At 68.7% G+C, this 50136-nt stretch carries 36 protein-coding genes and 2 pseudogenes; 12 read left to right on the top strand and 26 right to left on the bottom strand.

Annotated elements, in window-relative coordinates:
- The 3 genes and pseudogenes from C9E82_RS19660 to C9E82_RS19645 form a co-directional block, all read left to right on the top strand.
- Positions 1 to 115 (top strand): annotated as a pseudogene (locus tag C9E82_RS19660) (IS5/IS1182 family transposase); the annotation flags it as partial.
- A 44-nt stretch (positions 116 to 159) separates the two neighbouring features.
- Entirely contained in the window at positions 160 to 1146 is a 987-nt protein-coding gene (locus C9E82_RS19655; RefSeq protein ID WP_240643577.1) for an ABC transporter substrate-binding protein, read from the top strand.
- Positions 1136 to 2890 (top strand): ABC transporter permease, encoded by a 1755-nt coding sequence (locus C9E82_RS19645; protein ID WP_119898665.1) that lies wholly within the window; start codon positions 1136 to 1138, stop codon positions 2888 to 2890. Before C9E82_RS19655 ends, C9E82_RS19645 begins: the two co-directional genes overlap by 11 nt.
- A 6-nt stretch (positions 2891 to 2896) precedes the next feature.
- Here C9E82_RS19645 and C9E82_RS19640 read toward each other — a convergent pair whose 3' ends face one another.
- Positions 2897 to 4069, bottom strand: coding sequence for an RNA polymerase factor sigma-54 (locus C9E82_RS19640; protein WP_119898666.1), 1173 nt, complete (start codon positions 4067 to 4069; stop codon positions 2897 to 2899).
- Positions 4070 to 4173: 104 nt separating this feature from the next.
- On the opposite strand from C9E82_RS19640, the gene C9E82_RS19635 reads away from it, so the two are divergent.
- The 3 genes from C9E82_RS19635 to C9E82_RS19625 all read left to right on the top strand — a co-directional run bounded on the left by C9E82_RS19635 (position 4174) and on the right by C9E82_RS19625 (position 9387).
- Positions 4174 to 5547: a sigma-54-dependent transcriptional regulator gene (locus tag C9E82_RS19635; protein WP_119898667.1), complete on the top strand. Its 1374-nt coding sequence runs from the start codon at positions 4174 to 4176 to the stop codon at positions 5545 to 5547.
- Positions 5540 to 7498 carry a sensor histidine kinase gene (locus C9E82_RS19630; protein ID WP_119898668.1) on the top strand — a complete coding sequence of 653 codons (1959 nt, stop codon included), beginning with the start codon at positions 5540 to 5542 and terminating at the stop codon, positions 7496 to 7498. The genes C9E82_RS19635 and C9E82_RS19630 overlap by 8 nt, the downstream gene beginning before the upstream one ends.
- Before the next feature lie 236 nt (positions 7499 to 7734).
- A complete protein-coding gene (locus C9E82_RS19625) occupies positions 7735 to 9387 on the top strand; it encodes an OFA family MFS transporter (protein WP_119898669.1) in 1653 nt (550 codons plus the stop codon).
- A 44-nt stretch (positions 9388 to 9431) separates the two neighbouring features.
- Here C9E82_RS19625 and C9E82_RS19620 read toward each other — a convergent pair whose 3' ends face one another.
- The 8 genes from C9E82_RS19620 to trpA form a co-directional block, all read right to left on the bottom strand.
- On the bottom strand, positions 9432 to 10982 hold the full coding sequence (locus tag C9E82_RS19620) for a copper resistance CopC/CopD family protein (protein ID WP_119898670.1): 1551 nt from the start codon (positions 10980 to 10982) through the stop codon (positions 9432 to 9434).
- Positions 10983 to 11050: 68 nt separating this feature from the next.
- The gene (locus C9E82_RS19615; protein ID WP_205962182.1) at positions 11051 to 11569 is read right to left on the bottom strand and encodes a YcnI family copper-binding membrane protein; all 519 of its coding nucleotides are present in this window, start codon (positions 11567 to 11569) and stop codon (positions 11051 to 11053) included.
- A gap of 130 nt (positions 11570 to 11699) precedes the next feature.
- Complete coding sequence (locus tag C9E82_RS19610) at positions 11700 to 12089, bottom strand: hypothetical protein (protein WP_147482377.1); 390 nt, start codon at positions 12087 to 12089, stop codon at positions 11700 to 11702.
- A 291-nt stretch (positions 12090 to 12380) separates the two neighbouring features.
- A complete protein-coding gene (locus C9E82_RS19605) occupies positions 12381 to 12836 on the bottom strand; it encodes a hypothetical protein (RefSeq protein WP_122449369.1) in 456 nt (151 codons plus the stop codon).
- Between the two features lie 46 nt (positions 12837 to 12882).
- Positions 12883 to 13608 (bottom strand): molecular chaperone DjiA, encoded by a 726-nt coding sequence (locus tag C9E82_RS19600; protein ID WP_119898683.1) that lies wholly within the window; start codon positions 13606 to 13608, stop codon positions 12883 to 12885.
- Between the two features lie 152 nt (positions 13609 to 13760).
- Positions 13761 to 14261, bottom strand: a complete 501-nt coding sequence (locus tag C9E82_RS19595) for a GNAT family N-acetyltransferase (protein WP_240643579.1) — start codon at positions 14259 to 14261, stop codon at positions 13761 to 13763.
- Positions 14258 to 14821, bottom strand: coding sequence for a VOC family protein (locus C9E82_RS19590; RefSeq protein ID WP_119898674.1), 564 nt, complete (start codon positions 14819 to 14821; stop codon positions 14258 to 14260). Before C9E82_RS19590 ends, C9E82_RS19595 begins: the two co-directional genes overlap by 4 nt.
- 5 nt (positions 14822 to 14826) lie before the next feature.
- Entirely contained in the window at positions 14827 to 15624 is a 798-nt protein-coding gene (gene trpA, locus C9E82_RS19585) for a tryptophan synthase subunit alpha (RefSeq protein WP_119898675.1), read from the bottom strand.
- A gap of 124 nt (positions 15625 to 15748) precedes the next feature.
- Between trpA and ychF the strand changes: the two genes are divergently transcribed.
- Positions 15749 to 16846: a redox-regulated ATPase YchF gene (gene ychF / locus C9E82_RS19580; RefSeq protein ID WP_119898676.1), complete on the top strand. Its 1098-nt coding sequence runs from the start codon at positions 15749 to 15751 to the stop codon at positions 16844 to 16846.
- A gap of 6 nt (positions 16847 to 16852) precedes the next feature.
- Here the strand turns inward: ychF and C9E82_RS19575 are convergent, their stop codons facing one another.
- Positions 16853 to 18007 (bottom strand): iron-containing alcohol dehydrogenase, encoded by a 1155-nt coding sequence (locus C9E82_RS19575; protein WP_119898677.1) that lies wholly within the window; start codon positions 18005 to 18007, stop codon positions 16853 to 16855.
- Between the two features lie 646 nt (positions 18008 to 18653).
- Between C9E82_RS19575 and C9E82_RS19570 the strand changes: the two genes are divergently transcribed.
- On the top strand, positions 18654 to 23021 hold the full coding sequence (locus C9E82_RS19570; RefSeq protein ID WP_170162098.1) for an Ig-like domain-containing protein: 4368 nt from the start codon (positions 18654 to 18656) through the stop codon (positions 23019 to 23021).
- A gap of 232 nt (positions 23022 to 23253) precedes the next feature.
- Here C9E82_RS19570 and C9E82_RS24640 read toward each other — a convergent pair whose 3' ends face one another.
- Positions 23254 to 23505, bottom strand: coding sequence for a hypothetical protein (locus C9E82_RS24640; protein WP_183154120.1), 252 nt, complete (start codon positions 23503 to 23505; stop codon positions 23254 to 23256).
- Entirely contained in the window at positions 23496 to 23960 is a 465-nt protein-coding gene (locus C9E82_RS19565; RefSeq protein ID WP_119898679.1) for a MerR family transcriptional regulator, read from the bottom strand. Before C9E82_RS19565 ends, C9E82_RS24640 begins: the two co-directional genes overlap by 10 nt.
- A gap of 70 nt (positions 23961 to 24030) precedes the next feature.
- On the opposite strand from C9E82_RS19565, the gene C9E82_RS19560 reads away from it, so the two are divergent.
- Positions 24031 to 24621, top strand: coding sequence for a hypothetical protein (locus C9E82_RS19560; protein WP_119898680.1), 591 nt, complete (start codon positions 24031 to 24033; stop codon positions 24619 to 24621).
- 88 nt (positions 24622 to 24709) lie between these two features.
- Here the strand turns inward: C9E82_RS19560 and C9E82_RS19555 are convergent, their stop codons facing one another.
- The 4 genes from C9E82_RS19555 to C9E82_RS19540 all read right to left on the bottom strand — a co-directional run bounded on the left by C9E82_RS19555 (position 24710) and on the right by C9E82_RS19540 (position 36578).
- On the bottom strand, positions 24710 to 26029 hold the full coding sequence (locus C9E82_RS19555; protein ID WP_119898681.1) for an HlyD family type I secretion periplasmic adaptor subunit: 1320 nt from the start codon (positions 26027 to 26029) through the stop codon (positions 24710 to 24712).
- An 18-nt stretch (positions 26030 to 26047) separates the two neighbouring features.
- On the bottom strand, positions 26048 to 28360 hold the full coding sequence (locus tag C9E82_RS19550) for a calcium-binding protein (protein WP_122449368.1): 2313 nt from the start codon (positions 28358 to 28360) through the stop codon (positions 26048 to 26050).
- Positions 28357 to 30120: a type I secretion system permease/ATPase gene (locus C9E82_RS19545; protein WP_119898502.1), complete on the bottom strand. Its 1764-nt coding sequence runs from the start codon at positions 30118 to 30120 to the stop codon at positions 28357 to 28359. The genes C9E82_RS19550 and C9E82_RS19545 overlap by 4 nt, the downstream gene beginning before the upstream one ends.
- Before the next feature lie 71 nt (positions 30121 to 30191).
- Positions 30192 to 36578, bottom strand: a complete 6387-nt coding sequence (locus tag C9E82_RS19540; RefSeq protein ID WP_119898517.1) for a peroxidase family protein — start codon at positions 36576 to 36578, stop codon at positions 30192 to 30194.
- Between the two features lie 449 nt (positions 36579 to 37027).
- Here C9E82_RS19540 and C9E82_RS19535 point away from each other — a divergent pair, with 449 nt between their 5' ends.
- Positions 37028 to 37684: a response regulator gene (locus tag C9E82_RS19535; RefSeq protein ID WP_205962178.1), complete on the top strand. Its 657-nt coding sequence runs from the start codon at positions 37028 to 37030 to the stop codon at positions 37682 to 37684.
- Positions 37685 to 37688: 4 nt separating this feature from the next.
- Here C9E82_RS19535 and C9E82_RS19530 read toward each other — a convergent pair whose 3' ends face one another.
- From C9E82_RS19530 to C9E82_RS19495, 9 genes and pseudogenes are all read right to left on the bottom strand, one after another.
- Positions 37689 to 39110 carry a sensor histidine kinase gene (locus tag C9E82_RS19530; protein WP_240643562.1) on the bottom strand — a complete coding sequence of 474 codons (1422 nt, stop codon included), beginning with the start codon at positions 39108 to 39110 and terminating at the stop codon, positions 37689 to 37691.
- Between the two features lie 72 nt (positions 39111 to 39182).
- Positions 39183 to 39424: pseudogene (locus tag C9E82_RS19525) on the bottom strand (aldehyde dehydrogenase family protein); the annotation flags it as partial.
- Complete coding sequence (locus C9E82_RS24635; protein WP_170162089.1) at positions 39403 to 39573, bottom strand: hypothetical protein; 171 nt, start codon at positions 39571 to 39573, stop codon at positions 39403 to 39405. The pseudogene C9E82_RS19525 and the gene C9E82_RS24635, both read right to left, overlap by 22 nt.
- Positions 39574 to 39594: 21 nt before the next feature.
- Positions 39595 to 41103, bottom strand: coding sequence for a PucR family transcriptional regulator (locus C9E82_RS19520; RefSeq protein WP_119898504.1), 1509 nt, complete (start codon positions 41101 to 41103; stop codon positions 39595 to 39597).
- 81 nt (positions 41104 to 41184) lie between these two features.
- Positions 41185 to 41526 carry a cupin domain-containing protein gene (locus C9E82_RS19515; protein WP_119898505.1) on the bottom strand — a complete coding sequence of 114 codons (342 nt, stop codon included), beginning with the start codon at positions 41524 to 41526 and terminating at the stop codon, positions 41185 to 41187.
- Positions 41527 to 41538: 12 nt separating this feature from the next.
- A complete protein-coding gene (locus C9E82_RS19510; RefSeq protein ID WP_119898506.1) occupies positions 41539 to 42942 on the bottom strand; it encodes an NAD(P)/FAD-dependent oxidoreductase in 1404 nt (467 codons plus the stop codon).
- Positions 42943 to 43053: 111 nt separating this feature from the next.
- Entirely contained in the window at positions 43054 to 44814 is a 1761-nt protein-coding gene (locus C9E82_RS19505; RefSeq protein ID WP_119898507.1) for a hydantoinase B/oxoprolinase family protein, read from the bottom strand.
- A gap of 14 nt (positions 44815 to 44828) precedes the next feature.
- Positions 44829 to 46859: a hydantoinase/oxoprolinase family protein gene (locus C9E82_RS19500; protein WP_119898508.1), complete on the bottom strand. Its 2031-nt coding sequence runs from the start codon at positions 46857 to 46859 to the stop codon at positions 44829 to 44831.
- Positions 46860 to 46989: 130 nt separating this feature from the next.
- Positions 46990 to 47670 (bottom strand): GntR family transcriptional regulator, encoded by a 681-nt coding sequence (locus C9E82_RS19495; RefSeq protein WP_119898509.1) that lies wholly within the window; start codon positions 47668 to 47670, stop codon positions 46990 to 46992.
- A 202-nt stretch (positions 47671 to 47872) separates the two neighbouring features.
- Here C9E82_RS19495 and C9E82_RS19490 point away from each other — a divergent pair, with 202 nt between their 5' ends.
- Both C9E82_RS19490 and C9E82_RS19485 read left to right on the top strand, forming a co-directional pair.
- Positions 47873 to 48901 (top strand): trans-3-hydroxy-L-proline dehydratase, encoded by a 1029-nt coding sequence (locus tag C9E82_RS19490; protein WP_119898510.1) that lies wholly within the window; start codon positions 47873 to 47875, stop codon positions 48899 to 48901.
- A 16-nt stretch (positions 48902 to 48917) separates the two neighbouring features.
- A complete protein-coding gene (locus C9E82_RS19485; RefSeq protein ID WP_119898511.1) occupies positions 48918 to 49868 on the top strand; it encodes an ornithine cyclodeaminase family protein in 951 nt (316 codons plus the stop codon).
- 2 nt (positions 49869 to 49870) lie between these two features.
- Here C9E82_RS19485 and C9E82_RS19480 read toward each other — a convergent pair.
- Positions 49871 to 50136, bottom strand: a 266-nt coding sequence (locus tag C9E82_RS19480) for an Lrp/AsnC ligand binding domain-containing protein (protein WP_147482376.1), incomplete at its 5' end; no start/stop codon positions are given.

Below are 50136 nucleotides of genomic sequence, written 5' to 3'. Positions count from 1 at the left end.
GATCATGTTCGGCAGGCTCAAGGACTGGAGGCGCGTCGCGACCCGCTATGACCGATGCCCCAAGGTGTTCTTCTCAGCCATCGCCCTCGCGGCTCTCGTCATCTATTGGTTATGAATCCTGACCCTAGGCAGCGGGCAAGCACAGTCCGAGAGGTTCGCATGACCATGTTCCGCATCCTGTCCCTGCCCCTGGCCGCGCTGCTGGCCGCAGGCGCCGCCGGCGCGCAAGAGGCCCGGACCATCACCGTCTATACCTCGCAGCCGCAGGACCAGATGGCCGCCGTGGTCGAGGCCTTCAACAGGGACCATCCCGACATCACGGTCGAGATCTTCCGTTCCGGCACGACCGAGCTGATGGCGAAGCTCTCTGCCGAATTCGCGGCCGGCGCGACCCCGGCCGACGTGATGCTGATCGCCGATGCGGTGGCGATGACGCAGCTGAAGGACGAGGGCCGGCTTCTGGCCTATCAGGACGCCCCGGTCGAGGGCATCCCCGAGGCGCTGATCGATCCCGACATGACCTTTTTCGGCACCAAGCTGATCACCACCGGCATCGTCTACAATACCGGGCTGGTCGAGACCGCCCCCCGCTCCTGGGCGGAACTGACCGCGCCGGAACTGGCCTCCAGCCTGATCATGCCCAGCCCGCTCTATTCCGGGGCGGCGGTGATCCATGTCGGCACGATGGTCCAGCAGCCGGAATTCGGCTGGGACTGGTACGAGGCGCTGGCGGAAAATGGCGCGGTCGCGGGACAGGGCAACGGCACCGTGATCGAGGCGGTGGCGCGCGGCGAGAAGGCTTACGGCATCATCATCGAATACATGGCGCTGAACGCGAAGGCCAAGGGCTCGCCCGTGGATTTCGTGTTCCCCGACGAGGGCGTCTCGGTCATCACCCAGCCGGTGGCGATCCTGAAGGACAGCGACGCCGTCGAGGCGGCGAAGGTCTTCGTGGACTGGCAATTGTCGCGCGCGGCGCAGGACCAGTCGGTCGAGCAGGGCTATTTCCCGGTGCTGGAAGGCGTGGCCGCGCCCGAGGGCTATCCCGACCCCGCCACGCTGACGCTGCTGCCGGCCGATGCGGCGCGGATGCTGGCCGAGGATATCCGCAACAAGGAGGTCTTCGCCGATCTCTATGGCGGGTGATCGGGGGGCGGTCCGCCGGGCACGGGACTGGACGCGGGACTGGGGCCGGATCTGGGGCGGGGCCTGGCACCGGGGCGACGGGACGATCCTTGCCGCCCTGCTTGCGGCCTGGGTGCTGGGGGTCTCGGTCTGGCCCCTGGCGCGGCTGTTTCTCGAGGCGCTGGCGCCCGGCGCCGATGGCGTGCCGCTTGGCCTGATGGCCGAGGTGCTGGAGGCGCGCTCGACCGGGCGGGCCTTTCGCAACACGCTGGCGGCATCCGCCGGATCGGTGGTGATCGCCACGGTGCTGGGCACGGTCCTGGCCTTCGCGACCGGGCTCTTGCGCCTGCGCGGGCGGGTGGCGATGACCTTCCTGATCCTGTCGCCGCTGCTGATCCCCTCGCAGACCATGGCGCTGGCCTGGATCGAGCTGTCGGGCAGCAACTCGCCCGTCCTGCGGCCGCTGGGGCTGGCGCCGCCGCCCGGTACCACCAACCCGATCTATTCCGGCGGGGGCATCGCGCTGCTGATGGGGATCGAGCATATGCCGCTGGTCTTCATCGCCCTGCGCGCGGCGCTGGCGACGCTGCCCGCCGATCTGGTCGAGGCCGCCCGCATCGCCGGGGCCGGGCGCCTGCGCATCCTGACGCGGATCATCCTGCCGCTGGCGCTGCCCTCGGCGCTGGCGGGGGCGATCCTTGCCTTCGCGGCGGCGGTGGGCAATTTCGGCGTTCCCGCGCTGCTGGGCATTCCGGGCCGCTTTCCGATGCTGACCACGCTGATCTACCAGCGCCTGAACGGCTTCGGCCCCTCGGTCGCGGGGCAGGTGGCGGTGCTGGCGCTGATCCTGGTCGCGCTGGCGCTGGGGGCGCTGGGGCTGCGCGCGCTGGTCCTGTCGCGGCTGTCGGTGCCGCTGGGGCGCGGCGCGGCCCTGCGCCCGCTGGATCCGGGCCGCGCCCGCCTGCCGCTGGAGGCCGCGATCTGGGCGGTGCTGGCGGTGATCGCGATCCTGCCGATGCTGGCGCTGGTGGCGACGGCGCTGTCGCCGGCGCTTGGCGTGGCGCTGTCGGCCTCGACCGCAACCACGGCGAACTTCCACGAGGTCCTGGCCAATCCGACGATCCGCCGCGCCTTCGCGAATTCGCTGCTGCTGTCGGCACTTGCGGCGCTGGTCTGCACGCTGGTCGCGCTGCCGTTCGCCTGGCTGAAGGTCAGCGCCCGCGCGCCGCTGATCAGGCTGCTGGACTGGCTGGTCGATGGCCCCTGGGTGGTGCCCGGCACGGTGGTGGCGCTGGCGATGATCCTGGCCTTCCTGCCGCCCCTGCCGCTGGTCGGCTCGCTTTACGGCACGTTCGCGATCCTGCTGCTGGCCTATCTGGCGCGCTTCCTGCCGCTGGTGCTGCGCCCGGTCGTCGCCGGGGCCGAGGCGCTGGAGCCCGCGCAGGACGAGGCCGCGCGCATCGTCGGCGCCGGTCCCCTGCGGCGGATCCTGTTCGTGCTTGCCCCGGCGCTGCTGCCCGCCGCCATGGCCGGGGCGCTGATCCTGATGATGACCGCGGTGAACGAGCTGACGCTGTCCGCGCTGCTGTGGTCCAGCGGCAACGAGACCCTGGGCGTCATGGTCTTCGCCCTGCAATACGAAGGGAATTCCACCGCCGCCGCCGCGACCTCGGTGCTGTCGCTGCTGATGGTGCTGGCGCTCGCGCTGGCGCTGGACGCGATGCGGCGCTGGTTGCCGCCTGGCACGCTGCCCTGGCGCGACTGACCGCGCTCAGTCCCGGCCGGCCAGTTCGTGGCGATACTTGGCCACCGTCCGGCGCGAGATCGCCAGCCCCTCGCGTTCCAGCCGCGCCGCCAGCGCGGCATCGCTGGGGCGCCTGGCCCCGGCCTCGGCCAGCATCTGCGCAAGCCGGGCCTTGATGCGCTGGACCGGCGCGGCGTCCCGGCCGGCCCGCGCACTGGTCAGGGCCCGCAGCGGCAGGGTGCCGCGCGGCGTTTCCGCGGTGATCGCGCGCAGGATGCGGTTGACGGTGGCGACATGCGCCCCGGCCAGCCCGGCCAGTTCCTGCGTCGTCACCGCAGCCAGATAGGGACCGCCCGCCAGGTAATCCGCCTGCCTGTCGGCCAGCACGGCGCCGATGCGCAGCGCCAGGTCGCGGCGGTGGCGCAGCGCCTCGACCAGCATCCGCGCGGCACGGGGATCGCCGGGCCGCTCGGTCAGTTCTGCCCGCGGCGCGGCGGGATGCGGCTGCGCCTGCCATGCCGCGCCCTGCCGGGTGATCCGCAGGTCGGGCGGGACCGGCGGCAGGACCGGGCCGTCGAAAGCCAGCCCCGGCTTGGGGTCGAGGCCGCGGATGATCCGCGCGGCCCGCGCGATCCGGTCCCCGGGCAGCCCGGTCGCCCGCGACAGTGCCGCCAGATCGCCGGTCCCCAGCAGCGGCAGATGGTTCAGCACCCCGGCCACCGCCTCGTCCAGCTGGTCGCGCGCCGCCGCCTGGAGGCGCAGGCATTCGGCCAGCGAGCGCGCGAAGATCCCCGACGGCTCGCATCGCTGCAGCTGCACCAGAACCGCCTCGACCTCGGCTTCCGGCACGCCGCAGGCCCGCGCCACCTCGGCGGTGGATGCGCCCAGCCAGCCGGTCGGCTCCAGCCGCTCGGCCAGGGCAAGCGCGAGGGCGCCCCCGCGCGCATCCAGCCGCAAGAGCCCGATCTGCCCCAGGACATGGCCGATCAGGCTGCCCTGGGGCGCGCTGATGCCGTCTGGATCGGCCAGCGGGCGGCGCCAGCCCGGCAACTCGGGGGGCAGAAGCCGCAGGGCGGGGTTGCCGGCCGCCTCCAGCGCCAGCCGCGCCGCCAGATCGGCGCCCGGCAGCGCCAGGATCCCGATCGCCTGGCGCAAGCCCTGGGTCATGCGCGGTCCCGGTCTTGGCGTCAGCTGCAGCATGGCCCCTTCTCGCGATCAGAGGCCAAGCCTTGCCGAATGCCGCGCGGGATGCAAGTTTATGCGCGGGGAGTGCGGCGCAAGGCCCCGCATCGCGAGGGAACAGGATGACCACCGCTGCCAAGGCTCTGGAACAGGCTCCGGCCGGCGATTTCGGCCCCGCGCTGGCGCAGGCGTCGGTGCTGATCGTCGATGACGAGCCGGGGATGCGCCATTTCCTGCAGCGCACCCTGGGCAGCCGCTGCAGGTCCGTCACCGCCGCCGCCAATATCGACGAGGCCCAGGCCGCGCTGGGGGCGGGGCATTTCGACGTGGTGATCCTCGACAATGTCATGGAGGGGCGGCGCGGCGTCGAATGGCTGGCGGCCGAGCGCGCCTCGGGCTTCTTTCCGGCGACGATCCTGATGACCGCCTATGCCGACCTGGAAACCGCCATCCAGGCGTTGCAGGCGGGGGCGTCGGATTTCGTGCTGAAGCCGTTCCGTTCGAACCAGATCCTGAACGCGCTGGCGCGCTGCCTGGAGCGGTTGCGGCTGGAACGCGAGAACCACGTGCTGCGCCACGAGCTGTCGGCCAGTTCCGAGCATATCCTGCTGCGCGACCGGCTGATCGGGGAATCGCCCGCCATCCGCCAGATCCGCGACACGCTGGCGCGGGTGGCGCCGCTGCCATCCTCGGTGCTGCTGACCGGCCAGTCCGGCACCGGCAAGGAGGTCGCCGCGCGCTCGATCCATGCGCTGTCGCCGCGGGCGGAAAAGCCCTTCGTGCCGGTCAATTGCGCCGCCATCCCCGCCGACATGGTCGAGACCGAGCTGTTCGGCCACCTGAAGGGCGCCTTCACCGGCGCCCAGCAAAGCCGCGAGGGGCTGTTCCAGCACGCCCGCGGCGGCACGCTGTTTCTGGACGAGATCGGCGAGCTGCCCCCGGCCGTGCAGGCCAAGCTGCTGCGGGTGATCGAGGACCGCCGCGTCCGGCCCCTGGGATCGGAACGCGAGGTGCCGGTCGACGTGCGGCTGATCTTCGCCACCAATGCCGACCTGGACCGCGCCGTGGCCGAGGGGCGTTTCCGCGCGGACCTGCTCTATCGCATCAACGTGCTGGCGATCCATATGCCGCCCCTGGCCGAACGCGGCGGCGACATCCACGAGCTGGCGGACCTGTTCATGGCCAAGCTGGCGCAGCAGCTGGGGATGCCGCCAGTGCCGATCACGCCCGAGATCAGGGCCGGTTTCGCTGCCTATCACTGGCCCGGCAACGTGCGCGAGTTGCGCAACAGCATCGAGCGGGCGCTGATCCTCGGCCGTTTCCCGCCCGAGATCTCGGCCACGCCCGCCGCCGCCCCCGAGACCCTGGCCGAGATGGAGCGGCGCGCGATCATGGCGGCGCTGGAAGCTTGCGGCGGCGACCGCGAGGCGGCGGCGGCGCGGCTGGCGATCTCGCGCAAGACCATCGACCGGCGGCTTGCGGACTGGAATGCCTGAGCCCGCCGCCGGCAGCCCCGTCCGCTCGGTCCGCCACCGGCTGCTGGCGATCGCGCTGCTGCCGATGCTGGTGATCCTGCCCCTGCTTCTGGGCGTGACCATGCTGCGCTGGACGGCGAAGTTCGACGATCTGCTGAACACCAAGGTCAACAGCGACCTGACCGTCGCCCGCCAGTATCTGGCCCGGATCCTGGAGACCACGGGCGAACGCGTCGAGGCGCTTGGCCAGTCCACGGCGCTGGCCGAGCTGGCCGAACTGCCCGACCGGCTGCCCGCGCTTCTGGAGGAAAGCCGGGCCGAGATGGGGCTGGATTTCCTCTATCTCGCCACGCCCGACCAGCTGCTTGCGACCAGCCCGCCCGGCGCCCGCCCACCTGCCGCCGGCCATGTCCTGGATGCCGCCTGGCAGGGGCATTCGACGACCGGGATCGACATCGTTTCCGCCGCCGATCTGGCCGCGATCCTGCCCGATCTGGCGGCGCAGGCGCGGGTGCCGCTGGTGCCGACGCCCAATGCCGTGCCGACCGCCCGCGCCGAGGAAGACCGCGGCATGATCGTCCATACCGCCAGCCCGGTGGTCCTGCCCGACGGCAGCCGGGCGATCCTTGCCGGCGGGCTGCTGTTGAACCGCAACCTGGATTTCATCGACCGGATCAACGACCTGGTCTATCGCGAGGGCAGCCTGCCCGATGGCAGCCAGGGCACCGCGACTCTGTTTCTGGACGATGTGCGGATCTCGACCAATGTGCGCCTGTTCGAGGGCAGCCGCGCGCTTGGCACCCGCGTCTCGGCCGAGGTGCGCGAGGCGGTGCTGGGCCAGGGCCGCACATGGCTGGACAGCGCCTTCGTGGTCAATGACTGGTACATCTCGGCCTATGAGCCGATCACCGACAGCAGTGGCGCGCGGGTGGGCATGCTCTATGTCGGCTTCCTGGAGGCGCCCTTCGCCGAAGCCCGCCGCAGCACCCTATGGCTGGTGGTGCTGGGCTTTCTGGCGGTGACGGCGATCTCGGTGCCGATCTTCTTGCGTTGGGCGCGCGGCGTCTTCCGCCCGGTCGAGCGGATGACCGCCACCATCGCCGCCGTCGAGGGCGGCGACCTGGACGCGCGGACCGGGCTGGACTGCCGGGGCGACGAGCTGTCGCGCGTGGCCCATCACTTCGACCAGCTTCTGGACCGGCTGCAGGAACGCGAGCGCGAATTGCGCGACTGGAACGACGAGCTGAACGCGCGGGTCGAGGAAACCACCCGCCGCCTGATCCTGTCCGAGAAGCTGGCCACGATCGGCGAGATCACCGCCTCGGTCGCGCATGAGATCAACAACCCGGTCGCCGTGATCCAGGGCAATCTGGACCTCTTGCGCGAGATGCTGGGCGAGGACGCGCGCAAGGCCGAGACCGAGTTCCGCCTGCTGGACGAACAGGTCCACCGCATCGGCCAGATCGTCGGCCGCCTGCTGCAATTCGCCCGCCCCGAGGAATATGCCGGCTGGGCCGAGCGCAGCGACCCGCGCGGCGTCATCGCCGACTGCCTGCCGCTGGTCCGCCACCTTCTGGGCCGGGGCGGCGTCAGCCTGCGGCAGGACACGCGGTCGGGCCGGATGGTGCTGATGAACCGGACTGAATTGCAGCAGGTGCTGATCAACCTGATCGTGAACGCAATCAACGCCATGCCCGAGGGCGGAGAGATCGTGATCTCGACCGAGGATGCCGAGCAGGGCGGCGTGCCTGGCGTGCGGCTGCGCGTCACCGATACCGGCATGGGCATGCAGGACGCGGTGCTGGCCCGCATCTTCGAGCCCTTCTTCACCACCCGCGCCGCCGGGGACGGCACCGGCCTGGGCCTGTCCATCTGCCGGACCCTGATCGAGCGCAGCGGCGGCGCGATTTCCGCCGAGAGCCGCCCCGGCCAGGGCACCACGTTCACGCTGTGGCTGCCCGAGGCGGTCTGAGCCGCCTTTCCCGCGCGCCTTGCGGTCACTCTGTCCGCCCGTCCCGGACAATCTGTCCCGTCCTTTCGACGGATCGGCGCCCAACCCCTTGAAAAGACGCGCTCCGGAATCTGGCACGATCTGCGCCTGCATATGGGGGCAAGGGAGCTTCTCCGGCCCGCGCGGCGAGGGTGCGGGCCATTCAGCCACCGGAAGACTCCCTGTCAACGCGCCCCCAAGGGGCAAGGGAGGAAGACATGACTGCAATCACCGAGGGCTTTCCCGGCCGCGGCGCCGGGATCCTGGACCGCGAAAGGATCATCGCGAAGCCGGGCTTCAACCGCTGGCTGGTGCCGCCCGCCGCGCTGGCGATCCATCTGTGCATCGGCATGGCCTACGGGTTTTCGGTCTTCTGGCTGCCCCTGACCAACATGCTGCCGGGCGAGACCACCGCCGCCTGCCGCGACATGAGCCTGCTGACCGCGCTATTCACCACCGAATGCAACTGGCGCATGGCCGATCTGGGCTGGATCTATACGCTGTTCTTCGTGCTGCTGGGCTGTTCGGCGGCGATCTGGGGCGGCTGGCTGGAGCGCGTGGGCCCGCGCAAGGCGGGGTTCGTCTCGGCCTGCTGCTGGTGCGGCGGCATCGCCATCGCCTCGGTCGGCGTGATGACCCATCAGCTGTGGCTGATGTGGCTGGGCGCGGGGGTGATCGGCGGCATCGGCCTGGGGCTGGGCTACATCTCGCCGGTCTCGACGCTGATCAAGTGGTTTCCCGACCGGCGCGGCATGGCGACCGGCATGGCGATCATGGGCTTCGGCGGCGGGGCGATGGTCGGCTCGCCGCTGGCGCAGAAGCTGATGGAGTTCTATCGCAGCGATGTCTCGGTCGGCGTGTGGCAGACCTTCCTGACCATGGCCGCGATCTATCTGGTCTTCATGATGGCCGGCGCCTTCGGCTATCGCATCCCGCCTGCCGGCTGGCGCCCCGAGGGCTGGACCCCGCCCGCCGCCGGCAAGAGCGCGATGATCACCCAACACCACGTCCATCTGCGCGACGCCCACAAGACGCCGCAATTCTGGCTGATCTGGATCGTGCTGTGCATGAACGTCTCGGCCGGGATCGGCATCATCGGCGCGGCATCGCCGCTGCTGCAAGAGATCTTTGCAGGCCACCTGATCGGCCTGCCGGAACTGAGCTTTGCCCAGCTGAGCGCCCAGCAGAAGCTGCAGATCGCCGGGATCGCGGCGGGCTTCACCAGCCTGCTGTCGCTGTTCAACATCGCCGGGCGGTTCTTCTGGGCCTCGATGTCGGACCGGATCGGCCGCAAGACGACCTATTACGTCTTCTTCGTCCTGGGCATCGTCCTCTATGCCTCGGCGCCCAGCTTCGCGAACATGGGCAACCAGCTTTTGTTCGTGGCCGCCTTCTGCGTGATCCTGTCGATGTATGGCGGCGGTTTCTCGACCGTTCCGGCCTATCTGGCGGATATCTTCGGCACGCAATTCGTGGGCGCGATCCATGGCCGGCTGCTGACGGCATGGGCGACGGCGGGGATCCTGGGCCCGGTGGTGGTCAACTATATCCGCCAGTACCGGATCGACCAGGGCTATCAGGGCGCCGAGGCCTACAGCTTCACCATCTATGTCCTCTGCGGGCTGCTGGTGGTCGGGCTGATCGCCAATGCGCTGGTCCGGCCGCTGGACCCCAAATGGTTCATGAAGCCCGAGGAACTGGCCGCCATCCAGGCCCGGTCCGAGAATGCCGAGGCGCAGGTGAGGCACGGTTCCTTCGGCATCGACCGGGGGCGGCTGGACCTGCCGGCGCTGCTGGCCTGGATCGCGGTCGGCATCCCGGCGCTTTGGGGCGTGTGGTTCACGCTGGTCAAGACCGCCGCGCTGTTTTGACCAGGGCGGCCCCGCCTGCTTTCGGCGGGGCCTTGACGGGGCGGTCAGTGACCGTGGCCGCCCAGCAGCCCGCTGGCCTTCAGCTGCGTGAAGTCGTCGACCAGGATCAGCGCCTCGACGGCCCAGGGACCGGCCGTGGGCAGGGTCACGGCGGCGATGTGCCAGTGGCCGTCATCGGCCGGGTGGGCCGTCGCAGCGATGGGGCCGATCCCGGCGGCGGGGTCGGTGAAGTCCAGCCGCAATTCCTGCGCCGCCAGCGCCGCGCCCTGCGCATCGCTCAGGTGCAGATGTGCCGCGACCTGCCCCGGCAGCGCGCCGTCGATGCGCAGCTCCGCCACCGCGCCTGCGCCCTCCAGCCGCGCCTGCAGGGAATGCGAGGCCTCGGGCGCCATGCCCGGCGGCGGGGTCAGCCGGAAGCACATGGCCAGCAGCAGCACGCCCGCGCCAAGCGCGATCTCGGCACTGACGCTGCGGCGCAGGCGCCGGTCGGCGCGGATGTCGCCCCGTGCCAGCGCCGGGGTCAGCACATGGCGGTTCAGCAGCGCCAGTCCCAGCATCGCGGCCACCAGCGCCAGCTTCGCCGCCAGCAGCCGCCCCCAGCCCGAGGCGACCAGCGCCTGCCAGTCGGCCCCGCGCAGCAGCACCAGCGAAAGGCCGGTCGCGACCAGCAGGACGACGGCGGGCAGGGCCAGCGCCGAAAACCGGCGCAGCGCCTGAAGCCTGTCCCGGCCCTGCGCCAGCAGCGCCACCAACCCGCCCAACCAGAAGACCAGCGCCGCCGCGTGGATCGCCATGATCGCCTGTCCCAGCAGCGGCTGGCCCCCCGTGGCGGCATGGCCCGACACCGCCATGCTGGCGGCCCCCAGCGCCATCGCCGCCAGCATCGCCGCGACCTGGCCCCGCAGCGCGACCAGCGCGGCCGCGGCGGCGAGCAGCAGGCTCCATCCGCGCGGGGCGCCAAGCGCGGCCTGCCAGGTCTGGGCCTGGGCCAGCGCGGCGGGGCGCGCCGCCAGCAGGTCCAGGCCGTAAGCCCCCAGCGCCAGCAGCGACAGCGGCACCGCCGCCAGCGCCGCGATCCGCGCCGCGCGCCGGGCAAGCGGGGACGGCGGCGCGACCAGCACCGCATAGGCCGCCCCGCCCACCGCCACGATCATCGCCGCCATGGCCAGGGTCCGGGTCAGGATCGACAGGACCGCGCCGGCCGGATCGTCCGCCCCCGGCAGCCCGGCCGGGGTCGAGGGATGGCCGACCGAGAAGACCAGCGCGCCCGAGATCGGATGCCCGTCCGTCGAACTGACGCGCCAGGCCAGCGCATAGCTGCCCCGGCCGCCATCCGGGGGCGGGCTGACCGCCAGCCCCTGCGGGATGCTCCGGGCCTCGGCCTGGTGCCGCTGGCCATCGGGCAGCAGCCAGGTCATCGACAGCGCGCCGACCGGCTCGCTGAAATCCAGGCTGACGGTTTCGGGCAGGTCCTCCAGCAGCACCTCGGAGGCCGGGTCGCTGCCGCGGAAATCGGCATGGGCATGGGCGCCCTGGAAAAGGGCCAGCCAGATCAGCAGGCTGGCAAGGCAGACATGCAACGACACAAGGCGCATCGGATCCCCCGATCTTATGTTCCGGGCCGGTGGAAGGGGGCGGCGTGCCGCCCCCCCCCCCCGCCGTCTCAGTCGCCTTTCGGCGCGGTGATCCGCAGGCCCGCGGCGGGTTTTTGCAGGTCGTCCGCGCTTTGCCCCTCGGCGGGGATCTCGATCCAGCGCTCGGCGGCGGTGGCGCATTCCTGCACGACCGGGAACCACAGCATCTGGCCCTCGGCAAATGCGTCGGTCAGCCGGGCGCGGAAGGTGAATTCGTCGTAATGGGCGTCGGGCAGCTCGCCGGTCCAGACGATCTCCTGCACGCCCTCCGAGACCGGCGTGCCGTAATGGTCATAGCTTTGCGCGTAGGCGCCGGTGACCAGCTCCAGCTCCCAGCCCGCCTTGGGCATGGGCCGCACGGCGATCACGCCCTCGGGGATGCGGACGCGCAACTTCTGCGTCGCCTCGCCCCCGCAGCCGTGACCGACCCGCAGCACCGCCTTGTAGGTGCTGTTCGGGGCGGCCTCCTGCTGCTCCAGCGTGACATGGGCCAGCGCGGCGGGGGCGCCAAGCGAGAGGATGGTCAAGGCGGCAATGGTCTGTTTCATCATGATCTGTCTTTCGATTGTCGGAATGGTCCCGGCCGGCATCCTGGCCGGCGGGAACGGCGACACGCCAGGGGCGGCCGGTGTGGAAGTCTTGCGGAAAAAGCGGCGGGCGAGGCCCTGCCGCGCGGGGTCAGGCCAGGGCCGGGGGCGCGCGCGGCCGATGGGCCGGCGGGGGCGCGAGCGGCGTCGCGCGCGGCTGGGTGATCTCGGGCCGGAAGGCGGCGAATTCGGCCGGGCGGCTCAGCGCCTCCTGCCAGGACTGGACCGCGGCGAAGGACAGCGTGACGGGAAGGCAGGGGGCGGGCTTGTGATCGGCCTCGGGCAGGTGCCCGGCGGGGGTCTGGCCGGGTGATTCGGCAAACGATTCGGCAAACAATTCGGCGGCGGCGACCTGGATTTCCTGCGGGCCGTGGGCGGTGCAGAGAACGAAGCCGGTCGCCTCGGGGTCGGGGCTGCGCATCATGCCCTGCGGCACCGTTCCCGACAGGACCAGCGCCAGCACCAGCAATGCGTGCAGCATCATGCGCCGCAGGGCGCCCCAAGGCGCTGCGGCGCATCGCATCGGCTGGCTGACGGATCCGCGCAGAGGCCCCTCCTTCGTGACCGGCGCAGGATAGTGGCAGAGCCGCCCGCCCGCCAGTGATGTTTCACGCCGTCTTGTCGCATCGGCGCAAAGGGGCCGGCATGTCCCAGCTGACGCCATGCCGGCGCGGAGGGCGCCGGAAGACTGCCGCGATATGGAAACGGCCCCTTGCCGATGGCGATCGACATTCCCTGGCGGCATTAGCCCTGTCGGGTCGCGTGAACGGGCCTAGAGCGAGATTTCCGGCTGCGAGGGGTCCAGGGGCGAAAGCTCCAGCGGCGGGGGCGGCACGGCGCCGTCATCCTCCGGATGCGGCCGGGCCAGGTCGCGCAGGTTGTCGCCGATGGGCGGCGGGGGTGGGGCGCCCGCCTTGCGGCGGATGATGATGTCGCCGCTTTCCAGCCGCTCGGGCGTCTGATAGTTGCCGATGTCGTCGACCAGCACCGACAGATCGTCCAGCGCCGGGCCAAGGCGCGACAGCACGCCGGACATGTCCTCGCCGATCCGGCCCAGCTCCGGGCCGATCTCGCGCAGGACATTTTCCATCAGCAGGCCGATGCCGCGCTCGATCAGCGACAGCCCGTCCTCGTCCTCGGAGGGCAGGTCCTGTGCGGTGCCCGGCAGCGGCGTCAGCGCCAGAAGCGCGGCGACGGCCAGGGCGGGAAGGGGCGCGCGCGATGTCATCCCCGCAAGATGGGCGCTGGAGAGCGGGCGCGCAAGTCCCGCGGGATCAGGCGTTCTGCGCGGCGCCGGCATGGAGGGCGCGGAACTTCTCCCATGCCTCGTTCAGGCGGCGGGTGCGGGCCTCGGCCAGCCGGACGGCCTCGGGCGGCAGGCCGCGGGCGATGGCGCGGTCGGGATGGGCCTCGCGGATCAGCTCGCGCCAGCGGCGGCGGGCCTCGGGCAGGGGCGTGTTGAGCGAGACGCCCAGCACGTCGCAGGGCGGGCAGCCCGCCTTCGGATCGTGGCGCGCGCGGATCGCGGCGATGCGGGCGGGCGGGATGCCGAAGATCCGCCCGACCTCGTCGATGAAGGCGATCTCGGCCTCGTGCATGTCGCCATCGGCGACGGCGATGATGCACAGCCCCTCCAGCACGTCGGTCAGGACCGGGTCGCCCGCCGGGAACATGGCGGCGATGCGCCGCGCCCAGGCGTCGAAGCCCGCCACGTCCTGCCGCGCCAGGTCGAAGACGCGGGCGGCGTTCTTTTCCTCGGCGCGCGGGATGATGAAGACGCGGCGGAAGGCGGCGACCTCGGAGCGGGCGACGGCGCCGTCGGCCTTGGCCAGCTTCGCCCCCAGCGCGATCACCGCGATGGTGAAGGCGACCGAGCGTTCCGGCGGGGTGACGGCGCGCGCGCTGCCCAGGAAGGCGGCCAGCCGGTCGGCGATCCGCTGCCAGAAGCTGCGGGGCTTCGGCAGTTCGGGGCAGCAGGGGCGGGTCACTTTCTGGTCCATGCCCCCCAGACTATCCGGCTTCGCGGCGGGGCGATAGGGGTGGGGCCTTGCGCCAAGCGCCCCCGCCGCCACCAGTGCCGCCGTGCTGGCCGCGCCCCAGAAGATTGCCGAATGGCCAAGCAGCCGCATCATCGACAGGACCGCCGCCGGCGTCATGGCGCCAGGTCCTTGCCCATCAGCACCAGGTCGTGAAACTGCCCGAACTTCCAGCCGGCCGCCGGGATCCGCCCCCATTCGGCGTAACCCATCCGCGCGTGGAAGGCGATCGAACCCTCGTTCGAGGCGGTGATGGCCCCGATCATCAGCCGGTGGCCGGCGGCGCGGGCGTGATCCTCGACCGCCTGCAGCAGCATCCGCCCCAACCCGCTGCCGCGCAGGCCGGGGGCGACATGGATCGTGTGTTCCATGCTGCGGGCATAGCCGGCGCCGCCGCGGAACTGGCCATAGGTCGCGAAACCGGCAAGCCCGCCGTCCTCGGCCTCGGCCACCAGGAAGGCGTGGCCCTGCGCCTGGCGCTCGGCGATCTGGGCGGCGATCTCGGCATCGCTGCGCTCGGTCGGCCAGAAGGTGATGGCGGTGTCGCGCACGATCGGGTTCCAGATCGCCCCGATGCCGGGTGCGTCCTGGGGCCGGGCGTCGCGCAGGCGGATCACAGCGCCACCTCGCCCGAGGGGGTGGAGAGCGTGACGCCGAAACGGTCGCCATGGCGCAGCCGGGGATCGGCCAGCGGCAGCGGGTCCAGCGGCAGGGTCAGGCGCGCCAGCCGCAGCCCGTGATCGGGCAGGCTGTCCGAGGGATGCGCCCCCGTGCCCCAGTCGATCAGCATCGGCCGGGCGTCGTCCTGCGGCATCTGGCCGCCGTCGGGCAGGGTGATGCGCCAGCGCAGGGCGCCGCGGCTAGCCTCGGCCAGGGTCGTGCCGGGGGGCGGCACCAGCGGATCGGCCCGCGCCACCCAGCCCGCCAGGCGGGGCGGGCCGTCGAATCTGTCCAGCCCGAACCAGCGGGGACGGGCAGGGGCCGGAGCTTCGGGGTCGATGGCGATCAGCTCCAGATATTCGCCCGGCCCCAGCGACAGCAGCATGTTATGCGTGCCCATCAGCGGGTGGCTGCCGCCCGGTTCGGGCGCGACGCCCAGCCGGTCGCGCAGCCAGCGCGCGCCTTCCGCAAGGCTGCGGGCGGCGATCGCGACGTGATCGAAACCCGGCACCTGCATCAGCTTCAGCCGCGATGCGCGCCGGCTGCCAGGTCGCGCACGAAATCCAGGATCTCGGGCACCGGGCGGCCTTCGCCGATCAGCTTGACGATGGCCGAGCCGACGACGCAGCCATCCGCCACCCCCGCCACCGCCTCGGCCGCCTCGGCCGAGGAGATGCCGAAGCCCACCACCACCGGCAGCCTGGCGCTGGCGCGGATGCGGGCGACCTCGGGGGCGACCTCGGCGGCGTTGGCGGCCGGGCCGCCGGTGATGCCGGTGACGCTGACGTAATAGACGAAGCCCGAGGTGTTCCTGACCACGGCGGGCAGGCGCCGGTCGTCGGTCGTGGGCGTGGCCAGCCGGATGAAGTTCAGCCCCGCGCGCGCGGCCGGCACGCACAGCTCGTCATCCTCCTCGGGCGGCAGGTCGACGACGATCAGCCCGTCCACGCCGGCCTCTTTCGCATCGGTCAGGAACTGATCGACCCCGCCGGGGCGCGCATAGATCGGGTTGTAATAGCCCATCAGCACGACCGGGGTGGTCGCGTCGGTCTTGCGGAACTCTTGCAGGATGGCCAGGGTCCGGGTGACGCTGCCCCCCGCCGCCAGCGCGCGCTGGCCGGCCGCCTGGATGGTCGGGCCGTCGGCCATCGGATCGGTGAAGGGCATCCCCAGCTCGATGATGTCGACGCCCGCGCCGGGCAGGCCGCGCATGATTTCCAGCGTGGTCGCGTCGTCGGGATCCGACGCCATGATATAGGTCACGAAGGCCTTTTTGCCCTCGGAGCGGAGACGCGCGAAAGTATCGTCGATTCTGGTCATGTCCGTCCCTGTCCTTGCCAAGGGCAGCACTAGCCCGCTTGGGCGGCAGGCGCAATCTTGCGCGGACTGGACTTGGCGCGGCATGCGGCCTAAGTAACCGCCGGATTGACGAAAGGGTCACAGCATGGGCTTCCGGATGGGGATCGTTGGACTGCCGAATGTCGGCAAATCCACGCTGTTCAACGCGCTGACGAAAACCGCCGCGGCGCAGGCCGCGAACTTCCCCTTCTGCACCATCGAGCCGAATGTGGGCGAGGTCGCGGTGCCCGATCCGCGCCTGGACAGGCTGGCCGGGATCGCCGGCAGCAAGCAGATCATCCCGACGCGGATCACCTTCGTGGACATCGCCGGCCTGGTGAAGGGCGCCAGCAAGGGCGAGGGCTTGGGCAACCAGTTCCTGGCCAATATCCGCGAGGTGGACGCCATCGCCCATGTGCTGCGCTGCTTCGAGGATGGCGACGTCACCCATGTCGAGGGCCGGGTCGATCCCATCGCCGATGCCGAGGTGATCGAGACCGAGCTGATGATCGCCGACATGGAATCGATCGAGCGGCGGCTGGCCAACCTGGCCCGCAAGCTGAAGGGCGGCGACAAGGAGGCCGTGGCGCAGGAACGCCTGCTGAAACAGGCGCTGGCCGTGCTGGAAGCCGGGCAGCCCGCCCGCACCGTCGAGGTGGCCGAGGACGACCGCAAGGCCTGGGCGATGCTGCAATTGCTGACCTCGAAGCCGGTGCTCTATGTCTGCAACGTGGCCGAGGACGAGGCGGCGGCCGGCAACGACTGGTCCGCGAAGGTCGCAGAAATGGCCGCGGCGCAGGGGGCGGGCCATGTGGTGATCTCGGCCCGGATCGAGGAAGAGATCAGCCAGCTGGACGCCGAGGAGGCCGCGCTGTTCCTGGGCGAGATGGGGCTGGACGAGGCCGGGCTGGACCGGCTGATCCGCGCCGGCTACGACCTCTTGGGCCTGCAGACCTATTTCACCGTCGGCCCCAAGGAGGCGCGCGCCTGGACCATCCGCAAGGGCACGCTGGCGCCGCAGGCCGCCGGCGAGATCCACGGCGATTTCGAGAAGGGCTTCATCCGCGCCGAGACCATCGCCTATGACGATTACGTCGCCGGCAATGGCGAGGCGGGCGCGCGCGAGGCCGGCAAGCTGCGGGTCGAGGGCAAGACCTACGAGGTCAAGGACGGCGACGTCCTGCATTTCCTGTTCAACGCCTGAGGGCGTTCAGCGCGCCGCCTGCAGGATGGCGCGCAGATCCCCGGCGTCCAGCGCGGCGGGATTGGCCTTCATCGACGACGACGTGGCCGCGGCCTCGGCCGCCAGCGCCTCGGCCTGCGCATCGATCCCCTGCGCCGCCAGACCCGGCAGCCCCTGGGCGCGCGACCATTCCGCCAGCCGGGCGCAGGCGGCGTCCAGCGGCAGGCCCGGTGCGTCGAAGGCGGCGGCGATCCATCCGGCGACCTGATCCATCCGCGCAGCCAGCGCCGGGTCCGTGCAGGCGCGGCGGTTCGCGGCCAGCCCATGGGGCAGCAGCGCGCCGCAGATCGCGCCATGCGCGGCCCCCGACAGCCCGCCAAGCGGTCCGGCCAGCCCATGCACCACGCCCAGCCCCGCATTGGCCAGCGCCAGCCCGCCGCAGAGGCTGGTCCAGGCCATCTCGTCCCGCGCGGCGGGGTCCTCGGCTTGCATCAGCGCGATCAGGGCGCGCAGCCCGCGCGGGATCGCGTCGCGGCAGAGCGCGTCGGTCAGCGGATTGGCGCGGGTGCAGATATAGGGCTCGATCACCTGCGTGATCGCGTCCAGCCCCGAGGCCAGCGTGACCGCGCGCGGGCAGCCATCGGTCAGCGAGGGGTCCACCAAGGCCAGGCGCGGCAGCATCCGCGCATCGCGCAGGCTGACCTTGCGGCGATGCTCGGGCACCGCGATCACGGCGTTGCGTGTGACCTCGGCGCCGGTCCCCGCGGTGGTCGGCAGGGCGACGAAGGGCAGGGGCGGCGCCTCCAGCGGCAGGCCGAGGCCGACGACCTCCAGGTGATCCAGCACCGGGCGCCGGGCCGGCACCAGCGCCGCGATGGCCTTGCCGGCATCGATGACCGCGCCGCCGCCGATCGACAGGACCAGATCCGCTTCCATGGCACGAGCGCGCCGCGTGGCGGCCTCGATCATCGGCAGATCAGGTTCAGTGGCGACCGAGATCGTCTCGACCGTGCAGCCCTCGGCCGACAGCGCCGCGCCCAGCCAGGCAACGCGGTCGCCGTTGCGCCCATGGACCAGCAGGACCCGCCGTCCCCAGCCCGCGATCCGCGCCGGAACCTGCGCCGCCTGGCCGCGTCCGAAAAGGATCTCTCCGGCGGTGGCAAAGAGGAAGGGATCGGTCATGACGGCTCCTGCAGCAGGGTGGATCTGCCTGTGGCATGATTCTCTGCCGGGCAAAAGGGGCGGGGGAACCGGACTGCGACCTTTTGTCCCCGTCCTGTCGGCGCATGGACATAATAATCATATTAAACAGGGTAAATGAACTTATTAACTATGATGCAGGCGCAGCGAATGAATCGTGGAACTCGTCCAAATAGACAGTCGGCAAGGCTTCGCTCATCTTGGGCGCTGTCACCGGGCGGACATGAGGCGCGGCAATACCCTCGAACCTGCCACCAAATAAGTTGGATTTTAGCGATTTACAGGGGGAATCGGGCCATCTTCCGGCACTTGCGGCATCATCAGGAAACGCCCTTATCACCATGAAATCGGACAAATAATGCAGGCATATTAGTGGATATGCCTCGGCCCGGCCAGCGATGGTCAGATATCCGCCGATTCCGGGCCTGGACCAGGCGGCCGTGTTGCAAATAAGTCCCGCTTTCCTTTAGTCTTTCGGACAACAAGAAGGCGTATCGCAGAATAAACTTCAGCTTCTGGTTGTTCAGAAAATCTTAAGGTGAACGGGCTAGTCTGCCCGGATCGCCGCGGAATCCTGCGGGCATGCCGATGTCATGAATGAGGGTCGTCTAGAATGGTTACGTCGTCAGTGAGTTCTTCCGGAAACCGCACGTCCTCCGCCTATGCCGAGGGACTGTCGGGCCGGATCTTCCTTGGCAGCCACATGTCCGATCCGCTGGCCTATCTTGCCGGGCAGGACGGAAACGGCGCCGCGCGCTTCGTCGCCGATCGCCTGCACTACAATGCCGCCAGCGGCCGCCTTGCGGATCTGCTTGGCGACGACGCCGACAGCCTCAGCCGGACCGCGCTTGGCCAGCGGTCGGAACTCTACGGCATGCGCCTGGACGGGCAGGTCTATCTGGAGGCGGGAACGCATCGCTTCGCCAGCAATTCCGATGACGGATTCCGCCTGACGATCAATGGGACAGTGGTCGCTCAACATGCCGGTGTCAGCAAGGGCGCGCCGGTCACCGGCACGATTTCGATCGACCGGGCCGGCTGGTACGATATCGGCATCGACTATTATCAGGCCTATAGCGGCGCGCAGCTGCAGATCCGCCACGGCGTGAATGGCGGGCAGATGCAGGTCCTGCAGGGCCCGGACCGGCTGCGCCACGCGGTCGAGGGCAATGCCGGGCAGGGCGGCGCCAATACCGCGCCCGACGCGCGCAACGACAGCTATACGCTGGCCGAGGACGGCGCGATCCGGATGAACCTGCTGGCCAATGACCGCGATGCCGATGGCGACAGCCTTGCCATCACCGCGCTGGGGCGCCCCGCGAACGGGCAGGTGACGCTGAACGCGGACGGCACGGTGACCTATCGGCCGAACGCGGATTACAACGGCAGCGACAGCTTCACCTATACGGTCAGCGACGGGCGCGGCGGCTCTGACACGGCGCGGGTGAACCTGACCGTCACGCCCGAGAACGACGCGCCCGTCCGCAGCGGCCGCGCCCCCTCCTCGATCGAGACCGACGAGGGCGAGGTGCTGCGCATCGACCTGAGCCGCTATTTCCGCGACGTCGATGGCGACGCGCTGACCTACAGCGTCTCGGGGGCACGATTTGCCCGCGTGAAGGACAACATGCTGATCGTCAGCCCCGAGGAAGGCCAGGACGGCGACTATACGCTGCGGATCACGGCCCGCGATCCCTCGGGCGCCTCGGTGGCGCTGAACCTGCCGCTGACCGTCCACGACACCTTCGTGCCGCCTCCGGCCGGCTCGGCGAACCGCGCGCCCCAGGCCGTCAACGACCGCGCCAGCGTCAACGAGGACGGATCGGTCCGCATCAACCTTCTGGCCAATGACAGCGATCCCGATGGCGACCGCCTCAGCATCGCCAACCTGGGCCGTCCGGGGAACGGGACGGTGGTGAACAATGGCGACGGCACGGTGACCTATCGCCCGAATGCCGACTATAACGGCACCGACAGCTTCACCTATCGCGTCAGCGACGGCAATGGCGGCAGCGCGCAGGCCACGGTGACGGTCAATGTCCGGCCGGTGAACGACGCGCCGGTGGCCGTCGACGACAGTGGCTTCTCGGTTGCCGCGGGCGGCTCGCTGCATTTCAACGGTAGCGACCTGCTGGCCAATGACAGCGATGTCGATGGCGACGCGCTGACCATCATCGGGGTCGAGAACGTCTCGGGCGGCTCGGCCATGCTGATGGGCGACGGCGTGCATTTCAACGCCGGCGCCGCCGGCACGGCCAGCTTCGACTATATCGTCTCGGACGGCAATGGCGGCACCGACCGCGCCCGCGTCACCATCGAGGTGGGCGGCTCGGGCAGCGGCGGCGGAACCGGCGGCGGACACGGGGGCGGACATGGCGGGGGCCATGGCGGCCACGGCGGGCATGAGCTGATCGATCCGCCGCAGACCGCGGCCGAGATCCGCGCCTTCGTCCGCGAGGTCATGAGCGCGCCCGAACATTCGGCGCATCACCCCAATGCCGCGCCGGACCATGACGGGTCGCTGCGCCTGGTGCCGCGGTCCGAGGCGACGCATGTCGCGGTCAATCACGGCGATTGGAACGATCCCTCTACCTGGCACAATGGCGAGGTTCCGGGCGCCGGTGCGCGGGTGCTGATCCCCGAAGGGATCGCGGTCGCCTATGGCGAGGTCAACAATGCCTCGCTGTTCACGGTCCGCGTCGATGGCGTTCTCGACTTCGCCACCGACCAGGACAGCCGGATGCTGGTCGATACGCTGGTCGTGTCGCCCTCGGGCCATCTGATCATCGGGACCGAGGACGATCCGGTCCGCGCCAACGTGAATGTCGACATCGTCTTCGCCGACAACGGCAACATCAATACCGGCTGGGATGCGTCGCTGCTGTCGCGCGGCCTGCTGTCGCACGGCTCGGCCACGATCCACGGCGCCGAGAAGACCTCGCATGTGAAGGTCGAGGTCGATGCGATGGCCGGCGACAACCGGCTGGTCCTGTCCGAGGTGCCCGAGGGCTGGCGCGTGGGCGACAAGCTGGTCCTGACCGGCACCCATCAGCAGGGCTGGAACTGGAACAACGCCACCAGGCAGACCGAGGTCTCCGAATCGCAGGACGAGGAGGTCACCATCCGCGCGATCAACGGCAACACGATCGTGCTGGACCGTCGGCTGACCTATGACCACGACACGCCGCGCGACGACCTCAAGGCCTATGTCGCCAACATGACGCGCAACGTCACCTTTTCCAGCGAGGGGGGCGAGGACCTGCCGGTCCACCAGCGCGGCCATGTGATGTTCATGCACAGCGACGATGTCGACGTGCGCTATGCCGCCTTCGAGGACCTGGGCCGCACCGACAAGTCGCGCCCCGCCTTCGACATCGGCGATCTGGGCACGGTCACCGCGACCAGCAACATCCAGACCCGCTATCCGTTCCATTTCCACGAAACCGGCGTCAGCGACCTGGAAAATCCGGCCATCGCCATCGGCAACGTGGTCGACGGCTCGCCCGGCTGGGGCTATGTCCACCATTCGAGCAACGCCAATTTCACCAACAACGTCGCCTTCAACGTCTTCGGCGCCGCCTTCGTCGCCGAGGACGGCAACGAGACCGGGATCTGGTACCGCAACATCGCGATCAAGTCCGAGGGCATCGGCTATGGCGACTGGGCGGTGAAACAGGAATCCGACCTCCAGCGCGGCGACAACGGCCGCACGGGCGATGGCTTCTTCTTCGCCGGCCGTCTGGTGGAAGCGGCCGAGAACGTCGCGGCGAATACGACCAACGGCTATGTCTGGCTGCATCGCGGCGACCGCGACAGCGTGGACATGAGGACCTCGCACCATCCCGAACTGGCCTATGGCCAGAGCCGTGCGACCACCGACACGCCTCCGATCCAGGGCTTTTACGACAACGAGGCCTTCGGCACGAATACCGGCCTGATCGTGATCAAGGCCAATCCCGACCAGGGGCATGACGTCCGCAGCGTCTTCGACGGTTTCCTGAACTGGGAGACGCGCGAGGGGATCAATGTCAGCTATACCTCGCATTACACCTTCCTGAATGTCGACCTGGTCGGAGAGCGGGGGGCCAATGGCGGGTATAGCGGCGCGACGGGGGCCGGCATCCTGCTTGGGACGAACGCCTTCGACATGGTCGTCAACGGCGCCAGGATCGCCGGCTTCCAGAACGCCTATGACCTCAGGCAGAACGTCAGCACCGACGGTGTGCCGTCGCAGAACTTCCGCAACATCGTCATCGACGCCGAACTGAGCGATATCCGCGGTGCGACGGTGGTGGGGGCTGTCAACGGGCAGCTGAGGCAGATGGATTCCTCGCAACTGGTCAGCGACCGGCTGCGCTTCGATTTCAGCGGAGACCGGGTCATCTCGCCCTCGGAAAACATGTTCTTCGACGGCACCAAATACGACTCGATCGGCGCGGTCGGCCGCAGCTTCGACATGGAGCGGCAGGGGATCTGGAGCTGGGACAAGGATGCGCTGCTCGGCAGCAACGGCTTCCATCGGCTGCCCGACGGCACGCCGGTCCTGCTTGTCGCCGATTACATCGCCGACCGCGCCACGGGGCAGCTGAGCAAGCATACCCTTGTCTTCGAGCTGGATTACAGCGCCTCGCAACTGTCCCGCTTCACGGATCACGGGGTGGTCCGGCTGGGTGGCCCGGCGCCGATCGCCAACAATGATCGCGCGACGACCGGCATGAACCAGTCGGTCCGGATCGACCTGGTGGCGAATGATCGCGATCCCGACGGCGGACGGGTCTATGTCGACGGCCTGACCGATCCGCGCAACGGCGATGTCTTCCTGCAGGATGACGGGACCGTGCTCTATCGTCCCAATTTCGGCTTCACCGGCAGCGACAGCTTCTATTACTGGGCTGCCGACGAGGAAGGAAACTACACCCGCGGTCGTGCGGATATCGTCGTGACCGAATCCACGATGATGCATGCAATGGCCGGATCGGACATGCTGGACTTCTAGCATGCCGCTGCATCAGTGGGTCCTTGGCGCGGCGCGGCCCTGATCAGGCTGGATGCCGCGTTCGAGGGCCTCTGCACCGGTTTCGGCCGCTCCTCATCCCAGCGGAGCGGCCGATTCGGGCCGGGCTGATCCAGATACCGTTCTCGATCCGCTTCGGGCGTCGGCTGCTGACATAGGCCAGGCGCTGATCTTGCCGAGCTTCCCCGCCGCATCCGTCCTGCCCGCCTCAGGATCAGCGCGATGGCCAGGTTGACGATATCGATCCCCGCCATATGCGCGGCTTACCGGCCACGGCCGCCTTCCTGCGCTGGCCCGCATTGGAAAGACGAAGGTCGATGTTTTCCACCGTCACGGCGGCCAGGGCGACGAGATCCGTAATCCATTTCTCGCGACGCTGCCATGCTGCGCTTTCGGCAAGTCCCGTTTCGATGAACGGAAACGGACCAGCTGCCGGAAACACGTCGCCTGGACCCGTCAGGAGCACGCTTCGCCAGCGCCGCATTCCTGCCCGGCATCGCCGAGATCCCCGAGGATCACGCATTCCGCCGCGGGACCGCCGGCGCATTCGATCTCGCAGCGCGCGACGAATTCCTCCAGGCTGCGCTCCAGCTTCCTCATCTCGGCGATTTTCTGGCGGAGGCTGGCCAGGTGGCTGCCCGCAAGGTCGCGTGCTTCGAAGCAGTTCCGGTCGCGGCTGGTCGACAGGGCGACGAGATCGCGCACCTGCTCGACCGGGAAGCCGAAATCCCTGCAGCGGCGGATGAAGGTCAAGAGCTTCGCATCCGATTCCGCATAGATCCGCCTGCCGCCCCCGGTCCGCGCGGCCTTCGGGACAAGCCCGATCTCCTCGTAGAAGCGGATCGTCGGCACCGAACATCCCGTGCGCTCGGCCAGTTCGCCGATGCTCAGCCTGCCGGCCTTCACCGTTTCGTGTTGCATCGCTGCTTGCTCCTCAAGTTACTTGAGGAAGTAGCCTCCCGTCATCGTTCAATCAAGACGGAGACCCGCAATGAGACCCATGACCGCCGCATTGGCCATCGGAGGCGCCTGCGCCGCCTGCTGTGCATTTCCGGTCGCCGCCGGGCTGGGCATCTTCGCCGCCGCGGGCGGGGCCGCCTATCTGGGCGGCATCGCCGGGGGCGCGATCATCCTGGGCCTGGCCGGACCTGGCTGGTACCTGCTGCGCCGCCGCCGTCGGGCAATGCCTTCCACGGCGCTGCCCGCCCCGGCCTGCGGCTGCGCCGGGCCGAAACTGCCGGCGCCCGGACAGGACGCGGCGCCGGATGTCATCGCCTGCACACTGATGGCCGAGGATTTCAGAAGCCGCGCCGCCTGGATCAGGGACCTTGCCAGGCGGCACCTGAAGGCCGCCACGCGCTCCCCGCTGTCGCTTCATCTGGTCTACCGGCCGGAAGCCGCCGGCGACATCCGCGAGATGCTGCGCAGGGAACGGGAATGCTGCGCCTTCCTGCGCTTCGAGCTGAGGGTCGCGGATGACGGGGTTCATCTTCTCATCACCGCCCCCGAAGCCGCGCGGGCGCCGGCCGACATGCTGTTCGACCATTTCGCGCCGGATCTCGCGAATCCGCAAGCCGCCTGAACGAAAGGAACGTGGCCCTGGACCCCTGACGCCTCATGCTGGCGGCAGCGGCCCCCATGCCGGCGATGCCTGCCGGTGCCGCGTCAGGCTATCGCTCGCGGAAGGCGCGGTTGAACTGGTCGGTCAGCGGCTTGGCAAGGTAAGAGATCGCGCTGCGCTCCTCGGTGGTGACGAAGACCTCGACCGGCATTCCGGGCATCAGCTGCAACCCGGCCAGCTTCGCCAGCTCGGCGGGGCCGACCTCGATATCGCCGGCATAGAAGCTGTCGCCGGTGGTGCCGCTGCGCGAGGTGGCCGCCGCCACATAGGTCATCACGCCTTCAAGCTCGGGGGTGGTGCGCTGGTTGAAGGCCGAGAAGCGCAGCCGGGCGGTCTGGCCCACGGCGATCTGATCGATGCTGGCGGGGGCGAATTGTGCCGCGATCTTCAGCCGCGCATCTTCGGGAACGATGGTCGCCAGCACTTCGGCCGGGGTGATCACGCCGCCGATCGTGTGGACCTTCATCTCGTTCACCACACCCGAGATCGGCGCGCGGATATCGGTGCGGGTCAGCCGGTCCTCGATCGCGGCGCGGCGGTCCTGCAATTCCGAGATGCGGGTCTCGACAAGGCTCAGCTCGCGCTGCGCCTCGGTGCGGGCGGTTTCGTCGATGGCGATGACCTGCAGGCGCACCTCGCTGGTCCGGGTCCGGGCGCGGGCGATGGCCGCCTCGATCTCGCCGCGCTCGCCCAGCAGCCGGCTGCGTTCGCGTCCGGTGGCGAAGACGCGCGAGATCTCGACCAGCCGCGCCTCGGTCAGGGCCGAGATCCTCAGGTGTTCCGCCTCGACCAGCTCGATCTCTTCCAGCTTGGCGGCGCGCTGCGCCTCCAGCCCGGCGATCTCCTCGCCGATCTGCACGATGCCCAGTTCAAGCTGCTGCTTGCGGCTTTCGCGGTTCAGGCGGTTGCCGTCGAACAGCCGCGTTTCGCCGGCCAGAAGGCTGGCGATCTCGGGCGCGGTGTCGTCCAGGTCCGGCGGGAAGGCGATGGCGGGCTGGTCGTCGCGTTCGGCGATCAGCCGCGCCTGCCGCGCCGCCAGCTCGATCAGCTGCGAGCTGGTGATCGACAGTTCCGCCCGCGTCTGCGCGTCGTCGAGGCGGAACATGACCTGGCCCGCCGTCACCCGGTCGCCCTCGCGGACCGCGATGCTGCTGACGATGCCGCCGTCGCGATGCTGGATCAGCTTCAGGTTCTGGTCCACCGCCACCTCGCCCTGGGCGATCACCGCGCCGGTCAGTTGCGCCGTCGCCGCCCAGCCGCCGACGCCAAGCACCAGCGCCATGCCCAGCAGGAACCCGGCGGTGACGCGCGCGCGAAGGCGAAACCGCCCGTCATCGGCTTCTGCGGGGTTCGTTCTGTCCTTGCCCATGACGGGTCCTCCTGCGCGTCAGGCCAGCCCATGCTCGACGATCACCAGCAGATGGCGACCTTCCAGCGTGATGGTGGTCTCGTAGATGTCGTCGCGGTTGAAATCGGCCTCGATCACGGTCCGGTCGATGCTGTCGTCGCTTTCGTGGCGAAAGCGGATGCGGATATCGTCATCGTCGAAATCCTCGCCGTAGATCTTCTCGAATTCATCCTCGTGGCGGTCGATGATCCGCTCGAACAGGTCGTATTTCGACATGCGCAGCCGGTCCCCGACCTTGAAATCCGTGATCTCGAAACTGCGCGTCGCGGTCGCGGCCTCGGGATCGGACGGCACCGTCGGGGCCAGGAATTCGAAGAGATTGTCGCCCCCGCCGCCCTCCAGGCAGAACGGGTCGTCGCCCAGGATGAAATGATCGTCGCCCTGGCCGCCGCTGACCGCCTCGAAGCCGGTGATGCTGTCGGTGCCGATCTCGACCCCGCTGACGATACCGGCATCCAGGTCGATCAGCAGGCAGTCCTCGGCGGCGGAATAGTCCAGCTTGTCCATGCCCTCGCCGCCGTCCAGGCTGCTGTCGCCACCGTCCAGCGCCGCGATGACGTGGTCGTCGCCGGCACCGGCGATCACGTTCTCGAAGCCGGTGATCGCATCCGTGCCGATCTCCTCGCCGCTGGCAAACCCGTCCTGAAGATCGATCACCAGGCTGTCGGTGGCGGCGGAGTAGTCCAGCGTATCCACGCCCTCGCCGCCGTCCAGGCTGCTGTCGCCGCCGTCCAGCGCCGCGATGACGTGATCGTCGCCGGCACCGGCGATCACGTTCTCGAAGCCGGTGATCGCATCCGTGCCGATCTCTTCGCCGCTGGCAAGCCCGTCCTGCAGGTCGATTGTCAGGCTGTCGGTGGCGGCGGAGTAGTCCAGCGTATCCACGCCCGCGCCGCCGTCATAGACATCATCGGCCGCGTCCAGCGCCGCGATGACATGGTCGTCGCCCCGACCGCCCCGGACCACGTCCGAACCCAGGCCGTCGCTGAGGACATCGTTGCCCGCGCCGCCCTCCAGCAGGTCGTCGCCGTCGCCCCCGATCAGCACGTCGTCGCCGGCCCTGCCGTAAAGGCTGTCATTGCCGGTGCCGCCGTCCAGATAGTCGTCGCCCGCGCCACCATCCAGCAGGTCGTCGCCGGCCTCGCCATGGATGATGTCGTCGCCCTCCTGGCCGAAGATGCGGTCGTCGCCGGCGCCGCCCCACAGGTGATCGTCGCCCCGGCCGCCGAAGATCACGTCGTCACCGTCGCCGCCGAAAACCGTGTCGTTGCCGTCGCCGGCGATGATGTGGTCGTTGCCGCGCCCGCCGCGCACCACGTCGGCGCCGCCGCCGGCATCGATATTGTCATCCCCGTCGCCGCCGTCGATATCCTCGGCGCAGGCGCCGCCCAGCAGGTTGTCATCCCCGTCCGTGCCCTGGATGAAATGCCGCTCGAAGACCGTGAAATGCGCGGTCTGGGTGATCGAGGCCTGACCGTCGCCGATCTCGTAGCTCAGCGTGACCGGGCCGCTGTAGCCGGGATCGGGGCGATAGTCCCAGCCGCTGTCGGTGCGGATCACCGTCCCGGCCGAGGCGGTGACATGATGCACCGACAGCGCGTCGCCATCGGGATCCTCGGCATGGCGCAGCAACTGGGCCAGCCCGATCGCCAGGACCGCGCAAGAGGCCATGTCGGCCAGTTGGACCGGCCCGGAAACACGCGGCGGGCGGTTGCCGCCCTCGGGCGGGGGATCACCGTCGTCGTCATCTTCCTTCGGTTTCGGGTCGGCGGGCTTGTCGTCGGCGGGCGGGGCCACGCCGGCCTCGGGGGCCGGGCTGGCGGAACCGGGCGCGACCCTGGGCGCGTCGGGACGGTTGTCATTCGCGACCGCGCGCCCCGGAAGGGCAAGCGGCGCCTGCAGCCAGGGGATGGCCAGGCCCGGCGCCTCGACCTGAACGGATTTCACCGGCAGGGCGGGTCCGGGGGCAAGCCCGGCGGGACCGCCGGCGACCGGCGCCACGTCCGGCGGCGCCTGATGCTCTGGCCCGGCATCCGGGGACGCCCTGGGCGGGGCGGGGGACAAGATCCCGGCCTCGGGCGCCGGCACGTCCTGCGCCGCCTTCTGCGGAAGGGGGGGCGTCGCCTCCTGCCCCCAGGCCGGGAAGATCGATTTCAGATACAGGCCCAGCCAGACCAGCGCGGCGCCGAAGACATAGGGCGCGCGGCCGTCCCCGTCGGGCGCCTTCGCATAGCGTTCCGCGGCGGTGGTTTCGGCCGCGCCGGACCGGGTGCCCTTGACCTTGATGATCATGCCGTGACGCGCGCCGTTGCCGGGGCACGCTCCTTCCTGTCGGTTTCCGCGGCGTCGGGGTCGACCCGCACGGGCCGGGCGATGATCTCCTCCTTGGGACCGAAGGCGGTCATCCTGCCGTTCTGGACCACCGCGACCAGGTCCACCGCCGCCAGCGCGCTGGGGCGATGGGCGATCACCACCACGATGCCGCCGCGCGCCTTGACCGCGTTGATCGCCGCCGTCAGCGCCGCCTCGCCCTCGCCATCCAGGTTCGAGTTCGGCTCGTCCAGCACCACCAGGAAGGGATCGCCATACAGCGCGCGGGCAAGGCCGATGCGCTGCCGCTGGCCGCCGGACAGCGCGATCCCCATCGGCCCCAGCGCGGTGTGATAGCCGTCGGGCAGCCGCACGATCATCTCGTGCACGCCCGCCGCCCTGGCGGCATCGACGATGCGGCGCGGGTCGGGATCGGGTTCCAGGCGCGAGATGTTTTCCTGGATATCGCCCTCCAGCAGCGCGACGTCCTGCGGCAGATAGCCGATATGGCGGCCGAGGGTCTCGTCGTCCCATTGCCCCAGCTCGGCATCGTCCAACCGGATGCTGCCGCGCAGGGCGGGCCAGATGCCGGTCAGCGCCCGCGCCAGCGTGGTCTTGCCGCCGCCGCTGGGGCCGATGACGCCAAGCGCCTGGCCCGGCGACAGGGTGAAGCCGACCTCGCTCAGCAGCACGCGGCCGCTGTCGGGGGCGGCGATGGTCAGGTTCTCGACCTTCAGCGAGTGGCTGGGCGGGGGCAGGGGCATCGGCGCCTCGGCCTCGGCCAGGGCGACGACGGTTTCCTTCAGCCGCCGGAAGGCCGCGCGGGCGGCGACCACGCCCTTCCAGTTGGCGATGGCCATGTCGATCGGCGCCAGCGCGCGGGCCGAGGCGACCGAGGCTGCGATGATCGCGCCGGGCGACAGCTCGCCCCGGATGGTCAGGAAGGCGCCGAGGCCAAGGACCGCCGATTGCAGGATCATCCGCAGCACGCGCGAGATCGCGCCGAAGGTGCCGCCGACATCGTTCGCCCGCGTCTGCAGGCCCAGATGCTCGTCATTGGCGCGGGTGAAGCGGCTGACCGCACGGGCGCCGAAGCCCATCGCCTTGACGATCTCGGCGTTGCGGGCATTGGAATCGGCGATGGCGTTGCGGGCGATCATCGCCTTCTGCGAGGCCTCGTTCAGGCGCCGGGTCATCAGCTCGGTGATGATGGTCAGGATCGCCAGCACGAAGGCGCCGCCAAGCGTCAGCGCCCCCAGCCAGGGATGCAGCAGATAGACGAAGGCCACGAACAGCGGCACCCAGGGCAGGTCGAACAGCGCGACCGGCCCCTGGCTGCCCAGGAAGCCGCGCACCGTGTCGACGTCGCGGCCCCGCTCCAGCGCCTCGGAGGTGGAAAAGCCGAAGCGCGGCATGTCGATCGCCACCTGATGGGCCAGCGGTGCCAGCCTGCGGTCCAGCCGCGCCCCGATCCGCACCAGGATCTGCGAGCGGATGATGTCGAACAGCCCCTGCGAGAAATAGAGCCCGATGGCTAGGATCGAGATCGCCAGCAGCGTCGGCACGCTGCCCGAGGTCAGCGCCCGGTCATAGATCTGCAGCATGTAGAAGGCACCGGTCAGCGCCAGGACGCTGATGATGCCCGATATGCCGAACAGAAAGACGAGGATCCCGCGATATCCCCGGATCAGGTTCGCGGCGCCCCTGCGTCTCGCCGCCTTCGTCACATCCCTGCCACGCATCGAAACTTACCTAACTACCTTGCCGGAAAGGAACCCGCCGGCCGTCTGGGGCCGGTCGGCGGGCAGCGGCGTCACAGATTGAAATCGTTCACCGTCAGGACATGCGAACCCTTGAGGTTGATCCGGAAATCGGCCTCGTCACCGCCGGTCGTGCTCCCCATCACGACCGTATAGTCGCCGTCCTCCCTTGTTTCGTGAACGACCATCAGCTGGCCGCGTCCGGTGAAGGCCTCTCCGGTCACCAGGGTGAAGGCCTGCTTGCCGGCCGCCCCGGCATCGGCATCCATCGCGGAAAGGTCGATGCGATCGCCCGGCGCGAAGCCGATGATCGTGTCGCCATCGGCATCCTGCGCCGACAGGAAGCGGAAGACATCCTTGCCGCCGCCGCCATCCATCACGTTGACCGCGGCGCTGGCGGTGATGACGTCGTCGCCCGATCCGGTGATGATGTTCTCGATGCTCCAGATCGTGTCGTTGCCGGTCTGCTTGCTGGATACGCTGCCCCGGCCCATGAAGCCGGTGCCCAGATCGGCGGTGATGTTGGCGGTGATCTGCGACATGTCCAGCGTGTCGGTGCCCTCGTCGCCGTAATAGACGTCGTCGCCGTCGCCCTTGGTGGCCACGATCAGATCGTCGCCCTCGCCGCCGAAAACCGTGTCGCTGCCGGTGCCGCCGGTGATCATGTCGTCGCCGTCGCCGCCGAAGATCCGGTCGTCGCCGCCGTCGCCATACAGCATGTCCGCCCCGGCGCCGCCGAAGATGTCGTCATTGCCGCTGCCGCCGAAGATCATGTCGCGCCCGGCCCCGCCGCTGAGGAAATCACTGCCGCCGCCGCCCTGGATGATGTCGTCGCCGTCGCCGCCCTTCAGCACATCGGCCGTGCCGGTGCCGATCAGGGTCAGGCCCGCCGCCGCGCCATCCCCGTCGGGGGGCGTGTCGTCGCCCGCGTCATTCCCCAAAGGGTCGGTATCGTCCGGGTCGGATTCCGGCGGAGGCGCGGACGGGCCGGTGAAGGTGACCGAACCGTCCTCGGCGGTCAGCGTGGTGGTGCCGTCGGGATTATGGGTGACGCTGTGGCCCGCATCGCCGCCGGGCATCTCGATCACGTCCTGCTCGCGCAGCTGGCCGATGATCGTGTCCTGCCCGCCATTCGAGCGGAACAGCACCCGGTGCGCCGAGTTCAGCCCCGAGATGTCGACCAGATCGTCGCCCGCACCGCCCTCCAGCGTGATGGTGCTGTAGGAGAGGCTGGTGCCGGTGAAGTCGCCATGCACCACGAAGCTGTCGCCGCCGCCCATGCCGGTGATCACCACCTCTTCGACGCTTTTCATGATCGCGACGACCGCGGCGTAATTGGTGCCGTTGCGGCTGATGATGATCTCGGTGTCTTCGGGCACGTTGCCGTTCAGCACCTGGTTGTTGTTGCCGACGCCGGCGGCCCGCCATTCGGCAAGCGTCCAGATGTGGAAGGTCTCGGCGCTCTCGTCGCCGGTGACATGCACCGTATCGGTGCCGGCGCCGCCGTCGCTCGTGTCGCGCCCGTCGCCGACCGCCCATTGGACCAGGTCGTCGCCGTCGCCGCCGCGGATGACGTCGGCACCCGCGCCGCCCACCAGCGTGTCGTTGCCCGCCCCGCCGTCAAGCGTGTCGCCGCCGACGCCGCCGGTCAGCAGGTCGTTGCCGGCCCCGCCATCCAGGAAGTCGACGCCGCCCTCGCCATGCAGCTCGTCATCGCCATCGCCGCCGAGCAGGGTGTCGTTGCCGCCGCCGCCCAGCAGCAGGTCGTCGCCCGTGCCGCCCTCCAGCGTATCATTGCCGGCGCCGCCGTTCAGCGTGTCGTTGCCGGCCCCGCCCAGCAGCAGGTCGTTGCCGCCCTCGCCGTTCAGCAGGTCGTCGCCGTCCAGGCCGCTGATCGTGTCATTGCCGCCGCGGCCCTCGATGATGTCGGCGCCGACGGTGCCCGACAGCGCCTCGGCCGTGCCGTTGCCGACCAGATGGACGCCGACCGGCGAGGTCACCGAGGAGACCACTTCCTCGGCATTGCCGAAGCCGTCGGTATAGCGCGCGACCACCCGCAGCTGGGTGTTCACATGGGCAAGTCCCGGCGTGAAGGAACTGCCGGTCGCCCCGGCGATATCCACCCACAGGCCGCCGATGAAGCTTTGCCACTGCACGCTCATCGTCGCCATGTCGATGCCGTCGGCATCGCTGATCCCGCTCAGGTCCACGGCCAGCGCCTGGCCCTGCGTGGGCGTGGTGTCGCTGATCAGCGGCTGCCCCACGGGGGGCGCGTTGAACAGGTCCGAGACATTGATGGTGACGTCGCCGAATTGCAGCACCTCGATATTGTAGAGCGTGTCGATCCCGTCCGAGACGCGGTTCTGGTTGGTGATCGGGTCGATCACGCCGTCGGTTTCATCGACATGCTCGACGCGGATGCTGCCATTGGCGTTGCGCGTCACCTCGTAATTCTCGAACAGGTCCCAGTAGACCGCCGTGTCGGTGCCACTGTCGTCCCACAGGATCTCGCGGGTGATCTGCAACTGGCCGGGATTGTAGACCCGGTCCAGCATCAGCAGGTCCAGCGTCCGGCCGCCATGCAGCACGTTGCCGGCCAGGTCGGTGACGACCGTGGACATGCCCTCGGCGGTGGCGATCTCGGTGCCGGCGGCGTTCAGGATGCTGATGCGCACGTTCAACCAGGCGTCGCCGTCGATCACGTCATCGCCGCCGCGCCCCTCGATCAGGTCGCTGCCGCCGCCGCCCAGCAGGATGTTGCCGCCGGTGAAGATCATCTTCTCGGTGCCCGAGCCGTCGGCCCAGTATTCGCCCAGCCGCATCATGTCCGGGGTGATGATCTGGTCCAGCCCGGCGATGCGGTCGATCCCGGCCTGGTCCAGCTCGTTATGGATGAAGTTGCCCTCGGGCGTGGGATCGAAGGTCAGGCCCTCGTCGCCCTCCTCGTCGCTGCGGTCGTCGCCGCGCAGGATGTCGTCATGGATCCAGCCCGACAGCGCCTCGACCTGGCTGAAGCGGTCGCGCAGCACCTCCAGCGGCAGGCTGTCGAAGACCGGGAAGTTCATGTCGGCCACCGCCGGAACCTGCTGGCCCTTGAAGGCCACCCAGTCATGGCCCCACATGCCGATGAATTTCTGGATGCCTTCGCCGGCGATCATGATGTCGTCGCCGGAATCGGCGTCGTAATCGGTATCGCCGCCGCCGCCGTTCAGCACGTCATGGCCGATGATGGTCGAGTTGAAGAACAGCTCGCCATTGTCGCCGGCGATATAGTCGAAAAGGCCGTGGCCCTCGATCCAGTCGTCGCCCTCGTTGCCGAACAGCATGTCCGGGCCGTTGCCGCCCATGATGAAGTCGTTGCCGGTGCCGCCCCTGATCTCGGAGCCGTCCGGACCGGTCATCAGGAAGTCCTGGCCCGAGCCGCCGAAGATCAGCGCCATGCCGGAACCGCCATGGATCACGTCGTTGCCGGCATCGCCATGCAGCATGTCGGTCTCGCCGATATCGGTGCCGGCATTGGTGATGATGTCGTCGCCGTCGCCGCCATGGACGATGTCGACGCCATAGCCGGCCTCGATCCGGTCATCGCCGCCGAAGCCCCAGACCGCATCGTCGCCGCCGCCGGCAATGATCGTGTCATTGCCCTCGGTGCCGGCGATGACCGTGTGGTCCGAGCCGTTGTAGCGGATATAATTCGCGCCGCGCTCGACCAGGCTGGAGATCGCCTCCAGCGTCGGGTTGTCATGCACCGGATCCTCGTGCCCGAACTGCGCCTGCTTGGCCGCATCGACGTAAAGCACGTGGTCGGGGGTCGAGAAGATGTCGCCCGGCAGCGCGAAGCCGGTCGCGCCCAGGTCGGTGTTGCGCATGACCATCGAGGCCAGCGAGTTGTTCTCCAGCTCGGTCAGCAGGTTCAGGCCCTGCACGCGCGACAGGTAATAGAAGCGGTCGGCATGCTGCAGGTTCTCCATCTGCAACTCGAAGATGAAGGCGAAGGTCGAGCCCAGCATGCCCCCGAAGGGCATCTTCTTCTCGGCCAGCCCGCCGATCCACAGGTCGACATCGTCCAGCCCGCCCCGGCGCGCCGCGAATTCGCCGCTTGCGTTCAGGAAGGCCAGCCGGTCGGCGGGGGCCGAGATCACGCGCGGCCCGCCTTCCTCGAAGACCGTCTGGTCGGTGCCGAAGACGATGGCCATGGCGGCGGCGCGCTTGCCGGCCACGGTTTCCTCGGCCGCGATCAGGTCATGGGTGCCATAGGCGGCGATGAAATTGACGATGGATTCGGGGTTCTTCAGGTTGACCGCGAAATCCACCCAGCTGTCATAGGGCTTCAGCTGGCTGTCGCCGCCCGCCATGTCCATGAACTGCTGGCGCGCCTCGTTCAGCGTCGGCATGCCGGTGTCGCGGCCCCGCGCGATGTTGATCGCCGCCAGGTCCAGCGGAATGCCGACCAGCTGGTTGCGCAGCACGTTGGTGACGAATTCGTCGATCTCGTTTCCGACCTGGCCGGTCATGCCGCGCACGATGGCGCCCGCGGCCTGGTGATGGTTCATGGTGTCCGAGCCGAAGGCCAGCGGGTTCAGGAAGGCGTCGAACAGCGTCAGGTGATTGGTCGAGCCGTCCGCATGGATCTGGTCCACCGTCTCGTTCAGCATCGAATGGCCGAAGCGATAGACCACATGGGCGAATTCGGCAAAGATCGCCGGGTTGATCTCGACATCCGGCTGCACCATGAAGATGTCCACGTCGGGCTGCACCTTGCGGGCGAATTCCTCGAAGACCAGGTGCTGGTATTCCATCTCGGTGGTGAAGCGGGCGGTCTGGAACAGCCGCTCGCCGTTCCAGTTGCCGTCGGCGTCGCGCCATTCGGCGATGAATGCCGCGTCGCCGGTGTCCAGGATCACCTGCTTGATGTGATCGACCAGCCGGTTGTGTTCGGCATGGAAGACCGAATGCACGGCGGTCAGGCCGATATTCTCGTTCCCGCGCCCGTCGCCGGTGATGTAATGGGCGTCCAGCAACTCGTCGTCATATTCCAGATTCTGCCCGCGGCTGTCCGTTGCGACCGGATTGCCGGCCACGTCGTCGGCATCGGGATTCAGCACCAGTTGCATCAGCTGTTCGCCCGTCTCGTCGTCGAAGACGGGTTCGCCACCGCTGCCGATGATCGGCACCAGCGTCTGCACCGGCACCGCCGAATGGGCGATGTCGTCAAGGAAGGCGTTGCCGATGCGGACCGCGCCGACCTCGGTCGGGTTGACCGGCGTGACGGTGCCGTCCGCCGCGACGCTTGCCGACACGACGATGTCGTCCGCGGTGTTCGGAATGCCGTCCGGGCCCAGCCCGGTCACGACCTGCGCGAAGCCGTTGGCGTCCGGGATGAACTTGCCATAGGCGTCGGTGCGCAGCAGCGGCACGGCGAAGACGTCGAGATCGCTCAGCTCGATGCCCAGCATCTCGAGTGCCTGGGCCTTGACATCGGCCCAGGTGGCCATGCCGCGCGCGCCTTCCAGCAGCTTGCCGGTGGCGACGGTGCCGTCGGGGCCGCGGACATATTCGCGCAGGAAGACCTGATGCGAGGGATGCGAGGTATAGGTCTGGTTCTGGTCCACCCAGGGCGTCGTCACATTGGCCGCGCCCTCGCCGATGGTGGCGCGGGTCATGGCCATGAAATTGGTGTGCGGCGAGGCCGGATCATACAGCGGATCGTCGGGCTGCAGCGGGATATAGACCGTGCCGTTGCCGCCCTTCTGCACCAGGTCCAGGCCGTGGTCGAAGAACTGCCCGAACAGCGTGAACCAGGCGTTGTAGGAGGCCGACAGCCCTTCGTCCGGGGCCTGGTTGGGCAGCAGGATGGTCGGGCCGTCCATCTCGATCCCGTGATCCTCGAGCAGCGCGTCCAGCTGTGCCTGGGCGACGGCCTGGCCCGGACTGCCGGGGATCGTCCCCTTGACCAGCGCATGGGCGTCCATCACCTGCTGCACCGCAGCGGTCAGGTCCGCGCCCTCGACCCCGGCATGGCGCAGCGCGGCCGCGATGGCCGCCGGATTGTCCAGGGTCTGGTCCACGATCAGGTTGGAAATCAGCCGCGGATCGGCATCGACCACGGTTCCGGGCTGAAAGCCGGGGCTGGTCGGGCTGCCGGGCGTATAGTCGTTGTTGGTCAGCCACATCGGGTTTTCCGGCGTGCCGAACATCAACGCGTCGTCGGCCTCGTTGCGCCAGGTGGGATCGGTCAGGCGCAGGAACTCCTCGTGCGAGGCGCCCCATCTTTCGCGGCCGGGAACCAGGTTGTTGTCGCTGCCATCCACCGTGCGCAGCCCGTAGGGCAGCAGCGGGCTGTCCACCAGTTCGGTCAGCGGCGTGCCCGCGGCATGGGCCTCGGCGATCTTGATCTGCTTGAGAATGAATTCCAGGTCGTGCCTGATCAGCGTTACCATGACGTAATCCCCCCTGTGTCGACCGCTTTCCGCCGCGATGGCGAAAAGGCCCTGCCGGCGCCCGCCATCCGGGCCGCCTGCCGATATGCCTGCAATCATGCCCGTCGGGGCGCGGGCCATGAACCTGACAAGGTCCGGTCTTTTCATGCGGCCCAGGTCCGAGCGATGAAACGTCGAAGGTCCCGAAATCGACCGGACCAATGTCCGAAAGGCGATTGGCCGAAAGTCTGAAAATCGCCCGCGGGGAATTCAACGGCCGTTCATATTCATCGCCGGAAGCCGAATGATAATGATCGGGAACAGGCCCGAAACCCTGCGCGAATCATGCCTCGGGACGCGAAAACATGGCCTTAACGACAGTTTTTGGGGCAGAGTTAATCTGCTAACGTCGAACGTGATGGTTCAGTTGAATGTCGACGGGGGGTTTTCCGGCCATGGACAGGGTTGAATTGGCGATTTTCGATGATCACCCCATTTTTCTTGAAGGTCTGGCCGGGATATTCGCCGAATCGGATGAATTCGCCGTTGTCGAAAAGGGCGTTTCGGCCAGCGATGCGGTCGAGCTGACGCTGAAGAACAGGCCCGATGTCATCCTTCTGGACCTGGACATGCCGGGGAACATCCTGCAGGCGATCCAGAAGATCCGCGAGGACGCCCCCGATGTGCGGGTGCTGATCTTCACCGCCTCGATGGCGGTCGAACATGCCGTGCAGGTGCTGGAAGCCGGGGCGCATGGCTATGTCATCAAGGGCAGCACCGCGACCGAACTGTCCGAGGCGATCCGCGCGGTGATGCGGGGCGAGACCTTCGTGACCCATACCTTCGCCGCCAAGGTCATCGCGGCGCTGCAGAACGCCTCGCTTCGCAAGCGGGCGCTGCAGGCGATCCGGCTGAACATGCGCGAGGAACAGATCGTGCGGCTGCTGCTGCGCGGCCGGACCAACAAGGAGATCGGCCAGCAGCTGCGGATCAGCGAAAAGACCGTCAAGCACTACATGTCGATCCTGATGCAGAAGCTGCACGCCCGCAACCGGCTGGAGGTCGTGCTGGCCGCGCAGAAACTGCAGGCCGAGGCGGCGCCGGGATCGGCCCTTTACCTTCAGTAGCCTCCTATCCGGCGTCGACGGGCAGGCGCGCGGTGATCGTCGTGCCGCGCCCCGGCTCCGAACTCGCATCCAGCCTGCCGCCCAGGGTCTGCAATCGCCGCGCGAGGCCGGGCAGCCCCAGTCCGGGCATGCCGTTCCCGTTCTGCGGCGCCTTCGCCCCCTCGGGTTGCAGCCCCGGCCCGGCATCGCTGATGACCAGCTCGATCTCGCCGTCCCGCGTCTCGGCGCGCACCTGCTGATCCCGGCCGCCGGCATGGCGAAAGGCGTTGTTCAGCGATTCCTGCACGATGCGATAGAGGCAGATCCTTGCGGGTTCGGACAGCCGGGCAGGCAATTTCCCCAGCCGCCGCGAGACCGTCGTGCCGGTCTGGCTTTCATGCCGCGAGATCGCCAGCGACAGGGTTTCGGGCACCGTCAGCCCGTCCAGTTCGGGAATGCTCAGCCCATAGGCCAGGTTGCGCAGCTCCTGCATCGTGCGCGCGGCCAGTTCCGCGGTCTTCTGCCGCTCGCGCGCGACGGCATCCTCCTCGGCGCGGCCCGAGGCCAGGCCGCTGAGCCGCAGCACGATCAGCCCCAGCAATTGCAGCGGGCCATCATGCAGATCCGCGCCGATGCGGGTCAGCAGGTCCTCGTTCACCTTGATCGCCTCCAGCTTGGCCGTTTCGGCGGCCTGTCGCAGGTCGGCGTTCTGGCGGGCCAGCTGCTGCGAGATGTCCAGCCGATGGCGCAACTCGTCCTGCTGCGCCCGCACGATGCGGCGCGCCCGCGTCGCGGTCAGGATCAGCAGCGTCAGCATCAGCGCGGTCGTCAGCCCGACCACCCCCCAGATCCGCGCTGCAACGCGGTTCATCTGGGCCTGAAGCTCGGCCGCATTCTGATAGAATTCGCCCACGGCGGTGACGACACCGCTGTCGCGATCGCTCAGCGGCACATAGATCTCCAGCAGGGGCTGGCCCAGCCGCTCTTGCCGCCGGGCTCCGTGATCGGTCAGGTTCTCCATCAGTTCGGCCACGACCTGCCCGCCAAAGGCGGCATCGAGCTGGTCGGAGGACATCTGCCGCCCCGTCAGCCGCTTGTCGGTGCTGTAGGCCACGGTGCCGTCCTGCCACCAGATCACCGCCGTCTCGATGGCGGTTTCATGCGTATGGCGCATCAGCAGCTCGTCCAGCTGCCGCTCGACATGGGGCGGCAGCGTTCCACGCCGTTCGACGCCGCGCAGCACCGGCTCGAAGATGATGTTCATGTAGACGGCGCTGGCATCGGCCGCGCTTTCCACCTCGACATTGCGGATATAGGCGTTGACCCAGTATCCCAGCGCGGCCATCGACATGCAGATGACCAGGGCGATCGCGATGACGACTTGCGAATACAGCCCCATCTGCCGCCCGAAACGCTGAAGGATAAGGGAAATGTCGGATTTCGGCATGGGGTTCCGCAGGGCATGGACGGCTTTCGCCATCTTGCCCCAGCCCGCGAAGCTCGCGCAATCCTGCTCTTGCCGGTTGGCGCAGACGCAGGTCTGGCCGCTGTCGCGGTATTTCGACAGCAGCGCGCCTTCGACCGCGGCGTCCAGCCGGCATCCTCGAAGAGGATGAAGGGCGCGTTGCCGCCCGGCTCCAGCGACAGTTTCTTGATGTCATGCGCGCATTGCGCCATCAGCAGCCGGTCCACATCGGTCGAGCCGGTGAAGCTCAGCTTGCGCGCGGTGGGATTGCGGGTCAACTCGCCGCCGACCGCGTCCGCCGCGTTTCCTGCGCCTCCATCACGGGCACGGAGCCGATCTGCGCGCCATTCGCCGGGTTCAGGATCGGCTGGGTCCGGGCGTCCAGGGCGTCACGCCAGCGCCCGTCGACACAGGCTTGCTGGCGCAGCAGGGCAGGGTGGCTCATCTTGGGAAATCCTTTTGTTGCTCAGCGCCTGGGACCCATGATCTGCGGCAGGCCCAGGATCTCGGCGGCCTGCAAGGCCAGCCACAGGGCGACCACGTCGCCGGTATTGCCAAGCGAGCGGCCGGTCAGGGCCTCGATGCGGCGGATGCGATAGGTCAGGCTGGTCTTGTGGATATGCAGCTTTTCGGCGGTCGCCTGCCAGGAGCGGTTCTGTTCCAGGAAGATCTTCAGCGTGTAGAGCAGCGAAGCGCGGGATTCCTCGTCATGCTCGGCCAGGTTTCCCAGCACCCGGCGAAAGGTCTCGCGCGCCTCGTCCAGGTTCTGGGGCAGCCAGGGCAGCTTGTCGGCGATCTGCGCGTAAAAGACCACTGGCCGGTCCGCGCCGGCATGGGCCGCGGCCAGGCGCGCCTCGCTGAAGGCTTCCGCCAGGCGTTCGAAATAGCCGACCTGGTCGCTCAGCCCCATGCCGGCCTCCAGAACGGCCTGCACGGCGGGCGCGGAATCCTCGGGCAGCAAAAGCCACAGCTCATCACCCTGCGGGCAGAGCAGGACCGGCGCGTCCGAGCGCTCGAACAGCGCGGCCCAGTCGGGCAGGGACAGCCCGCCGCGCCGGGCCACCGCCAGATGTGCGCTGTCCAGCGCGATGCCGAAAGGGGCCAGGCGCTTGCCCGCCTGCTGGCGGGTCAGGCGGTTGTTCAGCAGATCCTCGAGCAGTTCCGAACCCAGCCGGATGGCGCGTTCGTTTTCGACATGCAGCCGTTCCAGCGCGATGCCGAGCACGGCCGAAAGGTGGTTGAGCAGGCCGTAATCGAGGACATCGCGCCCGCTGCGCCGCACCAGCAGCACGCATTTGCGCCGCGAGGGGATCCCGATGCCCAGAACCTCGCCCTCCTCCAACGGATAGCGGCGCACCATCGGCTGGGAATGGGGCGGATCGAGCTTTTGCTGCCGCAGCGCCTCGCCCAGCTTCTCGGGAAGCTCGCGCCCCCTGGGCAGCCAGGGCTGCTGCGTCTGCGGATCCCACAGCATCAGCCGGGCCTGCACGTCCTCCTCCAGCCGATGCAGCAGGGCTTCCAGGTCGATGCCCTCGATGGCGATGCGGGCGCTGACATAGATCCGGGCGATGGCCTGGCTGCGCTCGAACTCCTCGCTTCGCCGGGCGTCGATCACGGCGCGGGTGACGCTGGCGAAGGGCACGCCGTAATGCGTCATCAAGACGGGGAAGCCCAGTTCCCCGGCCCGGTCCCGCAGCGCCCGCAGATCGGCGGGGGCCTGCATGTCCTCGCCAATCATCATGCCCGAGAGGCCGGCCTGCGCCAGCGCCTCCACGTATCGCCGCTGCGCGGCCGGATCGGCCGGGATGCCGATGCCGGTGGTCATCAGCAGGTCGCCCTCGCCCAGCCATTCGGTCGGATCGGGCAGTTCGCAGACATGCGCCCAACGCACCAGCCGCCCGGCGCCCTCGCTGCCGCTGAGCAGGCGGGTGCGCAGTTCCGGGATGTCGATGATATCCGCGATCCGTAGCGACATGGGAGGCCTCGTTGAGCGAAGGTGACGCGGAGGAGCCTAAGCCAAGAGCGCCGGAAAGCCAGCCTGCGGAAACCGGCCGGGTCAGCCCAGGATCAGATAGGCCTTGCGGAGGGTGGTGCGGATATCCCATTCGCCCTGCGTTCCGGCCGCGAAGAACATCGCATCCCCGGCACGGAACGCGACGGGTTGGCCGCCGTCGGGGGTGAAGCTGCCCTCGCCCTCGATGATATAGCTGTATTCGGCCGGGGCGACCTGGCGGCGGAAGCGGCCGGGCGTGCATTCCCAGATGCCTGCGCCGCCGGCCGGCGTGTCGGCATGGCCGGCGGTGCGCGTCGTCGCGACCTGCGCGCTGGTCGGGGCGCCCACCGGGGCGGGGGCGGTGAAGGCATCGTCATGCTCGACGCGGATCAGGATGGGGTTCATGGCGGGCTCTCCTCAGGATTTGTCTTCGAGGCCGGAGGGCGCCAACCCGGCCAGCAGCCGGTCGACCATGCCGGCGGTCCGCCCCTGCAACTCGGCCTTTTCCTTGCGGATCACGGCATTGCGCACCATCCTGCCGCCCAGGTAGCGGAAGGGCTCCGGCGGGAAGCCCCTGCATTTGCGGCCGACCAGGGAACAGCGGCTCCATTCGTCGTCGCGGCCAAGCGCGAGACTGGCAAGGATGCGCCCGCCCAGCCGGCTGGGGCCGACGCCATTGCCGCTCCAGCCGATGCCGAAAAGGATGTCGGGCCGGCCGCGCAGGCTGCCGAAGACCGGCAGGCTGTCATAGGTGCGATCCACGGGGCCCGACCAGCTGTCGGCGACGGCGTTCGGCGGCAGCATCGGATAGGTGGCGAACAGGTCGGCTTGCGTCAGCGCGATGCTTTCGGCGTCGTCGCTGAACATCCCGCCGATGGCCGAGCCATAGGCGATCCCGCCCGTCCCCTTGCCGAAGACGATGCGCCCGTCCCGCGTCGTGCGGTAATAATCCACCAGCAGCTGGGAATCGGTGATCGATTCGCCGCCGGTCCAGCCGATGTCCTGGAACTGCGCGCCAAGCGGCCGCGTCACCACGACGGAACTGTTGACCGGGGTGAAAAGCCGCGCCAGCTGGGGGATCGCCGCCGACCAGGCATTGGTCGCCAGCACCACCTTGTCGGCCGTCAGCACGCCGCCCTGAGTGATGATCCGCGCCGGCCGGCCGGGTTCGATCTGCCGGACGGCGGTGTTTTCATGGATGACGACGCCCGCCTCCTGCGCCACCCGGCGCATGCCCTGCACCAACGCATAGGGCTGCACCGTGGCATTCGAGGCCTCGAACACCCCGCCCAGATGCGCGGGTGATCCGGTGCGCCGGCGGACCTCATCCGGGGAAAGGCGCTGGAAGGGGGCGACGCCCAGCTGCTCGCAGGCTTCAAGCGTGCCGTTCCAGGCATCCATATGGGCGGGCGAGGTCGCGGTCCACAGCCAGCCCTTCTGCGTGAAATGCGCGTCGATGGCGTGGCGCTGGCAGAACTCGCCCAGCTCGGCGATGGCGCGTTCGGCGCTGCGGCCCAGGAACAGCGCCTCCTCGGTGCTGCAAAAGGACCGGATCGTGCCGATCTTGGGCCACCAGGACATGACGAAGCCGCCATTGCGGCCCGAGGCGCCGCCGCCGCAGATGTCCTGCTCCAGGATCGCCACCCGGCAATCGGGCTCGTGCTGCTTGATGGCCAGCGCCGTCCACAGCCCGACATAGCCGCCGCCGATGATGGCGATGTCGGCGCGGCTTTCGCCCGCCAGCGGCGGGCAGGGGGCCGGGGCGGCCACCGATGCCTGCCAATGGCTGCGCTTGAGCGGCTTGGAGATGCGGAATTTCATGGTCTTTCCTGTGCTTCGTATCGGCCGGCCGGCGCGATAGGGCGAGGCGTCCCCGGGTGGCGCGGCGATGCCGCGCCACTGCGGGCTTTGGGGGATTTGCCGTGCCGGGCCTCAGCCCCGCAGCGCGGCGGTCGCGGCCTCGTCCACCGTCAGCGTCGCCGGGTCGATGACCACGCCGTAAAGCGCTTTCGCCGCATCGATGCTGACATATTCGTCCAGCACGTCCTCCAGCACGTCCTGCACCGCACGCTGCCGGGGATCGCCCCAGCCGCCGCCGCCGGTGCTTTCGAACATGAAGGTCTCGCCTGGGCCGAACTTGTGCGAGGCAAGCAGCGGGTTTTGCCAGTTGCCGTCGTCGTCGATGCCGCCGATCACCTGCGACGTGCCGTCCGCGCGGATATGGCTGGAACGTTGCACGGCGCTGGCCAGCCCGCCCGCCGCGCCGGGGCTGCCCGCCAGCGTGCGCGAGGTTTCCATGCCAAGCTCGCCGCCGCCGAAGAAGCGCACCTTGAAGATCGAACCAAGCCCGCCGCGATGGCGCCCGGCGCCGGCCGAGTCCTGGCGCAGCTCGAAGGCCTCATAGGCGATGGGGAAGAACAGCTCGGCCGTTTCCGCCGCCATGTTCATGCAGTTCCCCAAGGGGTCCATGGTCACGTTCATGCCGTCGGAATAGGGCGTGCCGCCCCAGCCGCCGGCGGGCAGGTCGGAAAACACGTCCGCCCGGCCCTGGTCATCGACGCAGCTGGCCACGAACCAGTTGGCATCGGCGCAGGTCGATCCGGTCACCCGTTCCGGGATCGCCTTGGCCAGGGCCTGCCAGATCGCGCTGGTGATCTTCGATGCGGTCAGCGTCGTGCAGCCGATGGTCGGCGCGGGCCAGGTGGCGTTCAGCCAGCAGCCTTCGGGCAGGATCACCTCGATCGGTTTGAACAGGCCCTGGTTCTGCGGCGCATCTGGCGCCAGGAAGAACTGCAGCGAATAGAGCGCCGCCGACATGGTGTTGGCCTTGGGCGAGTTGATCGCGCCCTGGCAGATCGGGTCGGTGCCGGTGAAATCGACCTTGATGCTGTCATCCCCGATCTCCAGCCGCACCTTCACCTTGACGCGGCTCTGGGTGATGCCGTCGGTATCGGCGTAATCCTCGGCCTCGTAGGTGCCGTTCGGGATGGTGCGGATGCTCTCGCGCACCATCTTCTCGGTATAGGCCTGGATCTTCTTCATCGCGGCCTGGACGACATCGACGCCGTAGCGGTCGCAGGCGCGCTGCAATTCCTGCTCGGCCGCCAGCAGCGCGCCCAGATGCGCCTGCACGTCGCCCTTGATGAAATGCGGCGTGCGCGAGTTGTTCAGGATGATCGCCAGAAGATCCTCGTTCAGCCTGCCGCCGGAATAGATCTTCAGCGGCGGCAGGCGCAGGCCCTCGGCGGCGATATGGGTGGAAAACGCCTGGCCGCCGGCGCCGCCGCCGCCCAGGTCCATCCAGTGGCCGCGGCTGACGCCATAGCCGATCAGCTGGCCCTTGTAGAAGATCGGCTTGGTGAAGGTGATGTCGTTGATATGGGTGCCGCCCCGATAGGGGTCGTTCAGCACCAGCACGTCGCCTTCATGCACGTTCTGCGGCCCGACGCCCTTCACCGCCTCCTCGGCCGAGAATTTCATCGCGGCCAGATGCACCGGGCAGTTCGCCGCCTGGCTGAGCAGCTGCAGGTCCGCGTCATAGATCGCGTTCGAGAAATCCAGCATATCCGCCAGGATCGGCGAGAAGGACGACCGCTGAAGCACCGTGGCCATCCGGTCCGAGGCGAATTCGAAGATGCTGCGCATGACCTCGAAGGTGATCGGGTCGATGTCGATATCGCTGTGTTGGCTCATGTCTTTCCCCTCCCTCAGATTTCGATGTCGATGACCAGCGCGCCCATGGCGTTGACATGGGCATGGGTCCGGGGCGGCAGGACCGTGCAGGCGTGGTCGTATTCGATGATCGCCGGGCCCGCGATGCGGTGATGGGTGGTCAGCGCCTCGCCCTCATAGACGTCGCAACGGGTCCATTCGCCGTCGAAATAGACGTCGCGCTGGCCCTTGATGGCCGCCCTGTCGTCCTCGGAGTAATGCAGCTCGACCGGGGGCGGATCGTCCATCCGGCCGATGGCGGTGACGCTGAACGAGACGAAGGCCGGGGCGAAATCGTCCGAGCTGACGCCGAATTCCTGCAGGTGGACGCCGTGGAACGTCTCCTCGATGCCGGGCAGGTGGCCGGCGGTCAGCACGCCGTTCGGCAGCGGCGTGTCGACCTCGTAGGACTGGCCGACATAGCGCATCTGCGCGCTGCGGATGATCTCGATCCCGGCCTCGTCGGCAAAGCCCTGCTGGATCAGCTCCTTGCGGGCGCGGGCTTCCAGGTCGTTCAGGATCGCGTTCACGCGGTCCAGGTCGGCATCCTTCACCGGTGCGTAATAGAACTGCTCGATGTCCTGGCGCAGGTCCATGACCGTCGCGCCGAAGGCCGAGGCGACGCCGGCATGGGGCGGCACGATGACCTTGGGAATGTTCATCGAGCGGGCGACGAAGCAGGCCGCCAGCGCCCCCGCGCCGCCGAAGCTTGCATAGACGAAATCGCGCGGGTCGCGGCCGCGGGCGACAAGCACCTTCTTGACCGCCTGCGCCATGTATTCGCAGCCGATGCGGATCATGCCCTCGGCGGTGGCCAGCGTGGACAGCCCGATCTCGGCGGCCAGCTTCTCCATCGCCTTTTCGGCGGCACCCACGTCAAGGTCGATCTTGCCGTTCAGCGTCGGGTCCAGCCGGCCCAGCAGCAGGTTGGCGTCGGTGATGGTGGGCTGGGTGCCGCCGCGGCCATAGCAGACCGGGCCGGGCTCGGAACCCGCGCTTTTCGGCCCGACGCGCAGCGAGCCGCCCGCATCCACCCAGCCGATCGAGCCGCCGCCCGAGCCGACACTGTGGATGTCCAGCATCGGCACGACGATCGGCACCTCCCATTCCAGCTCGTGGTCGCGGGTGATCAGCCCCTTGCCATGCTCGACGATGGACACGTCGAAGCTGGTGCCGCCGACATCGGTGTGCAGGATGCGCTCGAAGCCGCTCTGCTCGGTCAGGTAGCCGGCATAGGCGACGCCGCCGGCGGGGCCGGATTCCAGCATGTCCTCGGGGTGCTGGCGCGCCGCCTCGGCCGACATGACGCCGCCGCTGCTTTTCAGGATCAGGAGCTTGCCGGTGAAGCCGCTGGCCTCCAGCCGGTTTTCCAGGTCGTCCATGTATTTCACCATCACCGGCATGCAGGCGGCGCGGACGGCGGTGGTGACGAAGCGGCCATGCTCGCGAAAGATCGGCCGGGTTTCCGAGGACAGCACGATATGGATATCCGGGCAGCATTCGCGCAGGATGTCGCGCATCTGTTCCTCGTGCCGGCCGCTGGCATAGGCGTTGATGAAGCCGATGGCGACCGAGGGGATGCCCGCGGCCTTGATCCTCTCGGCCACCTCGCGCGCGGCGGCGACGTCCAGCGGACGCTCGGTCTCGCCGCGGACATTGGTCCGCTCGGGCACGGTATGGCGATGGCGGCGCTTGATGATCGGCTTGGGCTTCGTCTGGTAGGGGTCATAGAGATGCTGGCGATGCTGCCGGCCGATCTCGATGGTGTCGCGAAAGCCTTCGGTGGTGATGAAGGCGGCGTCCGGGTAGCTGCGCTCGATCAGGGCGTTGGTCGCCGTGGTCGTGCCGTGCATCAGATACGAGATGTCGGAAATCTCGATCCCGGCCTTTTCGATCGATTCCAGAACGGCTATCGAGCGATCCTGCTTTGTCGTCAGGACTTTTGCGGTCACCTGCCTGCCGGTTTTCTCCTCCCAGGCAAACAGGTCCGTAAACGTCCCGCCGACGTCGATTCCGACCCTCCACATGGCGTCCTCCCTTGCGTGCTGTTTTAGGCTCGCCTGAGGATCTCCTCATCGGGGGCTTTTCGGCAATCATGCGAAAACAGGAATCGCGGCAAGGGTTTCCTGCTTTCGCAGGATGCCGGTCGGGGCGGCCTCAGCCCGTTGCCTTGCTTGCCGGCAGGTGATGCAGCAGGGACGAACATGCGCCCATGATATGGTCGTAGGCCAGCTTGCCCGCCTTTTCCGCATCGCCCGCGCGGCAGGCGGCAAGGATCTGGCGATGCTCGCGATCCGCGGTGCCCTGGCCGTGCGAGAGGGCAAGCTGGATGCGCAGGTAACGCTCCAGCCGGTCGTTGACCGAGCGGATCGTGCGGACCAGGAACGGCCTTTGCGCATCCAGATACAATCGGCTGTGGAACTGCCAGTTCAGCGCCGACCATTGCGCGACATCGGTTTCCCTGGCGAAGGCGTCGCAGAACGCCTCGGCATCGGTGAAGGTTTCCGGCGTCATATGCGGCACCGACAGCCTGATCGCGTTCGATTCCAGGATGGCGCGTGTCTCGAAGATCTGGGCGATCTCGGGCTCGGATACCGAGGTGACGATGGCGCCCTTGTTGCGCTGGAACTCGACCAGCCCCTCGGCCTCCAGCCGCTTCAGCGCCTCGCGGACCGGGATCTTGCTGACGTTGAACATCCGCGCGACATCGTCCTGGCGGATCGGCTCGCCCTCGTCCAGCGACCCGTCGGCGATGGAATCGCGGATGAATTTCAGGATGATGTCCGAGGCGGTCGGGGCCTGCCCAAGGTTCGGAACCTCTGCTTCCCTGAATGGCATCCCGTTCTCCCCCGCCCGGTGTCAGTGCCGTCGCAATCCGCAAGATATGGTAGCCGATATATTGCCGCAAGGGACAGCGGCGAGGGCGATGCGGCCGGGCCGCGCCGAGGGCGCTTGACAGGTTCCTATGGACCGGGCAAGTTGAGCGCCAATATCGTATACGAAATATAATTCTTATCTTTCCACCATCAAGCGAGGAAAAATGCGCACATCCAGGGTCGTGCATGTCGTGTCCTGCCATGCCGAAGGCGAGGTCGGCGACGTCATCGTCGGCGGCGTCGCCCCGCCGCCGGGCGCGACCGTCTGGGACCAGTCACGCTGGATCGCGCGCGACGAGACCCTGCGCAACTTCGTGCTGAACGAGCCGCGCGGCGGCGTCTTCCGCCATGTCAACCTGCTGGTGCCGCCCAAGGACCCGCGCGCCCAGATGGGCTGGATCATCATGGAACCCGCCGACACGCCGCCGATGTCCGGCTCGAACGCGATCTGCGTGGCGACGGTGCTGCTCGACACCGGCATCATCCCGATGCAAGAGCCCGTCTCCCGCATGATCCTTGAACCGCCCGGCGGGCTGATCGAGATCGAGGCCGAATGCCAGAACGGCAAGGCCGAGCGTATCCGGGTCCGCAACGTGCCTTCCTTCGCCGACCGGCTGGATGCGCGGATCGAAGTCGAGGGGCTGGGCACGATCACCGTCGACACCGCCTATGGCGGGGACAGTTTCGTGCTGGTGGATGCCGCCTCGGTCGGGATGCGCATCGCCCCCGACCAGGCGCGCGACCTTGCCGAAATGGGGGTGCGGATCACGCGCGCCGCCAATGAACAGCTGGGCTTCCGGCATCCGGCGAACGGTTGGAACCATATCTCGTTTTGCCAGTTCACCGACCCGCTGAGCGAGAAGGGCGGCGTGCTTCACGGCAGGAATGCCGTCGCGATCCGGCCGGGCAAGATCGACCGCTCGCCGACCGGGACGGGCTGCTCGGCGCGGATGGCAGTGCTGCATGCGCGTGGACGGATGAAGGTCGGGGACCGCTTCGTCGGCCGCTCGATCCTCGACACCGAGTTCCACTGCGCGATTGCCGATGAGGTCGATCTGAACGGCAAACGCGCCATCCGCCCGATCATCTCGGGCCGGGCCTGGATCATCGGGACGAAACAGTTGATGGTCGACCCGGCCGACCCGTTTCCCGGCGGCTACCGCCTGTCCGATACCTGGCCGGTGGACCTGTAAGGAGGATCGCATTTCCATGACCAGCAACAGCACCGCGCCGCAATTCCTTTCCTGCCAGGACGCCATCGGGCGCCTGACCTGGGGCGATGCCGTCGAGGCGCTGCGGCAGGGCCATGCGCTTCCCCCGGCCGAGATCAGGGACGTGTTCCTGGGCCCGCCCACCGGCACGATGATGAGCCGCTCGGCCTGGATCGAGGGGCTGGGCTACGGCGCCAAGACCTTCACCGTCTTTGATGGCAACGCTGCGCGGGGGCTGCCCACGGTCCAGGGCGCAATGCTGGTCTTTGACGGCGAAACCGGCACGCTGCAAGCGATCGTGGACAGCCCGCTGGTCACCGAATTCAAGACCGCCGCCGATTCCGTGCTGGGCGCAAGCCTGCTTGCGCGCCCGGACAGCCGGCACCTGCTGGTCGTCGGCGCGGGCACAGTCGCGGCCAGCCTTGTGCGGGCCTATACGGCGGTGCTGCCGGGGATCGAGCGCGTCTCGGTCTGGGCCCGCCGCCCGCAGCAGGCGCGGGATCTGGTCGAAGGGCTGGCCGGCATCGACGCGGATCTGGCGGCGGTAAGCGATCTGCAGGACGCGGTGGGGCGGGCCGACATCGTCTCGGCAGCCACCATGGCGCGGCAGCCGGTGATCCGGGGCGACTGGGTGCAGCCCGGCACCCATGTCGACCTGATCGGCGCCTTCAAGGCCGACATGCGCGAGGCCGACGACGCGCTGATCGCCCGCGCCGCGCTGTTCGTCGACAGCCGCGCGACCACGCTTGGCCATATCGGCGAGTTGCTGATCCCCATCGCCTCGGGCGTCATCACCGCCGATGACGTGCTGGGCGATCTCTACGACCTGGTGCGCCCCGATGCCCGGCGGCGGCAATCGGCCGAAGAAATCACCCTCTTCAAGAATGGCGGCGGCGCGCATCTGGACCTGATGATCGCGTCCTGGATCGCGCGGGCAATGGCCTCCTGACCCTACCCGATGTGGTAGTTCTGTTCGACGACGGCCTCCATGGAGACGTGGCTTGATGTATTGCTGACATGGGGGAGGGTGGAGATCTTCTCGGCCAGGATGCGGCGGAAATGGGCCATGTCGCGGGAGCGGAGCTTGATCAGGTAGTCGCAGCCGCCGGCGATCATGTAGCATTCCTCGACCTCGGGGATGGCGCGGATGGCGGCGTTGAACTGCTGCAGCGCGGCTTCGCGGGTGTCGCTCATGCTGACCTCGACATAGGTGACAT

The organism is Paracoccus sigandri, assembly GCF_003709565.1.
Taxonomy (GTDB): domain Bacteria; phylum Pseudomonadota; class Alphaproteobacteria; order Rhodobacterales; family Rhodobacteraceae; genus Paracoccus; species Paracoccus siganidrum.
The sequence above is the reverse complement of the archived record's forward strand: the minus strand, read 5'-3'. Positions and strand labels throughout refer to the sequence as shown.

Coding starts and splice junctions, on each gene's coding strand:
- C9E82_RS19655 (WP_240643577.1), top strand. CDS start 160: ATGACCATGTTCCGCATCCTGTCCCTGCCCCTGGCCGCGCTGCTGGCC.
- C9E82_RS19645 (WP_119898665.1), top strand. CDS start 1,136: ATGGCGGGTGATCGGGGGGCGGTCCGCCGGGCACGGGACTGGACGCGG.
- C9E82_RS19640 (WP_119898666.1), bottom strand. CDS start 4,069: ATGCTGCAGCTGACGCCAAGACCGGGACCGCGCATGACCCAGGGCTTG.
- C9E82_RS19635 (WP_119898667.1), top strand. CDS start 4,174: ATGACCACCGCTGCCAAGGCTCTGGAACAGGCTCCGGCCGGCGATTTC.
- C9E82_RS19630 (WP_119898668.1), top strand. CDS start 5,540: ATGCCTGAGCCCGCCGCCGGCAGCCCCGTCCGCTCGGTCCGCCACCGG.
- C9E82_RS19625 (WP_119898669.1), top strand. CDS start 7,735: ATGACTGCAATCACCGAGGGCTTTCCCGGCCGCGGCGCCGGGATCCTG.
- C9E82_RS19620 (WP_119898670.1), bottom strand. CDS start 10,982: ATGCGCCTTGTGTCGTTGCATGTCTGCCTTGCCAGCCTGCTGATCTGG.
- C9E82_RS19615 (WP_205962182.1), bottom strand. CDS start 11,569: ATGAAACAGACCATTGCCGCCTTGACCATCCTCTCGCTTGGCGCCCCC.
- C9E82_RS19610 (WP_147482377.1), bottom strand. CDS start 12,089: ATGCTGCACGCATTGCTGGTGCTGGCGCTGGTCCTGTCGGGAACGGTG.
- C9E82_RS19605 (WP_122449369.1), bottom strand. CDS start 12,836: ATGACATCGCGCGCGCCCCTTCCCGCCCTGGCCGTCGCCGCGCTTCTG.
- C9E82_RS19600 (WP_119898683.1), bottom strand. CDS start 13,608: ATGGACCAGAAAGTGACCCGCCCCTGCTGCCCCGAACTGCCGAAGCCC.
- C9E82_RS19590 (WP_119898674.1), bottom strand. CDS start 14,821: ATGCAGGTGCCGGGTTTCGATCACGTCGCGATCGCCGCCCGCAGCCTT.
- trpA (WP_119898675.1), bottom strand. CDS start 15,624: ATGACCAGAATCGACGATACTTTCGCGCGTCTCCGCTCCGAGGGCAAA.
- ychF (WP_119898676.1), top strand. CDS start 15,749: ATGGGCTTCCGGATGGGGATCGTTGGACTGCCGAATGTCGGCAAATCC.
- C9E82_RS19575 (WP_119898677.1), bottom strand. CDS start 18,007: ATGACCGATCCCTTCCTCTTTGCCACCGCCGGAGAGATCCTTTTCGGA.
- C9E82_RS19565 (WP_119898679.1), bottom strand. CDS start 23,960: ATGCAACACGAAACGGTGAAGGCCGGCAGGCTGAGCATCGGCGAACTG.
- C9E82_RS19560 (WP_119898680.1), top strand. CDS start 24,031: ATGAGACCCATGACCGCCGCATTGGCCATCGGAGGCGCCTGCGCCGCC.
- C9E82_RS19555 (WP_119898681.1), bottom strand. CDS start 26,029: ATGGGCAAGGACAGAACGAACCCCGCAGAAGCCGATGACGGGCGGTTT.
- C9E82_RS19550 (WP_122449368.1), bottom strand. CDS start 28,360: ATGATCATCAAGGTCAAGGGCACCCGGTCCGGCGCGGCCGAAACCACC.
- C9E82_RS19545 (WP_119898502.1), bottom strand. CDS start 30,120: ATGCGTGGCAGGGATGTGACGAAGGCGGCGAGACGCAGGGGCGCCGCG.
- C9E82_RS19540 (WP_119898517.1), bottom strand. CDS start 36,578: ATGGTAACGCTGATCAGGCACGACCTGGAATTCATTCTCAAGCAGATC.
- C9E82_RS19530 (WP_240643562.1), bottom strand. CDS start 39,110: ATGCCGAAATCCGACATTTCCCTTATCCTTCAGCGTTTCGGGCGGCAG.
- C9E82_RS24635 (WP_170162089.1), bottom strand. CDS start 39,573: ATGAGCCACCCTGCCCTGCTGCGCCAGCAAGCCTGTGTCGACGGGCGC.
- C9E82_RS19520 (WP_119898504.1), bottom strand. CDS start 41,103: ATGTCGCTACGGATCGCGGATATCATCGACATCCCGGAACTGCGCACC.
- C9E82_RS19515 (WP_119898505.1), bottom strand. CDS start 41,526: ATGAACCCCATCCTGATCCGCGTCGAGCATGACGATGCCTTCACCGCC.
- C9E82_RS19510 (WP_119898506.1), bottom strand. CDS start 42,942: ATGAAATTCCGCATCTCCAAGCCGCTCAAGCGCAGCCATTGGCAGGCA.
- C9E82_RS19505 (WP_119898507.1), bottom strand. CDS start 44,814: ATGAGCCAACACAGCGATATCGACATCGACCCGATCACCTTCGAGGTC.
- C9E82_RS19500 (WP_119898508.1), bottom strand. CDS start 46,859: ATGTGGAGGGTCGGAATCGACGTCGGCGGGACGTTTACGGACCTGTTT.
- C9E82_RS19495 (WP_119898509.1), bottom strand. CDS start 47,670: ATGCCATTCAGGGAAGCAGAGGTTCCGAACCTTGGGCAGGCCCCGACC.
- C9E82_RS19490 (WP_119898510.1), top strand. CDS start 47,873: ATGCGCACATCCAGGGTCGTGCATGTCGTGTCCTGCCATGCCGAAGGC.
- C9E82_RS19485 (WP_119898511.1), top strand. CDS start 48,918: ATGACCAGCAACAGCACCGCGCCGCAATTCCTTTCCTGCCAGGACGCC.